The sequence below is a fragment of the Sphingobium sp. TomMM35A genome, from assembly GCF_054771735.1.
This window is the reverse complement of record NZ_BSRC01000001.1, coordinates 2,194,280-2,240,000: the sequence shown is the minus strand read 5'-3', so window position 1 is coordinate 2,240,000 and position 45,721 is coordinate 2,194,280. Positions and strand designations below refer to the sequence as shown.

51 protein-coding genes, 1 tRNA gene and 2 rRNA genes (2 of these 54 cut by a window edge) are annotated in these 45,721 nt (G+C 63.2%); 26 read left to right on the top strand and 28 right to left on the bottom strand.

What is annotated here, in order from left to right; all coding sequences use genetic code 11:
• From ACYU8T_RS11310 to ACYU8T_RS11300, 3 genes are all read left to right on the top strand, one after another.
• Positions 1 to 557: ribosomal RNA gene (locus tag ACYU8T_RS11310) — 23S ribosomal RNA — on the top strand; it begins 2,241 nt to the left of the window's first position.
• A 122-nt stretch (positions 558 to 679) separates the two neighbouring features.
• Positions 680 to 794 (top strand): 5S ribosomal RNA (gene rrf, locus ACYU8T_RS11305).
• Positions 795 to 881: 87 nt separating this feature from the next.
• Positions 882 to 958: transfer RNA gene (locus ACYU8T_RS11300), tRNA-Met, on the top strand.
• 252 nt (positions 959 to 1,210) lie between these two features.
• On the opposite strand, the gene ACYU8T_RS11295 is transcribed toward ACYU8T_RS11300, so the two are convergent.
• Positions 1,211 to 1,372 carry a hypothetical protein gene (locus tag ACYU8T_RS11295; RefSeq protein WP_461159487.1) on the bottom strand — a complete coding sequence of 54 codons (162 nt, stop codon included), beginning with the start codon at positions 1,370 to 1,372 and terminating at the stop codon, positions 1,211 to 1,213.
• Positions 1,373 to 1,807: 435 nt separating this feature from the next.
• On the opposite strand from ACYU8T_RS11295, the gene ACYU8T_RS11290 reads away from it, so the two are divergent.
• The 3 genes from ACYU8T_RS11290 (at position 1,808) to ACYU8T_RS11280 (ending at position 4,544) form a co-directional block, all read left to right on the top strand.
• Positions 1,808 to 2,158, top strand: a complete 351-nt coding sequence (locus ACYU8T_RS11290) for a RidA family protein (RefSeq protein ID WP_097092611.1) — start codon at positions 1,808 to 1,810, stop codon at positions 2,156 to 2,158.
• Between the two features lie 234 nt (positions 2,159 to 2,392).
• Positions 2,393 to 3,150 (top strand): IS5 family transposase gene (locus tag ACYU8T_RS11285; protein ID WP_461159136.1). Its coding sequence is split into 2 segments (ribosomal slippage): positions 2,393 to 2,714 and positions 2,714 to 3,150, totalling 759 coding nucleotides; the frame shifts between segments, so codons are not numbered across the junction.
• 482 nt (positions 3,151 to 3,632) lie between these two features.
• On the top strand, positions 3,633 to 4,544 hold the full coding sequence (locus ACYU8T_RS11280) for an oxidoreductase (RefSeq protein ID WP_461159486.1): 912 nt from the start codon (positions 3,633 to 3,635) through the stop codon (positions 4,542 to 4,544).
• Positions 4,545 to 4,566: 22 nt separating this feature from the next.
• On the opposite strand, the gene pgeF is transcribed toward ACYU8T_RS11280, so the two are convergent.
• Positions 4,567 to 5,325, bottom strand: a complete 759-nt coding sequence (gene pgeF, locus ACYU8T_RS11275; RefSeq protein ID WP_247230072.1) for a peptidoglycan editing factor PgeF — start codon at positions 5,323 to 5,325, stop codon at positions 4,567 to 4,569.
• A 139-nt stretch (positions 5,326 to 5,464) separates the two neighbouring features.
• On the opposite strand from pgeF, the gene ACYU8T_RS11270 reads away from it, so the two are divergent.
• Positions 5,465 to 7,081, top strand: a complete 1,617-nt coding sequence (locus ACYU8T_RS11270; protein WP_247230070.1) for an amino acid permease — start codon at positions 5,465 to 5,467, stop codon at positions 7,079 to 7,081.
• 41 nt (positions 7,082 to 7,122) lie between these two features.
• Here ACYU8T_RS11270 and ACYU8T_RS11265 read toward each other — a convergent pair whose 3' ends face one another.
• Positions 7,123 to 8,400 carry a multidrug effflux MFS transporter gene (locus ACYU8T_RS11265; protein WP_461159485.1) on the bottom strand — a complete coding sequence of 426 codons (1,278 nt, stop codon included), beginning with the start codon at positions 8,398 to 8,400 and terminating at the stop codon, positions 7,123 to 7,125.
• Positions 8,401 to 8,597: 197 nt separating this feature from the next.
• Between ACYU8T_RS11265 and ACYU8T_RS11260 the strand changes: the two genes are divergently transcribed.
• Positions 8,598 to 8,894: an SEL1-like repeat protein gene (locus tag ACYU8T_RS11260; protein ID WP_201515904.1), complete on the top strand. Its 297-nt coding sequence runs from the start codon at positions 8,598 to 8,600 to the stop codon at positions 8,892 to 8,894.
• A 4-nt stretch (positions 8,895 to 8,898) separates the two neighbouring features.
• Here ACYU8T_RS11260 and ACYU8T_RS11255 read toward each other — a convergent pair whose 3' ends face one another.
• The 5 genes from ACYU8T_RS11255 to ACYU8T_RS11235 form a co-directional block, all read right to left on the bottom strand.
• Complete coding sequence (locus tag ACYU8T_RS11255; RefSeq protein WP_461159484.1) at positions 8,899 to 10,032, bottom strand: GNAT family N-acetyltransferase; 1,134 nt, start codon at positions 10,030 to 10,032, stop codon at positions 8,899 to 8,901.
• The gene (locus tag ACYU8T_RS11250) at positions 10,025 to 10,660 is read right to left on the bottom strand and encodes a glycerophosphodiester phosphodiesterase family protein (RefSeq protein WP_461159483.1); all 636 of its coding nucleotides are present in this window, start codon (positions 10,658 to 10,660) and stop codon (positions 10,025 to 10,027) included. The genes ACYU8T_RS11255 and ACYU8T_RS11250 overlap by 8 nt, the downstream gene beginning before the upstream one ends.
• A 70-nt stretch (positions 10,661 to 10,730) precedes the next feature.
• Positions 10,731 to 11,195, bottom strand: coding sequence for a RidA family protein (locus tag ACYU8T_RS11245; protein WP_247230062.1), 465 nt, complete (start codon positions 11,193 to 11,195; stop codon positions 10,731 to 10,733).
• The gene (locus ACYU8T_RS11240; RefSeq protein ID WP_461159482.1) at positions 11,192 to 11,848 is read right to left on the bottom strand and encodes an HAD family hydrolase; all 657 of its coding nucleotides are present in this window, start codon (positions 11,846 to 11,848) and stop codon (positions 11,192 to 11,194) included. Before ACYU8T_RS11240 ends, ACYU8T_RS11245 begins: the two co-directional genes overlap by 4 nt.
• Positions 11,845 to 12,141: a DUF3572 domain-containing protein gene (locus ACYU8T_RS11235; RefSeq protein WP_461159481.1), complete on the bottom strand. Its 297-nt coding sequence runs from the start codon at positions 12,139 to 12,141 to the stop codon at positions 11,845 to 11,847. The genes ACYU8T_RS11240 and ACYU8T_RS11235 overlap by 4 nt, the downstream gene beginning before the upstream one ends.
• A gap of 72 nt (positions 12,142 to 12,213) precedes the next feature.
• On the opposite strand from ACYU8T_RS11235, the gene ACYU8T_RS11230 reads away from it, so the two are divergent.
• The gene (locus ACYU8T_RS11230) at positions 12,214 to 12,576 is read left to right on the top strand and encodes a response regulator (protein WP_176502242.1); all 363 of its coding nucleotides are present in this window, start codon (positions 12,214 to 12,216) and stop codon (positions 12,574 to 12,576) included.
• A gap of 147 nt (positions 12,577 to 12,723) precedes the next feature.
• Positions 12,724 to 14,595, top strand: coding sequence for a PhoX family protein (locus ACYU8T_RS11225; protein ID WP_461159480.1), 1,872 nt, complete (start codon positions 12,724 to 12,726; stop codon positions 14,593 to 14,595).
• A gap of 160 nt (positions 14,596 to 14,755) precedes the next feature.
• Here ACYU8T_RS11225 and rpmG read toward each other — a convergent pair whose 3' ends face one another.
• Positions 14,756 to 14,923, bottom strand: coding sequence for a 50S ribosomal protein L33 (gene rpmG, locus ACYU8T_RS11220; protein ID WP_007687342.1), 168 nt, complete (start codon positions 14,921 to 14,923; stop codon positions 14,756 to 14,758).
• A gap of 208 nt (positions 14,924 to 15,131) precedes the next feature.
• Between rpmG and ACYU8T_RS11215 the strand changes: the two genes are divergently transcribed.
• The 3 genes from ACYU8T_RS11215 to ACYU8T_RS11205 all read left to right on the top strand — a co-directional run bounded on the left by ACYU8T_RS11215 (position 15,132) and on the right by ACYU8T_RS11205 (position 16,669).
• Positions 15,132 to 15,461 (top strand): hypothetical protein, encoded by a 330-nt coding sequence (locus tag ACYU8T_RS11215; RefSeq protein WP_097092601.1) that lies wholly within the window; start codon positions 15,132 to 15,134, stop codon positions 15,459 to 15,461.
• 15 nt (positions 15,462 to 15,476) lie between these two features.
• The gene (locus ACYU8T_RS11210) at positions 15,477 to 16,043 is read left to right on the top strand and encodes a TMEM165/GDT1 family protein (protein ID WP_461159479.1); all 567 of its coding nucleotides are present in this window, start codon (positions 15,477 to 15,479) and stop codon (positions 16,041 to 16,043) included.
• 134 nt (positions 16,044 to 16,177) lie between these two features.
• Positions 16,178 to 16,669, top strand: a complete 492-nt coding sequence (locus ACYU8T_RS11205; protein ID WP_097092599.1) for a Dps family protein — start codon at positions 16,178 to 16,180, stop codon at positions 16,667 to 16,669.
• A 52-nt stretch (positions 16,670 to 16,721) separates the two neighbouring features.
• On the opposite strand, the gene ACYU8T_RS11200 is transcribed toward ACYU8T_RS11205, so the two are convergent.
• The 6 genes from ACYU8T_RS11200 to ACYU8T_RS11175 all read right to left on the bottom strand — a co-directional run bounded on the left by ACYU8T_RS11200 (position 16,722) and on the right by ACYU8T_RS11175 (position 22,038).
• On the bottom strand, positions 16,722 to 17,192 hold the full coding sequence (locus ACYU8T_RS11200; RefSeq protein ID WP_247230052.1) for a GreA/GreB family elongation factor: 471 nt from the start codon (positions 17,190 to 17,192) through the stop codon (positions 16,722 to 16,724).
• A 100-nt stretch (positions 17,193 to 17,292) separates the two neighbouring features.
• Positions 17,293 to 19,119, bottom strand: a complete 1,827-nt coding sequence (gene cobT / locus ACYU8T_RS11195; protein WP_461159478.1) for a cobaltochelatase subunit CobT — start codon at positions 19,117 to 19,119, stop codon at positions 17,293 to 17,295.
• On the bottom strand, positions 19,119 to 19,904 hold the full coding sequence (locus ACYU8T_RS11190; protein WP_461159477.1) for a tyrosine-protein phosphatase: 786 nt from the start codon (positions 19,902 to 19,904) through the stop codon (positions 19,119 to 19,121). Before ACYU8T_RS11190 ends, cobT begins: the two co-directional genes overlap by 1 nt.
• Entirely contained in the window at positions 19,901 to 20,320 is a 420-nt protein-coding gene (locus ACYU8T_RS11185; protein ID WP_201515892.1) for an OsmC family protein, read from the bottom strand. The genes ACYU8T_RS11190 and ACYU8T_RS11185 overlap by 4 nt, the downstream gene beginning before the upstream one ends.
• Before the next feature lie 4 nt (positions 20,321 to 20,324).
• Positions 20,325 to 21,332 (bottom strand): cobaltochelatase subunit CobS, encoded by a 1,008-nt coding sequence (cobS, locus tag ACYU8T_RS11180; protein ID WP_097092594.1) that lies wholly within the window; start codon positions 21,330 to 21,332, stop codon positions 20,325 to 20,327.
• Positions 21,333 to 21,420: 88 nt separating this feature from the next.
• On the bottom strand, positions 21,421 to 22,038 hold the full coding sequence (locus ACYU8T_RS11175) for a J domain-containing protein (protein WP_097092593.1): 618 nt from the start codon (positions 22,036 to 22,038) through the stop codon (positions 21,421 to 21,423).
• A gap of 44 nt (positions 22,039 to 22,082) precedes the next feature.
• Between ACYU8T_RS11175 and ACYU8T_RS11170 the strand changes: the two genes are divergently transcribed.
• Together ACYU8T_RS11170 and ACYU8T_RS11165 are read left to right on the top strand one after the other, a co-directional pair.
• Entirely contained in the window at positions 22,083 to 22,370 is a 288-nt protein-coding gene (locus tag ACYU8T_RS11170) for a BolA family protein (protein WP_461159476.1), read from the top strand.
• A gap of 14 nt (positions 22,371 to 22,384) precedes the next feature.
• On the top strand, positions 22,385 to 23,290 hold the full coding sequence (locus tag ACYU8T_RS11165; protein WP_247230043.1) for a pirin family protein: 906 nt from the start codon (positions 22,385 to 22,387) through the stop codon (positions 23,288 to 23,290).
• A gap of 141 nt (positions 23,291 to 23,431) precedes the next feature.
• Here the strand turns inward: ACYU8T_RS11165 and ACYU8T_RS11160 are convergent, their stop codons facing one another.
• Positions 23,432 to 24,277: an MJ0042-type zinc finger domain-containing protein gene (locus tag ACYU8T_RS11160; protein ID WP_461159475.1), complete on the bottom strand. Its 846-nt coding sequence runs from the start codon at positions 24,275 to 24,277 to the stop codon at positions 23,432 to 23,434.
• Between the two features lie 170 nt (positions 24,278 to 24,447).
• On the opposite strand from ACYU8T_RS11160, the gene ftsE reads away from it, so the two are divergent.
• From ftsE to ACYU8T_RS11140, 4 genes are read left to right on the top strand one after another with little or no spacing between them, the layout of a single operon-like run.
• Positions 24,448 to 25,164, top strand: coding sequence for a cell division ATP-binding protein FtsE (gene ftsE, locus ACYU8T_RS11155; RefSeq protein WP_097092938.1), 717 nt, complete (start codon positions 24,448 to 24,450; stop codon positions 25,162 to 25,164).
• Positions 25,161 to 26,063, top strand: coding sequence for a cell division protein FtsX (locus ACYU8T_RS11150; RefSeq protein ID WP_201515887.1), 903 nt, complete (start codon positions 25,161 to 25,163; stop codon positions 26,061 to 26,063). The genes ftsE and ACYU8T_RS11150 overlap by 4 nt, the downstream gene beginning before the upstream one ends.
• Positions 26,060 to 26,590, top strand: coding sequence for a YdcF family protein (locus tag ACYU8T_RS11145; RefSeq protein WP_097092589.1), 531 nt, complete (start codon positions 26,060 to 26,062; stop codon positions 26,588 to 26,590). The genes ACYU8T_RS11150 and ACYU8T_RS11145 overlap by 4 nt, the downstream gene beginning before the upstream one ends.
• 12 nt (positions 26,591 to 26,602) lie before the next feature.
• Positions 26,603 to 27,307, top strand: coding sequence for a lysophospholipid acyltransferase family protein (locus tag ACYU8T_RS11140; RefSeq protein WP_461159474.1), 705 nt, complete (start codon positions 26,603 to 26,605; stop codon positions 27,305 to 27,307).
• Here ACYU8T_RS11140 and ACYU8T_RS11135 read toward each other — a convergent pair.
• From ACYU8T_RS11135 to ACYU8T_RS11125, 3 genes are read right to left on the bottom strand one after another with little or no spacing between them, the layout of a single operon-like run.
• Positions 27,304 to 28,209, bottom strand: a complete 906-nt coding sequence (locus tag ACYU8T_RS11135; RefSeq protein ID WP_097092587.1) for a prephenate/arogenate dehydrogenase family protein — start codon at positions 28,207 to 28,209, stop codon at positions 27,304 to 27,306. The genes ACYU8T_RS11140 and ACYU8T_RS11135 overlap by 4 nt on opposite strands.
• Position 28,210: 1 nt before the next feature.
• Entirely contained in the window at positions 28,211 to 29,308 is a 1,098-nt protein-coding gene (hisC, locus tag ACYU8T_RS11130; protein WP_461159473.1) for a histidinol-phosphate transaminase, read from the bottom strand.
• Between the two features lie 41 nt (positions 29,309 to 29,349).
• A complete protein-coding gene (locus ACYU8T_RS11125) occupies positions 29,350 to 30,297 on the bottom strand; it encodes a 2-hydroxyacid dehydrogenase (protein WP_461159472.1) in 948 nt (315 codons plus the stop codon).
• Positions 30,298 to 30,363: 66 nt separating this feature from the next.
• On the opposite strand from ACYU8T_RS11125, the gene metX reads away from it, so the two are divergent.
• Together metX and metW are read left to right on the top strand one after the other, a co-directional pair.
• On the top strand, positions 30,364 to 31,500 hold the full coding sequence (gene metX, locus ACYU8T_RS11120; protein WP_461159471.1) for a homoserine O-acetyltransferase MetX: 1,137 nt from the start codon (positions 30,364 to 30,366) through the stop codon (positions 31,498 to 31,500).
• Positions 31,497 to 32,096, top strand: a complete 600-nt coding sequence (gene metW, locus ACYU8T_RS11115) for a methionine biosynthesis protein MetW (RefSeq protein WP_097092583.1) — start codon at positions 31,497 to 31,499, stop codon at positions 32,094 to 32,096. The genes metX and metW overlap by 4 nt, the downstream gene beginning before the upstream one ends.
• On the opposite strand, the gene ACYU8T_RS11110 is transcribed toward metW, so the two are convergent.
• The 7 genes from ACYU8T_RS11110 to rpmI form a co-directional block, all read right to left on the bottom strand.
• Positions 32,093 to 32,710, bottom strand: coding sequence for a glutathione S-transferase (locus ACYU8T_RS11110; RefSeq protein ID WP_461159470.1), 618 nt, complete (start codon positions 32,708 to 32,710; stop codon positions 32,093 to 32,095). The two genes, metW and ACYU8T_RS11110, sit on opposite strands and share 4 nt — an antisense overlap.
• A gap of 18 nt (positions 32,711 to 32,728) precedes the next feature.
• Positions 32,729 to 34,294, bottom strand: a complete 1,566-nt coding sequence (locus ACYU8T_RS11105) for a peptide chain release factor 3 (RefSeq protein WP_461159469.1) — start codon at positions 34,292 to 34,294, stop codon at positions 32,729 to 32,731.
• A 99-nt stretch (positions 34,295 to 34,393) separates the two neighbouring features.
• Positions 34,394 to 35,275: an aldose 1-epimerase family protein gene (locus ACYU8T_RS11100; protein ID WP_461159468.1), complete on the bottom strand. Its 882-nt coding sequence runs from the start codon at positions 35,273 to 35,275 to the stop codon at positions 34,394 to 34,396.
• A 208-nt stretch (positions 35,276 to 35,483) separates the two neighbouring features.
• On the bottom strand, positions 35,484 to 37,898 hold the full coding sequence (gene pheT, locus ACYU8T_RS11095) for a phenylalanine--tRNA ligase subunit beta (RefSeq protein WP_461159467.1): 2,415 nt from the start codon (positions 37,896 to 37,898) through the stop codon (positions 35,484 to 35,486).
• Positions 37,895 to 38,983, bottom strand: a complete 1,089-nt coding sequence (gene pheS / locus ACYU8T_RS11090; RefSeq protein WP_461159466.1) for a phenylalanine--tRNA ligase subunit alpha — start codon at positions 38,981 to 38,983, stop codon at positions 37,895 to 37,897. The genes pheT and pheS overlap by 4 nt, the downstream gene beginning before the upstream one ends.
• Positions 38,984 to 39,312: 329 nt before the next feature.
• A complete protein-coding gene (gene rplT, locus ACYU8T_RS11085) occupies positions 39,313 to 39,675 on the bottom strand; it encodes a 50S ribosomal protein L20 (protein WP_022682430.1) in 363 nt (120 codons plus the stop codon).
• A 13-nt stretch (positions 39,676 to 39,688) separates the two neighbouring features.
• The gene (rpmI, locus tag ACYU8T_RS11080; protein WP_007689506.1) at positions 39,689 to 39,892 is read right to left on the bottom strand and encodes a 50S ribosomal protein L35; all 204 of its coding nucleotides are present in this window, start codon (positions 39,890 to 39,892) and stop codon (positions 39,689 to 39,691) included.
• A 158-nt stretch (positions 39,893 to 40,050) separates the two neighbouring features.
• Between rpmI and ACYU8T_RS11075 the strand changes: the two genes are divergently transcribed.
• Entirely contained in the window at positions 40,051 to 42,231 is a 2,181-nt protein-coding gene (locus ACYU8T_RS11075) for an AsmA family protein (RefSeq protein WP_461159465.1), read from the top strand.
• A gap of 39 nt (positions 42,232 to 42,270) precedes the next feature.
• Positions 42,271 to 42,801: an O-acetyl-ADP-ribose deacetylase gene (locus ACYU8T_RS11070; RefSeq protein ID WP_461159464.1), complete on the top strand. Its 531-nt coding sequence runs from the start codon at positions 42,271 to 42,273 to the stop codon at positions 42,799 to 42,801.
• Positions 42,802 to 42,804: 3 nt separating this feature from the next.
• Here the strand turns inward: ACYU8T_RS11070 and hisN are convergent, their stop codons facing one another.
• Entirely contained in the window at positions 42,805 to 43,590 is a 786-nt protein-coding gene (gene hisN, locus ACYU8T_RS11065; RefSeq protein ID WP_461159463.1) for a histidinol-phosphatase, read from the bottom strand.
• Positions 43,591 to 43,667: 77 nt separating this feature from the next.
• Between hisN and ACYU8T_RS11060 the strand changes: the two genes are divergently transcribed.
• The gene (locus ACYU8T_RS11060) at positions 43,668 to 44,096 is read left to right on the top strand and encodes a VOC family protein (protein WP_247230013.1); all 429 of its coding nucleotides are present in this window, start codon (positions 43,668 to 43,670) and stop codon (positions 44,094 to 44,096) included.
• Between the two features lie 22 nt (positions 44,097 to 44,118).
• The gene (locus ACYU8T_RS11055) at positions 44,119 to 44,385 is read left to right on the top strand and encodes a hypothetical protein (RefSeq protein ID WP_461159462.1); all 267 of its coding nucleotides are present in this window, start codon (positions 44,119 to 44,121) and stop codon (positions 44,383 to 44,385) included.
• 25 nt (positions 44,386 to 44,410) lie between these two features.
• Here ACYU8T_RS11055 and ACYU8T_RS11050 read toward each other — a convergent pair whose 3' ends face one another.
• Positions 44,411 to 45,346 carry a ribose-phosphate pyrophosphokinase gene (locus tag ACYU8T_RS11050; protein WP_066525693.1) on the bottom strand — a complete coding sequence of 312 codons (936 nt, stop codon included), beginning with the start codon at positions 45,344 to 45,346 and terminating at the stop codon, positions 44,411 to 44,413.
• A gap of 117 nt (positions 45,347 to 45,463) precedes the next feature.
• On the opposite strand from ACYU8T_RS11050, the gene ACYU8T_RS11045 reads away from it, so the two are divergent.
• Positions 45,464 to 45,721, top strand: partial view of an NAD+ synthase gene (locus ACYU8T_RS11045; protein ID WP_461159461.1) — the 5' end (the start) only. It continues 1,398 nt past the right edge of the window; the window shows 258 of its 1,656 coding nt (coding positions 1-258); it begins with the start codon at positions 45,464 to 45,466; its stop codon lies beyond the right edge, outside the window.

The following is a 45,721-nucleotide window of genomic DNA, read 5'->3' as shown; positions in this document are numbered from 1 at the left end:
CAATGGCATAAGCCCGCCTGACTGCGAGACTGACAAGTCGAGCAGAGACGAAAGTCGGTCATAGTGATCCGGTGGTCCCTCGTGGAAGGGCCATCGCTCAACGGATAAAAGGTACGCCGGGGATAACAGGCTGATGATTCCCAAGAGCTCATATCGACGGAATCGTTTGGCACCTCGATGTCGGCTCATCACATCCTGGGGCTGGAGCAGGTCCCAAGGGTTTGGCTGTTCGCCAATTAAAGTGGTACGTGAGCTGGGTTCAGAACGTCGCGAGACAGTTTGGTCCCTATCTGCCGTGGGCGTCGAAATTTGAGAGGAGTTGACCCTAGTACGAGAGGACCGGGTTGAACATACCTCTGGTGTACCTGTCGTCCTGCCAAGGGCGCAGCAGGGTAGCTATGTATGGACGGGATAACCGCTGAAAGCATCTAAGCGGGAAGCCTCCCTCAAGATAAGATTTCTTCGAGCGGTCGTAGACCACGACCTTGATAGGCCGGATGTAGAAGTGTGGTAACATATGGAGCTAACCGGTCCTAATTGCTCTGATCGCGCCTGAGAGTCCCACCATCAATGACAATGCTGGAAAGCAGCGTCGGCGATGTGGTGATCACCTCAAGCCAGATACTCAAATACCCAAAGTGCACGGCATCGATTAATACCCAAAGCGCAAGCTTCATTGCTTGGTGACCATAGCGTCTGTGACCCACCCGATCCCATCCCGAACTCGGCCGTGAAACCAGTCTGCGCCGATGGTACTGTGGCTCAAGCCCCGGAAGAGTAGGGCGTCGCCAGGCATTGAAGCTCGCGCTTTGAAACAACAAAACCCATTCACATAGTTCATAAAAGGGCGGCCCATAAAGCCGCCCTTTTACCTTTGGTGGCGCGGGATGGAGCAGCCCGGTAGCTCGTCAGGCTCATAACCTGAAGGTCGCAGGTTCAAATCCTGCTCCCGCAACCAACAGCATAAACCTGAGGCGCCGCCCCACAGGGCGGCGTTCGCGTTTAGGGCATAGGCCGCCAGATCCGCCACCTTCGCAACGACTTCCGCCTCGGGTCCATTGGCGCCATCAGCATACATCGCCACGCTCTCGACCTGCGGGGGCAGTGCGGCGGTGCCTTCGTCACTGGAACTGTCATCGCTGCGTCTCCCAGAGACCGCAAACCTTCCGATAAATCCTCCAAGAGGTTGCGGCTTCCACCCCGAGTGGCCTCACCATTGAGGGTTATCGAGCAGCGCGCCGATCTTGTCGCCGAACTTCTGGACCAACATCGGATGCTGCAGGATCTCGGCGATCGGCTTCTCCGAAGCCGATCGAGCCCACCGGACTGGAAAAGCCGCTTTCTCCATGTCCGACTTCGATAGCAGCTTCATCAGCGTGAGGCTGAGGGAAGCCCGCGAAAGAGATTGGGAGACACATTCACCAATTCTCCATCACCAGAAGACGACCCTTCGCAATCTATCCGATTAATGGTCTGCCCCTGATTTATGTGACCTCACGGTTGCGCGTCCCGGCGAACAGGCGGGCATGATCCTTGATGAAGAGGTGATGCAGCACTCAATGCGATTGGCCGTGAAACAGTTACGGACGCAGAAGAGCCGGTTCCGACGCCGACCGCCATTTCCAAGTAATTCCCGCTTAAGGTCCGCATCATGCATCATCATGCTGCGGCCAGTAGGGAGTTCGGGGGTAGACGGAGGCATGCGAGCTAAGGCAAGTGATTGGTTGCCACATCGGCTGAGCGCACATCTTGGCCATCTGACGGCGCTGTCGCCTCGCTGTAACGATTTAAAAGGAACCCTCTCGCCATGACCATCACCCGCATCGATACAGGGCCGCGCATGAGCGAGGCTGTCGTTCATGGCGACACCATTTACTTGGCTGGCCAGATCGGCGCGCCTGGGGAAAGCGTTGGCTTGCAGACGCAAGCTGCACTTGCCGAGATCGATGCTTTGCTGAAACAGACTGGAAGCGACAAGAACCATTTGTTGATGGCGCAGATTTGGCTCGCGGATATCAATGACTTCGAGGAAATGAATCAGGCATGGGACACATGGATCGCTGGCTTTCCGGCTCCAGCCCGTGCGACCGGAGAGGTAAAGCTGTACCATCCGGACTATAAGGTAGAAATCATCATCACCGCGGCCAAGGCGGGATAGCCGTCCCTTTAGCAGATGACCAACTATGTGGATAAGAATGTAGCGGACCGCAGAATGGCATCGTGCAAATAAAAGGCGCGACATCTGCCGAGGAGCTCGCGGTGCATGCGATTGCCCGCATCACATAATATCTGAGGGTGTTCCGCAGTTCGGGTGGTTGTGGCACGTAGCTAGGCTCAGGACCCATTGATTGGCTGAGGGCGATGTGATTCAGGCTCCGCGAGGAGACTGAGCATGAGCGACCTGTATTGGCTGACGGACGAGCAGATGGCGCGTCTTTCGCCCTATTTTCCCAAGAGCCACGGCAAGCCCCGGGTCGATGACCGGCGCGTGCTGAGCGGGATCATCTTCGTCAACCGCAACGGGCTGCGCTGGCGTGATGCGCCCAGGGAATACGGTCCGCACAAGACGCTCTACAACCGCTGGAAACGGTGGGGCGAGATGGGCGTGTTTGGCCGGATGATGGAGGGGCTGTCTGCCCAGAGAGCCGATCCCCAGACCGTCATGATCGATGCTACCTATCTCAAGGCCCACCGCACGGCTTCCAGCCTTGGGGTAAAAAAGGGGGCCTCGGCCGCCTGATCGGGCGGACCAAGGGCGGCATGAATACCAAGCTTCACGCCGTCACCGATGCCAACGGCCGCCCTTTGAGCTTCTTCATCACGGCAGGACAAATCAGCGATTACACCGGCGCGGCAGCCCTGCTCGATGATCTACCCAAGGCGCAGTGGATGCTGGCTGACCGGGGCTATGACGCCGAATGGTTCAGGGATGCGCTCGAACAAAAGGGCATCACGCCTTGCATTCCGGGCCGGAAATCCCGTTCTTTTCCCGTCAAATACGACAAGCGCCGATACAAACGCCGAAACCGCATCGAGATCATGTTTGGTCGCCTGAAAGACTGGCGCCGTGTGGCAACCCGCTACGACCGCTGCCCAACCGTCTTCTTCTCCGCCCTCGCTCTCGCAGCCACCGTGCTCTTCTGGCTGTGATCAACGAGTCCTGAGCCTAGGCTATCGACAGCCCCGGACGCTATTCATCACTCCGGTGAGTGAGAAATGCGCTGACTAGCAGGACCTGTTCAAAATCGCTGCGGAACAGGGATAAAGCGCGGGGATCGCTGAGGGTGACGTCGGCGATGGATACGCCGCTCTACAAGTCTTCGCGGTCGATCACCGCATCCTGAAGGTTCTTGCTCTCATCGCCTCCTGACGAGGACTTTTCTTACGGCCGGACTGATTAGGACGTGCAATAGAAACCCCATTAGAGCTGCTACTACGGCCCAGGGAACGGAAAGCCCGAAGCATTCATCTCCAATGCTTCTTTACCGCACCATCAGATGCTGCCCAAGGCAACTGACTGCCCGATTGCAATCTGAGATTGCCGCCGATCATTCAGATGCGTGGACCCGCCTTGCCTTCACAAACGGAACTCTCCACAAAATGCTGGTTCGAAGCGTAGTGGGGGAATTGTTGTGGCCTTTACCGATGCCCAAGTGCCGGATCAAAGCGGACGCACCTTTCTGGTTACCGGAGCCAATACCGGGATTGGGTTCGAAGCGGCCAAAGCCTTGGCATCGAAAGGGGCGCGCGTTCTACTCGCATGCCGTGATGCGCGACGGGGTTCGGAAGCGCTTGCGCAAATCAAGGCGGCAAAGCCGGACGCCGAACTGGAGCTGATCCTGTTGGATCAGGCTGATCTGGCAAGCGTTCGGGCTGCGGCCGAAAGAGTGGTGGCCGAACCCCGGTTGGATGTTCTCGTCAACAATGCAGGGGTGATGATCCCGCCACTCTCGCGCACGGCTCAGGGGTTTGAGCTTCAATTCGGCGTCAATCATCTTGGCACTTTTGCCCTAACCGTCCTGCTGCTGCCGAAGCTACGTGAGACTGCGGGCGCGCGTGTGGTGGTTACCTCAAGCATTGCGCATCGCCGCGGCCAGATACTGTGGGATGATTGGAACGCTGATAACACATACAATGCCACGCAATATTATGGGCAAAGCAAATTGGCCAACCTGCTGTTCGTCCAGGAACTGGACCGGCGGTTGCGCGCTGCGCACGCGCCCGTGAGCGCGATCGGTTGCCACCCCGGTGTGTCCCTGACCGAGCTGATGCGGCACCTTCCGGCCTGGACCAAGCCCGTGCTTCCGGTCGTGCGGCCGCTCTTCAACCCCGTGGCCGCGGCAGCCTGGCCAACGCTTCAAGCGGCCACAGATCCCCATGCCGAAGGTGGCGACTATTTCGGCCCGCAAGGGCTATGGGAGATGCGGGGCGTGTCGGGGCCCGCAGGGATCGAGCAGCGGGCGGCCAATGCTGAAGACGCGCGACGGCTTTGGGACCTTTCGATCGAACTGACGGGCATAGACCCGGGATTGCCGCCGGGCTGACCAACCTGACGGTGGCGCGGCCTCAGCCGACCGCGATCATCGAGATTTGTCGCCCATAGCTTGCTTCGTCCCGATGGCAGGACCGGCGATAGCTATAGAAGCGGTCGGGCTGGCTATAGGTATCCTCGTCCAACATCTCGACCCTTCCAACTCCCGCGATAGCGAGGCGGGCCGCTACATAGGCCGCGATGTCGAACTGGCAATGGCCTTCGCGCCCTGTTGAAAAGAAGCGACTGTTTTCCGCGTCCTGCTCTTCGAAATGGCGGGCGAAGTCGCTGGTAACTTCATAGGAAGTACGGCCGATGCACGGCCCGATCGCAGCACTGATCTGGTCGCGCCGGGCGCCGAGCTTTTCCATCGAGGCGAGCGTGTTGTCCGTGACACCCGCGATCGCCCCCTTCCAGCCAGCGTGCGCTGCTCCGACGACACCTGCTTTCCTGTCGGCGAGCAACACCGGAACGCAGTCTGCGGTCAAAATCCCCAATATCAGCCCGGGACGGTCCGTCACCATCGCATCGGCAGCCGGACGTTCGGCTTCGTCGATCGGGCCGGTCACCGTCACTACGTCCGCCGAATGGACCTGCCGCACCGTGACCAATGCCGCGCCGGGTAGCAGGGCGTCCCTTGCCAGGTCCCGATTGTGAAGGACTGCCTGTCGTTCATCCGCCGAACCAAGGCCGACATTCAACCCCGCGTGTACCCCGGTCGATACACCGCCACGCCGTCCCGCAAAGCCGTGCGGCACATCCGACAGGCTGGCAGCGCGCAGCAATTCGATCATCAATGACTCCTTTGGACAAATGTGCCGAGGCCGCGCAACATACTTGCGCGCGCCACATTAGGCGATAGTCTTCACCCAACGACATAAGCGATCGGTCCAAAGGCCGTTCGGGGACAAAATATAGCTGAGGGTTCCACGCATGATTTTCGGGCGCATCAAGCCATTGGACGCCATATTGGCGACAGCGGAAAAAAAGTCCCTGGTCCGGACGTTGGGACCAATACAGCTAACGCTTCTGGGTGTCGGGGCCATCATTGGCACCGGCATTTTCGTTTTGACTGCCGCCGCCGCGCAAAAGGCGGGACCGGGAATGATGTGGAGCTTCGTCATTGCGGGGGCCGTCTGTGCCTTTGCAGCGCTCTGCTATTCGGAAATCGCGTCCATGGTGCCGGTATCGGGGTCGGCCTACACCTACACCTACGCGGTGGTCGGTGAATTGCTCGCCTGGATGGTGGGCTGGGCCTTGATCCTCGAATACGCCGTTGCAGCGAGCGCGGTTTCCGTGGGTTGGTCCGGCTATTTCATGGGCCTCATGAAAAGCGTGACGGGGTTGGAGTTACCGCAGGCACTGTCTGCGGGCCCCGCCTGGAGCATGAACGGGTTCATTCCGCATGCCGATTTTTCGCATGGGGTCATCAATATCCCGGCGATCGTCGTCGCGCTGGCGGTGACGGCCCTGCTGGTGATCGGCACCACCGAAAGCGCGCGGGTCAATGCGGTTCTGGTCGCGATCAAGGTCGCCGCGCTTACCGCTTTCATCGCACTGACGCTGCCCGCTCTCGACACAGGAAACTTCTCGCCCTTCGCACCTAATGGCTGGTTCGGACCTGAAGGGACGAGCGGGATGGGCATCGTCGGAGCGGCGGCGTCCATCTTCTTTGCCTATGTGGGCTTCGACGCTGTGTCGACGGCTGCGGAAGAAACCAAAAATCCGCAGCGCAACGTTCCGATCGGCCTGATCGGCAGCCTTGCGCTCTGCACCATCTTCTATCTTCTCGTTGCTGCAGGTGCGATCGGCGCCATCGGTGCCCAGCCGGTGCTGGGACTGGATGGATCAGTCGTCGCCCCGGGTTCGGCCGGTTTCGCCCAAGCCTGCGCTACGGCTGCGCATGCGGGCGATCTGGTCTGCTCCAATGAGGCGCTGGCGCATGTGCTGCGGTCCATCAACTGGACGGTAGTCGGCAACGCGCTGGGGCTGGCTGCCAACCTGGCGCTTCCCTCTGTCATCTTGATGATGATGTTCGGCCAGACGCGCATCTTCTTCGTGATGGCCCGCGACGGTTTGTTGCCGGAAAAGCTCGCCAGCATTCATCCGCGCTTCAAGACGCCGCACATCGTCACGATCGTGACCGGCATTTTCGTCGCCATTGGCGCGGCGCTTCTGCCGGTGGGCCAGTTGGCGGACATCTCCAATTCGGGCACGCTTTTCGCCTTCTTCATGGTGTCGATCGCCGTCCTGGTACTGCGGGTGCGCGATCCTCATCGTCACCGTCCTTTCCGGACTCCGGTCGTTTGGTTTATCGCGCCCATGGCGTCCGTCGGCTGCCTCTTCCTCTTCTTCAACCTGCCGGTGGATGCCCAGCTGGTGCTGCCGGTGTGGGGCGGAGTCGGGCTGCTGCTCTACTTCCTCTACGGCTATCGCAAGAGCCATGTGGCGCGCGGCCTGGTGGAGACGCACGAGCAGGATGCCGATGTCCCGCCGCAGCCAGTGCCACCATTGCCCGGTGCTCCAACTCCGGGCGGGCGGGAAGCCTGAGGGTATTCAACGAGGCGGCGGTCCCATCCGCCGCCTCTTTTTCAATGAACGGTGTCGAACTCCACTTCGCGAAGCGCATCATGGCGCGGGCGCGTGAAAAGCTTCCCCCGCTCGGCAAAGGCGACGATCAGCAGCGCCGCGACACCGAATATCAGCATGCCTAACGTCAGCGGCAGTGTCGTACCGTCGAAGGCGCGGCCAACGATGCTGCCCAAGGCGCTGGACAGCGCTGTCGTCAAAAAAGCCTGAAAGGAAGAGGCTGCGCCCGCTCCCTTGGCGAATGGCTCCATCGAAATCGCACCGAAGTTGGAAGCGGTGAAGGCGACCGCCATCATCGTGGCCGACTGAAAAACCATGAAGCTGATCATATTTTCATGGCCGGACGCGATCACGCCTAGGTGAATAGCGCTCGTCACGATCATGGAAATCACCGCGCCCTGGCTCAACCGCCGCGCGCCAAATCGCGACACGAGCCGGCTGTTCAGCAGACTGCCGACGCCCATGCTTCCTGCCATCACCGCGAAGGCGATGGGGAAAAATGACCTGGCGTTGAAAATGTCGAAGAATATCTGCTGCACCGACAGGATGAAGCCGATTAGCCCGCTCATCACCACGCCGCTCGCCAGCATATATCCCGCAGCACTGCGGTTGGTGAGGACGGAGCCAATAGTGCGAAAGATCGTCGACGGGCTCATGCGCAGCCTGTTTTCCGGCGCCAGCGTCTCGGGCATGCGGACGACCATCCAGATCAGGATGAGCGCGGCCTGGATAGCGAGAATCCAGAAAATCCACCGCCATGGCGCGAACCAGAGAATTGCCTGCCCAAAGCTCGGCGCTACCACGGGTATCAACATGAACACCGCCAGGATCAGCGACATGACCTTCGCCATGGCATCGCCCTTGAACCGGTCCCGGATGATGCCGACCGCAATCACGCGGCTTGCGCCTGCAAAGAAGCCGGCTGCAGCGCGGCCGATCAGCAGCAGGGAAAAGCTTTGCGCGGCGGCGCATGCGATGGTGGAGAGCACAAACAGCACCAGCGCGCCGCCCATCACCTTCTTGCGCCCAAACCGGTCGGACAGGATGCCGAACAGCAGCGATCCTGCGCCGAGCCCCAGGAAATAGATGCTGATGATGAGCTGCCGGTCATTGGCGTTGGCGACCCCAAGGTCGCTGCCGATCTCCGGCAGAGCAGGCAACATGGGGTCGGTCGACAGCGCATTCATTGCCATCAGACAGGCGCTCAGCACCACGAATTCGCGAAATCCGATATCCTTTTGCGATTGTCGAACGGCGACCGGAGAGGAAGGGTTGGTCATCGCGCGGCTATGAAGTCAATGACGCGGCGATGCCAGCGATAGATCGGGCAATTAGCCGCATTAACCTTGCTACTCCACTGTTTCCGGCGGTTGCCGTTTCATCCCGCCAATCTGCGTTAACCATTTTTTATCCCCTGCCGGTGCACCGTGCCGCCTGTCGAAAACCATTATGTCGAAATCCACAGGGGGATTCGGTCATGGCCAATAGTCTGAAGAACGCTCAGTTTCTGATGGAGAGCCGCCGCCCGGCCACAGGCTGGCAATCGGCTGAAGAATGTTTCGAGCTTGGTGTCGCCTATAGCTGTGGCACCGGCGGCATGCCCGTCGATCTGATCGAAGCGCATAAATGGTTCAATCTGGCGGCCTCGCGCGGCAGCGAGGAGGGGCAGGCCATGCGTGCCGAAATCGCCGAGGAAATGACCGCGCGCGAAATCGCCGAAGCGCAGCGCCAGGCGCGGGCCTGGATCGCCGCCAGCCAACTCCGCGCCGCCTGATCCTTTAACCTTGCTTGCGGAACGGCGCTCGTTCGGCAAGCCAGATGCGGTCGTTCTGCACGCCCGCGCGCTCGGCGGTGAGGAAATCGGCGACCGCCCGGCGGAAAGATGCGTTCGGCAGGAAATGCGCCGAATAGGTGGGTTCAGGCCCATATCCCCGCGCCAGCTTATGGCCTCCTTGCGCGCCGGCTTCCACTCGCGCCAGCCCGCGCGCGATGGCAACGTCGATCGCCTGATAATAGCATAGCTCGAAATGCAGGTTGGGCACGTCCTCAACGCACCCCCAGTAGCGGCCATATAGCGCGTCTTCGCCAATCAGGTTCAGCGCGCCCGCGATCGGCCTGTCATTGCGCATCGCCAGCATCAGCAGCACCCGATCGGCCATGCTTTCGCCCAGCATCGAAAAAAAGTCGCGCGTCAGATAGGGCCGCCCCCATTTGCGCGATCCGGTATCCTGGTAAAAGTGCCAGAAGGCGTCCCAATGCTCTTCGCCAATGTCGCCGCCGGTCAGATGAACGATCTCCAGCCCTTCGACCGCGCGAGCCCGTTCCTTGCGGATATTCTTCCTCTTCGCACTCGACAGGCTGGCGAGGAAATCGTCGAAATCGCCATAGCCGCGATTGATCCAGTGGAACTGACTATCTTCACGGATCAGCCAGCCTGCCGCTTCGAACAATGGAACCTGTGCCGTTTCGACAAAGGTCGCGTGGGCGGACGAGAGATCATTGCGTTCGACCAGTGTTTCTATGCCTGCGATCAGCGCCGGGGCGAGAGCCGGATCGCGGAGCAGCAAACGAGGGCCCGCCACTGGAGAGAAGGGCGCGGCAAGCTGGATCTTGGGATAATATTGTCCACCCGCCCGTTCCCACGCATCCGCCCAACCATGATCGAACACATATTCGCCTTGGCTGTGCGTCTTGCCATAGAGCGGCGCGGCCGCGGCAATCCGCCCGTCTGCACCATCGATCAGCATGGGCAGAGGCTGCCAGCCCGTTCCCGTGCCGACACTGCCCGACCGCTCGAGCGCGGCGAGAAAGTCCCAGCTCATGAAGGGGTTGGCGGTCCCGGCGCAGGCATCCCACTCTTCGCGCGGCAATTCCGCAACGCCGCCAGCCATCCGCACCACGCATTCAGTCACGCGGGACCTCGAAGATAATCTGGTCTGCATGCGCCGCCGCCACGACATGTTCTGACTTGGTGCGCACTGTCCAGCTCAACACGGGCAACCCGCGCTCGCGCGCCTCGGCAGCAAAACGGGAAGGAAGATCACGCACGTCACAGGCGATAAAGTCGGGTCTCGCCACCCAAAGTGCAAGGCCGCGCCGTGCCGCTCCCCGCCAGCCCGGCTGGCCCTGTTCCGTCACCACCAGTCCGCGCACGGCCTGCGGCATGTTGCGGGCGAACCAGCGCATGGCGATCGGGTTGAAGGACATGACGGCGGCGAGCGCGCCGGGGTGCTTCGCCAGATCACTGGCCACTGCGGCGCAAAGGGGCGCGACATTGCGGCCCATCACCTTGAGTTCGATCAGCAGCGGAACGGCCTGCCCGCATGCTTGCAGCAATGTGTTCAGCCGGGGAATGCCGCCGCCGTCTTCCAGCTTCAGTTGTCCCAGCTGGGCGGCACTTCGCTCGGCAACGACCCCCTCGACCCCCGTCACCCGGGATAGCGCCGCATCGTGGAAAACCATCGCGACGCCATCCCGGCTCAGCCGGACGTCACATTCGGCGCCATATCCCTGCGCGATGGCCGCGTTGAATGCGGCCATGCCGTTTTCACTGGCGCCCGCCCCATGCAGCCCGCGATGGGCGAAGGGGCGGGCTGTCAGGAAGGAAAGATCAGGCCGCAGGCCGGACAAGGACGACCGCGTCGATCTCGACAACCGCGCCGAGCGGCAGTACCGGCACGCCTACGGCGCTGCGGGCATGTTTGCCTGCCTCGCCGAACACCTCGACCATCAATTCCGACGCGCCGTTCGCCACCTTCGGCTGGTCGGTGAAGCCCGGGGCGCTGCTGATGAACGCGCCCAGCTTCACGATCCGCTCAACACGATCCAGGCTGCCGAGCGCGGCCTTCATCTGCGCGATGAGGTTAAGCCCGCAGGCCCGCGCAGCCTTGACGCCATAATCAAGCTCGCGATCTTCGCCGAGGCGGCCCGTCATCAATTGCCCTTCCGAAAGGGAAATCTGGCCGGAAATGTGGAGCAGGCCGTTGGCTTCCACGGCTGCGACATAGGCTGCGACCGGCGCGGCGGCTTCCGGCAGCGTGATACCGAGTTCGGCAAGGCGGGCTTCAACGCTCATTTCTTAGACTCCATCTGGGATTGAAGATTGGAAGGCGCAGGCCCTTCGGCCAGCCGCTCATTGATCCACGTCTCGGCCGCTGCCCAGCCATCGATCCTGGCATGCGCGAAAGACGCGGCATCGATATCCGCCGCGATTTCCGGTTCGCCGACCATATGCAGCCGCCAGACGCCGGGTGCATGTTCCGCAACCGATTGATGATGTTCAGCGAGATCGTCAATGAAAAGGGCCGCCGAAGGCTGCCTCTCGGCGACGATCGCGGCCAGAGGAGCGCCCTTTGGTCCGTGATTCCAATGGACCGGAAAATCCAGTCCATGGGAGGCCAGCTGCTCCACCCGCTGCTGATGATGCCGCTCGCCGATGTTGGTGAGGACGACGATGTCGGCGACGCGGGCCAGCCTGCCGATCGCTTCGACTGCCCCGGCGATCGGCATCTGGCGATGCATCTCGGTATCGAAGAAGCCGACCAGCAATTGCCAGACAAGCTCACGCTCCAGCGGGATGCCGCTGTCCTTGTGGCGCAGCGCCTCCGCAAAGCCGCGTTCGCGCATGTCGAAATGAACGTCATGATGTTCGTCCAGCCACTCGCGAAACGGGACGACCATGTGCAGCAGCACTTCGTCGCAGTCGGTGATGATCAGCGGGCGGCTCATCGGCCCAGCTCCCGCCGCGCGGTGATCAGCTTCTCGGCCGTCGTATCGATCGCGTCGGCGCAGGCGATCAGGTCCGGCTCATGATCAGCCAGAAAGTCCAGCACCGCTCGCAACACCATCTTGTCGTTGATCCCGGCCCGCAGCGCATCGGCATCCAGCCCTGTGAGCGCGAGCAGCCGATCCGCGCGCTGTTCGTCGCCCAGCGTCCAGGCCAGCGCCATCAGGGCAAGCGTCGAGGCGTCTTCGTCATCGGCCAGGCCAAGTCGCTTGCTATCGGGGCTATCGGGACGCATGATTGATTCTCGGCAAGGGGCGGTTGTATCAGCGCGCTTTTCGAATGCGCATTCATTTAACGCGGGTGACTGGTGGCAAAGCGCGTGCTCGTTGTCGAGGACAACGAACTCAATCTCAAACTTTTTTGCGACCTGCTGCGCGCCCATGGTCATGAAGTGTTGCCGCTGCGTGACGGGCGCGATGTGGTGGTGCAGGCGCTGGAGTTTCGCCCGGACCTCGTCATCACCGATATCCATCTGCCTCATGTCAGTGGCCTCGACCTCATCGTCTCGCTAAAGCGCGATCCACGGCTTGCTGCCGTTCCGGTCATGGCGGTGACCGCCTATGCCGGGAAAGGGGATGAAGACCGGCTGAGGGCTGCAGGAGCGCAGGCTTATGTGTCCAAACCCATCTCCGTCTTGCGCTTCATCGAACAGGTGAACGCCCTGCTGTGACGTGCTGGCGCCGTCGTCATCTGATCGTAACGGAGATTTCACGCCCCTGACCCTGAAGTGAAGCGCCGGTTACATGCGCCTCTGCCAAGCCTCCGGCTCAAGGACGCGGCATCCCGCCGACAGTCCGATCTGGAACAGGGTAAAATCATGTCTCACCTCACCGACGAGGCGCGTGCGCCATTTCGCGATGCAGAACCCAGGATCGAAGCGGGCGACAATTGCCTGGAGGCGATCGTCGCCGCCAATCCCGGCCGCCGCTCGGTGTTGAAAAACGGCCTGCTCGGCCTTTCCCTTCTGCCGATGATGGGCGCTTTGGCTGCCTGCGGAGATGATGACGATGATTCCGCGTCGCCGAGCCCCACGCCCAGCCCTACGCCGACTCCGGCCCCCGCGCCCAGCTACGCCATCGCCTTTGCACCGGTTGCCGCAAATCAGAATGACACCGTCACGGTGCCTAACGGCTACACCGTGGATGTCATGCTGAAGGCTGGTGACTCGGTCGAAGCAGGCACGCCCTATTCGGGCAGCTTCCCAACCCCTGCCGACGCGGAAAAATGGGCTGGTGGCAACCATGACGGGATGGAATATTTCGAACTTTCGGGCGTGGACCCCAATGTCGGCGGGCTGCTCGCCATCAACCATGAGTTGCCTGACTACAACATCCTCTTTTCCGGCAGCTATAATGCAGCGACGGCCAGCGCGGATCAGAAGGCTCTTGCCCTTTCCGGCGTCGGCATCTCCGTTGTTGAAGTCGCCAAGGGTTCGGATGGCAAATGGGCGGTGAAGGCGGGTTCGCGCTATAACAAGCGCTACACCGGCAACAGCAGCTACAAGGCGAGCGGCCGGGGGTCAGGCCTGCTGTCGGGCACGATCAAGGGCATGCTGAACAACTGCTCGTCGGGCCGCACCCCATGGGGCACCTATCTGACCTGCGAGGAATCGACGGACAATTATCTCGACCCGACGCAGCCGCAGAATAATTATGGCTGGGTTGTCGAGATCGATCCCTACCAGGAACTGGCCGCGCCGACAAAGCGCACCGGGCTTGGCCGCTTCGATCATGAAAATGTCGCGCACATGACGGACAGCAGCCGTCGCGTTGCATTCTACATGGGCGACGACGGCACGCCCGGCTGCATCTACAAATTCGTGTGCGACCGACCCTACAGCGCGACGAACCGCGCGGCCAACACCGACATGCTTGATCATGGCACCCTGTACGTCGCGCGCTTCAACGCGGACGGTACGGGTGAATGGCGGGCGCTGGAGCAGGGTCAGAACGGCCTGCTGCCCGGCGCGTCGGACCCCGGCAATGTCAGCCAGAGCACGACGCCGCCTGCGCCGGTCATCGTCAACTTCAACAGCCAGTCTGACGTGCTGATCAACACCAAGGCGGCGGCGCGCGTTGCTGGCGGCACCGTGATGGATCGTCCCGAATGGCTGACCGTCGCGCCTGACAACAGCGCGATCTATTGCACGCTGACCAACAATAGCGGCCGTCAGGTCACCGATGCGGCCAACCCGCGCACGCGCAACCTTCACGGCCACATCATCAAGTTCAAGGAAAAGGACAATTCGCCGCTGGCGATGACCTTCACCTGGGAAATCTTCCTGCTGGCGGGCGATCCCAAGCTCTCTTCGGGCGGCCAGAACCTGGTGGGCGACATCAAGGGCGATACCTTCTCCAGCCCCGATGGCATCCGCATCGATCCGCAAGGCCGCCTTTGGGTACAGACCGATCACAGCGTCCCTGGCAATTCCGGCGTCACCGGCACGACCATTGATCAGGCCTTCGGCCATAACGCGATGTTCTATGTCGATCAGACCAGCAAGCAGTCAAAGCGCTTCCTGGTCGGGCCTCTGGGATGCGAGATCACCGGCATAGCCTACACGCCGGACCTCAAGACCTTCTTCGTCAACATCCAGCATCCCACGGGCAATTGGCCGGTGGCGGGTCAGCAGCCCCGCTCCTCGACCATCGTCGTGACGCGCACGGATGGTCAGCCCGTCGGCAACTGATCAGCTTCGCCAAGAGAGGAGGGGGATACACGCCCCTCCTCTTTTCGGCCCGCGGCCTACCGAAACGTCCCCAGCGAACAAGGAAAGGCCCGCTCCCACAAGGGGACGGGCCTTTTCATTGAGCCGTCAATCGACCCAGGCGGGCAAACCCGCCGTCAGATCACTTGATCTTGGCTTCCTTGAACTCGACATGCTTGCGCACGACAGGGTCATATTTACGGAAGCTCAGCTTCTCGGTCTTCGTGCGCGGATTCTTCTTCGTGACGTAGAAGAAGCCGGTGTCAGCCGAGCTGACGAGGCGAATCTTGACAGTTGCTGGCTTGGCCATGGCCCTGGTTCCTGGTCGTGAATATCGTGAAAAAGAGAAGCGGCCCCGTGAAGGGCCGCCCCGTTTCAGCAGCCGCCCATGAGGGAGATTCGGGATAATGTCAATACGCGCGTGGCAGCGGGGCAGGCTGCATGCTAGACTTTACGCGGCCTTAACCGGTTCCGGTGCATCTAGTCATCGGAGCAACAGGACAGGGGGAAAGCTTCCCATGCGACACGATCCGATGCTGGCCATTCTCGCCGACATGCTACGCCGCGTCGACGGCCTTGCGGGCCAGCGTGGTCAGGTTAGCCTCCCGAGCTTGCGCGACGAAGTCGACCAGATCCGCCATGTCGCCCGCGCCTACCATATCGACAGCGTCGAAGGCCTTGCCGACACGCTGCAATCGGCTTTGTCGCTGCAGGGTACGGGGCCAGTCATCTTGTCCTATCTCGATCTGATGCGCGACGCGATCGCCACGGAAATGGCTGATGCGCCGCAGTTGCCCATGCCTGTTCCGGCATCCCTAGCGGTGTCTGCACCGACGCTTTCCCTCTGATAGCCGCCGCTGACCGTGGATGCATTGCTGACCGCGCTGCTCGGATGCTTCCTGGCTGAAATAGGTGACAAAAACCAACTGCTGGTGCTGGCCCTGGCGACCCGTTTTCGGCGTGACGGCGCGATCATCGCCGGGATCATGCTGGCTGCATCCGCCAACGCGGCCATAGCCGCCGTTGCGGGTGCCTTCCTCGCGCCGATGCTGAGCGCGGACGCGCGCCTGCTGTTTCTGGCGCTGGCCGTGCTTTTCCTGGGCGTGGGCCTGCTATGGCGGGTGAAAGCGCCGGACCCGCTTGCCGATTGGCCGACAGGCCCTTTCCTGACGGCCGCCCTGGGTCTCTTCATTCTCGGCTTTGGTGATGGTTCCCAATTCCTGATCGTGGGGCTGGCGACCCGCACCGCAGAGCCGGTCCTGGCAGCGGTCGGCGGAACGCTGGGCGTTATGGCCGCGCTTGTTCCCGTCGTGCTGCTGCGGGAACGGATGTTGCCTGCGGGGCCGATCAGAGCCATCCGCGTGAGCGTCGCCTCACTGATGCTGATCGTCGCCCTGACACTCGCCGTCCTGGCTTTGCAACTCGCCTGACCGGCTGCCGCTGATCGATTGCCTGGATCAGTCTAAGCGATCATTTCCACGGGTAATTCCCGTCTTGCCATGGCACCTTATCGCCATCAGATCATTATACCCGCGAAATCATTTCACCGAGCCAGGAGCAAGACATGACAGCCCCCGATCTCAAGACTCCCACCGACCTGCGCAGCAACGCCACCAAGTCCGTGGCCGAAGCGCTCAACGGCGTGCTCGCGGATAGCTATGCGCTCTATTTCAAGACCAAGAACTTCCACTGGCATGTCTCAGGCCCGCATTTTCGCGATTACCACCTGATGTTCGATGAGCAGGCGGCGCAGATCCTGGCCGTAACCGACGCCATTGCCGAACGCGTGCGCAAGACCGGGAATACGACGCTCCGCTCGATCGGCGACATTGCCCGCCGCCAGTCCCTCAAGGACAATGATGCGGAATATGTGAATCCCGCCGACATGCTGAATGAACTGCGGGAAGATAATCTGCGCCTCGTCGAATCGCTGCGTGCCGCGAAGGCCGCCGCCACCGAGGCTGGCGACAACGCGACGGAAGGCATTGTCGACGACTGGACCGATCAGGCGGAAGAACGCGCCTGGTTCCTGTTCGAGGCTGGCCGGAACGGCTGATCTATCATCTTGTCCATGGGCGCAGAGCAATGTCTCTGCGCCCACGTGCGCTTCAATCCTCCTTGATCGGCTCGACCGACAGGATTTCCACTGCATCGGCTTTTCCACCGAAATCCAGCTGCTCCCCCGCTTCGGCATCCATCATCGCGCGGGCTAGCGGGGAGGAAAAGCTGATCCGCTTCTCATTGGGGTTGGCTTCGTCGTCCCCCACGATCGAGACGGTCTTTTTCTGGCCGTTGAGCCGGTAGGTAACGCGCACGCCAAAGCTCACCGCGTCGCCATCCGCAACGGGCCTCAAATCCGCTGTGGCCAGCCGCGTGCGCCAGTAGCGCAGCTCGCGCTTATGCTTCTTCGCATCATCCTCGCTCATCGCCGCGGTATCGATCGCTTCAAGCGCCTCCACCTTCTCGCGCGTCAGCCGCAATCCTCGCTGCGTCACCCAATTGGGGCCGGGCGGGATCGGTATCTCGAATGTGGGCTCCAGATGTTCCTCGTCGCTCTCGCGGCGAAAAGCGACACTCATGATAATCTCCTCCGCAAGGCGTGCCCATGCCCTTGCAAGAGGTCGAGAGCGCCGATGGTCATTTCAAGGGATGAACGCAGCCGGGCGGCTGATCGACCTGCTAATCTTCGTCGAACAGCCCAGCCAGCTGCTCCACCATCGTCCCGCCCAGTTGTTCGGCATCCATGATGGTGACGGCGCGCCGGTAATAGCGGGTCACGTCATGCCCGATGCCGATCGCGACCAGCTGTACCGGAGACCGGTTCTCGATCCATTCGATCACCTGCCGCAGATGGCGCTCAAGATAGGTGCCGCTGTTGACCGACAGCGTCGAATCATCGACCGGCGCGCCATCGGAAATCACCATCAATATGCGGCGTTCCTCATTACGCGCGATCAGCCGCTGATGCGCCCAGAGCAGCGCCTCACCGTCGATATTCTCCTTGAGCAGCCCCTCGCGCATCATCAGGCCAAGGTTGCGTCGCGCCCGCCGCCAGGGCTCGTCCGCCTTCTTGTAGATGATGTGGCGCAGGTCGTTGAGCCGCCCCGGCATCGGCGGGCGTCCGGCCGCGAGCCAATCCTCCCGGCTCTGTCCGCCCTTCCAGGCGCGCGTGGTAAAGCCCAATATCTCCGTCTTGACGCCACAGCGCTCCAGCGTGCGCGCCATGATATCGGCGCTGATCGCCGCGATGCTGATCGGCCGTCCACGCATGGAGCCGCTATTGTCGATCAGCAGTGTCACCACCGTGTCGCGAAATTCCGTGTCCCGCTCGACCTTGTAGGAGAGGGACCGGGTAGGATCGATCACGATCCGCGCGAGCCGGGCAGCGTCCAGCAGCCCTTCCTCCTGATCGAAGTCCCATGACCGGGATTGCTGCGCCATCAACCGGCGTTGCAGCCGGTTGGCGAGCTTGGTGACGGCCCCCTGCAAGCTCACCAGCTGCTGGTCGAGGAAGCCGCGCAGGCGATTGAGTTCATCCTCGTCGCACAAATCATCGGCGGTGACGATCTCGTCATGCGCGATCGTATAGGGCTTGTAGTCGAAGCCCGGCGGCAGATCGGACATCGGCCGGTTGGGCCGGACGGGCATCATGCCCTCATCGCCCATGTCGTCGGCGCCCTGGTCGCTGTCGGCGTCGAAATCGTCGCTATATTCGGTTTCACCTTCTTCGGTGTCGCCGCCCTTGTCCTCGGCCCGCGCCTCGGCGTTCATGTCGCTGTCGCCGGACTCCTCTTCGCCCGAATCGCCTTCTTCCTGTTGCTCTTCCTCGTCCTCGCCTTCGTCCTGCGGTTCCTCTTCGTCGGTGGGGGGCGGCGCGTCGCTTTCGACCAGCTGAAGATGCTCCAGCATCGCCTGGGCGAGCTTCTGGAAAGCGCGCTGGTCGTCGATGGCGAGGCCCAGCGCATCAAGGTCGGCGCCTGCCTTCTCCTCGATCCAGGCATCGACCATGGCCATGCCACCGGTCGCATCCTTTGGGATAGCCTGGCCGGTCAGCCGCTCACGCACCTTGAGCGCGAGCGCTGTCGACAGCGGCACTTCATCGGCAGAGCGTGCCCGGCGCAGCGGATCGGACTTCAGCCGCAACTCCAGCGCATGGTTGAGGTTGGCCCGCACGCCTTCCATCGCCCGCGACCCGATAGCCTCCACACGCGCCTGCTCGACCGCGTCATAGACCGCGCGCGCGGTGGCGTCGGCTGGCGCAGCGTTGGCATGCAGCTTCAGGTTATGATGCCGCAGCCGCAGCGCGTTGGCGTCGGCAAAGCCTCGGGCGAGCGCGACCTGGTCGGGGGGCAGGTTGCGGCCGGGCGTCGGCACCTTGATCGCCTTGCCCGCTATATGCGGGGCGTCCGCGGTGAAGCCGACCTCGACCTCCGCATCGCGCGCGATCGACCGGGCCGCGCCGGACAGCACGTCCTTGAAAGCATCCAGGGGCGAACGCTCCGCCATCAGTCGAGCAGCCTTTCCCGCAGCAGTTGCCGCGCGCCCTCGTCCATCCCCAGCGGACCGGCCAAATATCCTTCAATGCCGCCATGGCTGCTGTCCAGCTCGGCAAAAAAGCTGTCGAGATACGCTTCATCCACGGTCAATAATGGCTCCAGCGCCTCGGCCCGTGCCGACCATGCCCGCGCGACCAGCGTGCTGCGTTGGGTCAGCAGCCAATCCCAGTCGGCATGTTCATTGGTCAACAAATAATCATCGACTATCGTTTCCCGCGGCACGCCCAACGCCGCCAATATCAACGCAGCGCCGACACCAGTGCGGTCTTTCCCCGCCGAACAGTTGATGATGATCGGCACGCGTCCGGCCAGGATCTGCGCGAACATCGCGCGATAGGATGCGGCATGGTCCAGCGGGATGGCGCGATACAGCGCGATCATCGCGTGACGCATGTCCTCCGCGGTCGCGTCCTTGCGCTTCAGCATCTCGCCCAGGACGCCGCTGCTTTCGCTATAGTCGCGGCAGAAATAATCGACTTCCGCTCCATGCCAGAGCGTCGGCTCCGCGCTCCGTTCATTGCCTCGCCGGAAATCACAAATCGCCTGGATGCCGAGCGAACGCAGATGCGCCGCGTCCGCTTCGCTCAGCAGTGCCATGGTGCCCGAACGGAACAACATGCCTCGCCGGACGACGCGCCCGTCGGCGGTCGCATAGCCGCCGAAATCGCGCAGGTTGAACGCGCGCTCCAGTGGCAGGCGGCGGCCGGGGCCAACCGGAGCGATGGTCTCCGTCACGGCCGCTCAGCCTCGCCGACAGGCGGCACGGCGACGGTTTCGATCCGCGTTTCCACGTCGCTCATCAGCTTGTGAACGGGGCAGCGCGCGGCGACACCGATCAGCGTATCATGCTGCTCCTGCGTCAAAGGCCCGCCTAGCGCGATCCGCGTCGTAAGCCGGTAGATGCCGTCCCGCTCCTCGCTCGCATCGCGGATGACGCCGACATGGATGTCTTCGACCGGGATGCCCTTTCGCTGCGCATACCAAAGCATCGTCATCGCCTTGCATGCGCCCAACGCCGAATCATACAGGTCATGCGGATCGGGACCTGCGTCATGGCCATCGGGCGGCGTCATATCGACGATCAACTCATGGCCCCGGATGTTGACCCGGTGCGCGCTGCCATCCGGCGCGATGCGCTCGACGACGATCATCGCGTCACGCCGCCCGGTGGGCGACGCTTTCCGGCAGGTCCTTGCCGAACACGCGCTGATAATATTCCGCCACCAGCGGCCGCTCCGCCTCATCACATTTGTTGAGGAAGGACAGGCGGAAGGCGAAGCCGACATTCTTGAAGATGAGCGCATTCTGCGCCCAGCTGATGACGGTGCGGGGGCTCATCACGGTCGAAATGTCGCCGTTGATGAAGCCTTGGCGGGTAAGCTCCGCCACCTTGATCATATTCTCGACTTCCTTGCGGCCGCCCTCATGATCATATTCGCCCGACTTGGCGAGCACGATCTGCGCCTCGGTCGCAGCGGGCAGATAGTTCAGCGTCACGACCAGGTTCCACCGGTCCATCTGTCCCTGGTTGATCTGCTGCGTGCCATGATAAAGGCCGGTCGTGTCGCCCAGGCCCACCGTGTTGGCGGTCGCGAACAGGCGGAAATGCGGGTTGGGCCGAATGACGCGGTTCTGGTCGAGCAAGGTCATCTTGCCGTCGGTTTCCAGCACGCGCTGGATCACGAACATCACATCGGGACGCCCGGCATCATATTCGTCGAACACCAGCGCGACCGGGCGCTGCAACGCCCATGGCAGCAAGCCTTCGCGGAATTCCGTCACCTGCTGCCCATCGCGCAGCACGATGGCGTCGCGGCCGACAAGGTCGATGCGGCTGATATGCGCGTCGAGGTTGATGCGGATGCAGGGCCAGCGGAGGCGCGCCGCGATCTGCTCGATATGGCTGGACTTGCCCGTGCCATGATAGCCCTGCACCATGACGCGTCTGTTATAGGCAAAGCCCGCCAGGATCGCGAGCGTCGTATCCGGATCGAACACATAGGCGGGATCAAGATCAGGCACGCGCTCGTCCGCTTCGGAAAAGGCCGGGATCTTCATGTCGACGTCGACACCGAACGTCTCGCGTGCATCGACCTCACGGTCGGGCGCGGCCAGCAGCGTCTCTGATCGTGTATCGGGCTGGACGTTCGGAATGTCGGTCATCGGTCTTCTTTCTGTTCGGTCTCCTCCGCCCTAACGTAAGGCGAAGGCCGGTGTCGAGTAGCCAATCGGCGCGGTGCGGACTGCCCGCTCAGACAAAGGCAGGCGCCTTGCGCAGCAGGCCATAGGCCTCGATCACGCCCTGCAGGGCGCTTTCGTGGCTGCGGTCGCCGCCATTGTGATCGGGATGATAGCGCCGCAGCAGCTCCGTATAACGCTGCCGCAACGCCTTGCGATCCGCATCGACGGGCAATCCCATCACGGACAGCGCCTTGCGATCGTCGTTGGACAGGAATTTGCCGTCTTGGCGCATCTGGTTGTCGGCCCGCGCCTTTGCCACCCGCTCCCTGAACTTGGCGCCGATCGCGTCGAGCGGGTCCTGGAAGTCCGACCATTTGGGTGGCGGGCTGGCGGCGTTCGATGAAAAGGCGCGCGTTTCCCGTTCCCACCCTGCATAGGGGCGTTGTGCGGCGGCGATCTCATCGGGGCTCATGCCGGTGAAGAAATTATAGCCCTGGTTGAACTCCCGCACATGGTCGAGGCACAGCCAGCGCCAGCGCGGACCTTCCTGGTTCGGCCGCCCGCCTTCCAATGGCGGCGCGCGAAACTCGCCCGGCTCGGCGCATCCTTCGACCGCGCAAGGGCGATCGCTCTCCACGCGGCCATGGAAGCGGTTGAAACGACGGGTCGAGAAGGGATCGGTAGACAAATTTGCCCTGATGCATGGTGGAACAAAGGGCCTATATAGGTGCGATGAGCACCCAACTGAAAGGCCCGGTGGCCACAGAGATTGAGCAGCGGCTACGCGCCGCCCTGTCACCAGAGCAACTCGCCGTGATCGACGACAGCGAAATGCATCGCGGCCACGCCGGACATGATGGATCGGGCGAAAGCCACTTCACGGTGGAGATCGTCTCGGCTGAATTTGCGGGCAAGAATCGTGTCGCGCGGCAGCGGCTGGTCAACACGGCGCTGGCCGACCTGCTCCGCGACAAGGTGCACGCGCTGGCGATCAAGGCGCGCGCGCCCGGCGAAGCCTGATCAGGGGACACTATATGAAGCCAGACGACCTCATCATTCAGACGATCACGCCGACCACGCACGATCTGGGTGATTTCCGCGTCCACCGCTCCTTGCCTGCGCCGGGCCGGACGATGGTAGGCCCCTTCATCTTCTTCGATCAGGCTGGGCCGGCGAGGATCGGCGCGGGGCAGGGCATCGACGTGCGCCCCCATCCGCACATCAACCTCGCGACCGTCACCTACATGTTCGAGGGCGCCTTTCTCCATCGGGACTCGCTGGGCACCGAACAGCTGATAGAGCCGGGCGCGATCAACCTGATGACCGCGGGTAGCGGCATCGTCCATTCCGAACGCTCGCCCGACAGCGACCGTGCGCGGGAGTCCAAGCTCTCGGCCATCCAGACTTGGCTGGCGCTTCCCGACGGCGTCGAGGAAATGGCGCCTGCCTTTGAACATGTCAGCGAAGGCGGGCTACCGGTCATCGATTGCGGTCGGGCCAATGCGCGGGTCATCATGGGCAGCCTGTGGGGTGCAACTTCGCCGGTCACCACCTATGCCGACACCATCTATGCCGATATCCAGCTGATGCCGGGCGGCAGTGTCCCGATCGATGCCGACGCTGATGAGCGTGCCCTTTATGTCGCTGGTGGAGACGCAGCGATCGATGGCGTGCCGCTATTGCCGCAGACACTTTACGTGCTGCGCCCCGGCACCCGCGCCACGCTGATGAGCGTCGATGGCGGCCGGGTGATGTATTGCGGCGGTGAGGCCTTCCAGACGCCGCGCCATGTATGGTGGAACTTCGTTTCATCCTCCAAGGACCGCCTTTTCCAGGCGCGCGAGGATTGGGAAGCGATGCGCTTCCCGTTGATCCCGGGAGATGATCAGGAGTTCATTCCGATCCCGCAGGGGCGGCCAAAGACGGTGAGCTATCCGTAGGTGCAACGGAACCCATCCTCCGTTCGGGCTGAGCCTGTCGAAGCCTCTTCCTTATTTTAAGAGAAGCCCTTCGACAGGCTCAGGGCGAACGGGTCGGCGGTTCGGTTCTGTCCTGCCGGATAAGGCCTACGCAGCGGCGCGTTACTGCACGAAAGTCAGCGACAAATTCTCGGCATTCTTGGGAATATCGATCCGGCTCTCGTTGATCGACGCTTCTTCACCCGGTTTCAGGCTGGTGCGGTCAGCCTTCGTCGTCCAGCTGAACACCAGCCGGTTCTGCTGGTCGCGCAACTGCACCAGCACCGGTGGCACCGGCAGGGTCTCCTTTCCACTGTTCACGATCCGCGCGCCGAACGCGAAATATTCTTCGCCGGTCGGCAGCTTCCGGCGTTCGGCAGGCTTGGAAAGATAAAAGAGCAGGTCGGGATCGCCTTCCTCGGACACCAGGCCCAGATTGACAGCCCAGCTCGGCGTTCCGAAATACCAGAGTGCGCCGCCGACACCGCCGATCAATAGGCAGAACAGCACCGCTGCATAGGTCCAAAGCTTCAGCCTGTTGCGGCGCGGCTTTACCGGGGCGGCGGAGGGGTCCTCAGCATCCTCCCGCACGCGGCCATAGATGTCGTCGACCCGATTGTCGCTCTGCGCTGCCGCCATGAAGGGAGCAGCCGCCGTGACGGGCTTGGGTGCGGGTGCCGGGGCTGCCTCTTCCACAGGCTGTGGATCAGCCTCCGTCTCGACAGGCGCAGGAGCGGTGGGTGCCGGGGCTGACACGGGTGGAGGTGGAGGGGGAGGCGGGGCGGGAGGTGCTTCGGCAGCAACCGGCGCGTGCGCCTCCACCATGGCCTCTTCCCTGGGCGCCAAGATTGGTCCTTCCTGGAACCAGCTATGTTTGCAGGAGGCGCAGCGAACCTGGCGGCCATTGGGGCCGACGGCGCTGTCCGGCACAATATAGCGCGTGGCGCAATTGGGACACACCAGGATCATGACGCTTCATAGGCATGGCTTTGACTCGAGGGCAAGCGGCATTGAAGGGCAGGGCCGAAGATGGCGCGACTCGGCGGTTTGCAACGCCTTGGGCTTTACGCCAGCCCGCCCCCTGTGCCATGGCTGCATGGCAGGGGAAGCAGGGAGCGCGCGGGCGCATCAACCAAGGCATGTCGGCGATCGTACAGTTCGAAAATGTCGGCCTGCGCTATGGTCTGGATAGCGAGACGCTGTCCGACGTCAGCTTCTCCCTCCATGGCGGTGGCTTCTATTTCCTCACCGGTGCTTCGGGCGCGGGCAAGACGTCCCTTTTGAAGCTGCTCTACCTCGCCCAGCGGCCAAGCAGGGGCGTCATTCGCCTGTTCGGTGAGGATGTGGTGACGCTGCCCCGCAAGCGCCTGCCCGGCTTCCGTCGGCGCATCGGCGTGGTCTTTCAGGATTTCCGGCTGGTTTCTCACCTGTCCGCCTATGACAATATCGCCTTGCCCCTGCGCGTCGCAGGCATGGCGGAGAGCGAGATCGACGCGTCCGTTTCCGAAATGCTCAACTGGGTCGGCCTTGGCGATCGCGGGCAGGCGCGTCCGGCCACCTTGTCGGGCGGAGAGCAACAGCGCGTCGCCATCGCCCGCGCAGTCATCGCCCGGCCCGAAATTCTCGTCGCAGACGAACCCACCGGCAACGTCGACGCCGACATGGCCCGCCGCCTGTTGACCCTGTTCGAGGCGCTCAATCGGCTTGGCACAACGATCGTGGTCGCTACCCACGACCTGCCGCTCATAGGTCAGGTTCAGGGCGCGCAGATGATGCGGCTGGACAAGGGGCGCCTGTCGGACCCGACCGGAGCGCTGCGTTATCCGCCCCGCCCGCAAGGCGTGGCAGTATCATGACGGGCGCAGACCGCCGCGCTGCTGCCGCCGCGCGTCATCGGCTGCTGCCCGAAGGCCGCGTTGCCGGGCCCATGCCCTGGGTCATTGCGATCATGATGTTCCTGACCGTGCTTGCGGCAGCATCCGGCCTTGGCCTTGCCGCTGCCGTTCAATCCGTGGGCGCAGACCTTGCCGGACGGGCCACGATTCAGATCGTGGAGGCCAATGCCGACCGTCGCGAGGAACTGAGCGGCGCTGCTGCCCGTCTCCTCCGCAAATCGCCCGACGTTCGCGCGGTCCGTCCCGTGGACCCCGCCACGCTTGCCGATCAAATCAGGCCATGGCTCGGCCAGGATGCCGCCAGCGGCGACCTCCCCATCCCTGCGCTGATCGATGTCGAGCTCACGCCAGGAGCGACGGCGGCCAAGGTTCAGCGTCTGAACCGCGCCCTTGCCGCCCTTTCGCCTCGCATCCGCGTGGAGCCGCATGCGGCATTTCTCCGGCCGCTCGGCAGCCTCCTCACCGCTCTTGGCAGCCTTGCGGCCGGGATCGTGCTGCTGATGGCGCTCGCCACTGCCGCCATTGTCGTCCTTGCTGCCCGCGCGGCGCATGACAGCCATCGCGGCACCATCGATGTGCTGCACCTGATGGGCGCCACCGATGTTCAGATCGCCCGGCTCTTCCAGCGGCGCATCGGCCTCGACGCTCTGTTCGGCGGCTTGCTCGGGTTCGTTACCGCCTTGCTCGTCATCATCCTGCTGGGCACGCGGCTCGCCGCCACCGGTTCTGACCTGCTCGCGGCGATCAGCCTCCCCTGGACCAGCTGGCTGATCCTTGCCCTGCTGCCCATCGGCGGCGTTCTTCTTTCGACGCTTGCCGCACGCTGGACTGTGCTGCGATCGCTGGGGCGGCTGCTATGATCGTCCGCCTGTTCGCTGTCTCGCTTCTTGCCTGGATGCTTGGCTTCGCCTGGTTTGCAATCTTCCTGCCGCAGCCGCTCGACGGCCGTCCGACTGATGCCATCGTCGTGCTGACCGGCGGGGCTGGCCGGATCGATCGGGGCCTCGCCCTGCTAGAGGAAGGCGCGGCGAAGCGCATGCTGATATCCGGCGTCGACCGTTCCGTGCGACCTGCCGAACTGGCGGCGCAATATGATCGGCCCGAGCGGCTGTTTTCCTGCTGCATCACCCTTGGCCGCGAAGCCATCGACACACGCTCCAACGCGATCGAGACGGCTCATTGGCTGGAGCGGCGGCATTTTCGCACCGTCCGCTTGATCACGACTGACTGGCATATGCGCCGCGCAGCACTGGAACTGCGCCAGGCGGTGCCGAACAAGCTGACGATCATCTATGACGCCGTGCCCAGCCGACCCAGCCTCACCATGTTGATGCGGGAATATAATAAATATCTGCTACGCCGCGCCGCCGCGCTCGTCGGCATCTAAAAGGACGGCGCCATGATCACTGCCCTCCGTTCGTTCGCCTTCATGCTGGTCTTTTACAGTGGATCGCTGCTGCTGGTCCTTTTCGCGCTGCTGGTGGCGTGGCCGTGGCCTGCCGGGGTTCAGGTGATCGCGACGGCATGGAGCCGCTTTCACCGCTTCTGCACAAGATGGCTGCTGGGGCAGAAGATACGCATCGTCGGCGACCTGCCCGAAGGCCGCTATCTCTATATCGTCAAGCATGAGTCGATGTTTGAGACAATCGATCTGCTGTGCGTCTTCGATCGGCCAGTGATCGCCGCTAAACGCGAGTTGCTAGATATTCCGTTATGGGGACAGATCGCGCGGCTCTACGGCCTGATCCCGGTCGAGCGCAGCGCGGGGGCCAGCGCCTTGCGGACTTTGCGCGCCGTCGCGCGTGCGGCAACTGACCAGGGGCGCGCAGTCTGCCTTTTCCCGGAGGGGACGCGGGTGCCCCATGGGGAAAGCCCGCCGCTGCGTGCTGGTTTTGCCGGGCTCTATTCCCTGCTGGGCCTGCCGGTCGTGCCCATCGCAGTGGACAGCGGCCGCCTGTCACCGCGCGGCAAATTCATGAAGCGCCCTGGCATCATCACCTACAAGGTCGGGGATGTCGTGCCCACAGGCCTCGATCGCCGGGAGGCCGAAGCCCGCGTCCATGCCGCGATCAACGCGCTTAATCCGCCGCCGAGCGCCGCCTAATGCGAACGCCCGAAATCGGGCTTTGGATCATCCTGTCCCTGTTCGATGATGGACCGGCGGATCGCCCGGGTCTTCGTGAACAGGTTGAACAGCGTGTCGCCGTCATTCCAGCGAATTGCCCGCTGCAGCGCTGACAAGTCTTCCGAAAAGCGTTGCAGCATCTCCAGCACCGCGTCCTTGTTCGCCAGGAACACGTCCCGCCACATGGTCGGGTCCGACGCCGCGATACGGGTGAAGTCGCGAAAGCCACCGGCCGAATATTTGATCACCTCGGACTGGGTGACATCCTCCAGGTCGCTGGCCGTGCCGACGATTGTATAGGCGATAAGGTGCGGCAGGTGGCTGGTCACCGCCAGCACCAGGTCATGATGCTGCGGGTCCATCATTTCCACGTCCGCACCGATCCGGTGCCACAGTTCAGAGACGCGCTCGACCGCCACGGGATCGGCATCGGCGGGCGGAGTGATGATGCACCAGCGCCCCCGGAACAGGCTGGCGAACCCCGCTTCCGGCCCGCTATTTTCGGTTCCCGCGACAGGATGCGCCGGGATGATCATGCGGCCCGGAAGAGCGCCGCTCAGCTGCGCCAGCACATCGGCCTTGCATGATCCCACGTCACTGATGATCGCGTCGGCAGGCAGATCGTCCGCAATTTCCGCAGCCGCCGCGCCCATCGCTCTCACCGGAACGCACAGGACGACCAGATCCGCGTCCGTCACGCTCGCGCCCGCCGTGTCGGTGACATCGTCGCACAGGTCGATGGCCCGCGCGATCTCCCGCACGCGCGCGTCGGCATCATGGCCGGTTACGCGCACCGTCGGCATATATTCGCGGATCGCCCGCGCCAGGCTCGATCCGATGAGGCCAAGGCCGATGATGGTGACGCGCGCGAAGGGCAGCATGTCAGGCCGTTTCCGCCATGGCGCGCAGCTTGGCCGCGACCGCGCGGACTTGTTCCTCCGTGCCGATGGTGATGCGAAGGCCGTTGGGAAGCCCTTGCCCGGGCAGCCACCGGGTCGCGAAGCCTTCGTCCCAAAGGCCTTTCATCGCAGCTTCGGCGGTCAGCTTGCCGTTGAAGAGGATCAGCAGGAAGTTCGCCTTGCTCGGCACGGCCCGCAGGCCATGGTTCGACAAGGCCGCGATCTCATCGGCAAGCCACAGACGCCACTGCCGGTTATGCGCCCGGCTGGCCTCCACCCACGCCTGATCCGTCACCGCCGCGATGGCCGCTGATTGTCCAGCCGTGGTTACGTTGAAGGGCGCGCGGATGCGATGCAGCGCATCAATGATCTCGGCGCTGGCATAGCCCCAGCCGATCCTTTCAGCCGCCAGCCCGTAGATTTTCGAAAAGGTGCGCGTGACAAGCACGTTGCTGGCGTTCCTCGCCAGTTCCAACCCGCCATCATCCTCGTTCGCGTCCAGATATTCGGCATAGGCCTGATCCAGCACAAACAGAATATCGGGCCGCAGAGATGCATGCAGCCGGGCGATCTCCTCGCGCGGCGTCATCGTGCCCGTGGGATTGTTGGGGTTGGCCAGGAAAACGACCTTGGTCTTCTCCGTCACGCAGGCCAGCAATGCGTCCACGTCGGTCGCATAATCCTTGTCAGGCGCGATGACTGGCGTCGCGCCGACCCGGCGCGCCGCGATGTCGTAGACCGAAAAGCCGTATTTGACGTACAATATCTCGTCGCCCGGCCCGGCATAGGCGCTGGCGGCAATGTGCAGCAGCTCGTCCGATCCCGTGCCGTAGATCACCCGCGCGGGATCAAGCCCATGCACCGCCGCGATCGCTTCGCGCATCTTCGCCGCGCCGGGATCGGGATAGGTGGCAAGGTCCGCTGTCGCGGCGATGAGGGCGGCGCGCGCCGCCTCGCCGGTGCCCAGCGGGTTTTCGTTCGCGCTCAGCTTGATCAGCGGACGCCCGTCATCGGCCGCTGCCTTGCCGGGCACATAGGGCGAAATGCCCAGAATCCATTCCTTGGGTGCGGGTTTGGTCATGCGCGCGCTTTAGCGTCATCCGCACCAAAGGCAAAGCGCTGCTATATGACCGGCGTAACCAGCGCTTTGCCCGCTGCCCATGCGTCCAGATTGGCGAGCACGAGGTCGGCCATCGCCTTGCGCGTGTTTATCGTAGCGCTTCCCTGGTGCGGTTGCAGCACGACATTGTCCATGGCGAACAGGGCTTCGGGGACCTGCGGCTCGTTCACGAACACGTCCAGCCCCGCGCCGCCGATCCGCCCTTCGGTCAACGCCGCCACCAGCGCATCCTCATCGACGACGCTTCCACGGCTGATATTGATGAGCATGCCTTGCGGGCCGAGCGCATCCAGCATCGCGGCGTCGACCAGCCCGTGTGCTTCCGGTCCGCCAGACGTCGCGACGATGATCACCTCGCTTTCTCGCGCGAAGGCGATCCGATCCTGCACATAGCGATAGGGCGAGCCTGCGACCGGCCTGCGATTGTGATAGATGATCTCGCTCGCAACCGGCTCCAACCGCCGCGCGATCGCCCGGCCGATCCGCCCCAGTCCCAATATGCCGATCCGGCGCCCGGTGACGCTTCCGCTCAGCGCTACCGTGCCGCCGCGCGCCCATTTGCCGGACCGCACCATCCGATCATTGGCGGCGATGTTGCGCACGGTCGCGTAGAGCAGCCCTACTGCCAGATCGGCCACATCGTCGGTCAGCACGTCAGGCGTGTTGCTGACTCTGATGCCCCTCTTGCGCGCATGCGCGACATCGACCTTGTCATAGCCGACGGAAAAAAGGCCGATCATTTCCAGTCGAGGCAGCGCATCCATGATCGCCGCCGAAGCACCCACCGAACCAAAGGAGACAAGCGCCCGAGCCTCCCGCACGGCACTGTTCAGCGCGGTCGGATCGGCATCCACGGCCACCTCATGCACCTGGAAGCGTGCCTTCAGCTGCTCCTCCAGATAAGGGGATAGCGGTCCATAAGCGACGATCGGAATGCGGGTCTGACTCATGCAGCGGTCCTAGCCGATCCCCACCCGATTGACAGCACCCCTCCACGGTCCTAGCCCGCTTCCACCATGGCCAGCGCCTCCTCCACCGACGACAGCCGTTTCGGCCTCCGCCGCCAGGTCCGCCTCGCCGGCCCCCTCCGGCTGGACAGCGGCGCGGTCCTGGCGCCCGTCGATATCGCCTATGAAACCTATGGCAGGATGAATGCTGACGGCTCCAACGTCATCCTCATCTGCCATGCACTGACCGGCGACCAATATGTCGCGTCCGACCATCCAGTCACCGGCAAGCCCGGATGGTGGTGGCGCATGGTGGGTGCGGGGAAGCCCGTCGATCCCGCACGGCATTTCATCGTCTGCGCCAATGTGATCGGCAGCTGCATGGGCTCCAGTGGCCCGGCCAGCATCGACCCTGCCAGCAACACCCCATACGCCATGCGCTTTCCCGTGCTCACCATTGCCGACATGGTGCGCGCGCAGGCGCTGCTGCTCGATTATCTCGGGGTAGGCCGCCTTGCTGCCGTCATTGGCGGCTCAATGGGCGGCATGCAGGCACTGAGCTGGCCGACCATCTTCCCCAACCGCGTCGAAAGCTGCATTGTCATCGCCTCGACCGCCCGCCACAGCGCTCAAAACATCGCCTTCCACGAAGTCGGGCGCCAGGCGATCATGGCCGATCCCAACTGGCGCGGGGGCGACTATTATGCCGATGGCCAGGTGCCCAGCGCAGGCCTTGCCGTCGCGCGCATGGCGGCGCACATCACCTATCTTTCCGAAGCAGGCCTCACCGAGAAATTCGGCCGCCGCCTGCAGGGGAGGGACGCCAAGACCTTCGGCTTCGACGCCGACTTCCAGGTGGAAAGCTACCTGCGCCACCAAGGCTTGAGTTTCGTCGAACGGTTCGACGCCAACTCCTATCTCTACATCACCCGCGCGATGGACTATTATGACATTGCGGAGGATCATGGCGGCAGCCTCGCCACCGCCTTCGCGCCTTCCAAAGCGCGCTTCTGTCTGGTCAGCTTCGATACCGACTGGCTCTATCCCACGGCGGAATCCCGCGTCATCGTCCACGCCCTCAACGCCAGCGGCGCGCAGGCGAGCTTCGTCGAACTGTCGAGCCCTTTCGGACATGACGCCTTCCTGCTCGAATGTCCTGAACTGAACCGCGTGGTCGACGGCTTCCTGAAGGGCGGCCGCGCATGAGCGAAGAGGGATTGCGTCCCGACCTTGCCCTCATCGCCCGCACCGTCACGCCCGGCGCGCGGGTGCTGGACGTCGGCTGCGGCGACGGCGCGCTGATGGCCGCGCTCCGCGACGCCAAGCAGGTCGACGCGCGCGGGCTGGAGATCGACGGCGATAATGTCGCCGCCGCTGTCGGCCGAGGCCTCTCCGTAGTGCAGGGCGACGCCGATACCGACCTTGCCTATTATCCCGACGCCAGCTTCGATTATGCGATTTTGAGCCAGACGCTCCAGACCACCCGTCGCCCCGATCTGGTGGTGGAGGAACTGCTGCGCATCGGCCGCCAGGCGTTCGTGTCCTTCCCCAACTTCGCCCATTGGCGCGGAAGGCTCTCGCTGATGTGGGGCGGCCGCATGCCGGTGACGCGCCTGCTGCCCGACACTTGGTACGATACCCTCAACATCCACCATGTCACGGTCGATGACTTCCGTGCGCTGGTGAAGGAACGCGGCTGGAAGATTGATGGCCAGTGGTTCTTGAAGGGCGACAAGGAAACCACGCACGCGAACGCGAACCTTTTCGCCGAGCACGCTGTCTTCCTGCTGCGGCGCGGCTAAAGCAGAACCGCAGCATCCCCTCCCCGCCACGGCTCGATCCGGAGCATCGCACGCCCAAACAAGGGGGATCCCGTCAGCCGGTCCAGCCAGTTTCTCACCAGCGGAATGGGCTGCGCAGCAAACCATTGCGGTTCCACGGCGGCGAACTGCCGCACGAAGGGAAAGATGGCGATATCCGCCAGCCTCCGCCGCTCACCGGTAAGGTAATTGCTCCGCTCCAGCCGCGCCTCAAGCCCAGCCAATATTTCCATGGCCGCCGACCGATGTTCCAGCGGATCGGAACCATAGCGGCTCACATATTTGTACCGGTCGAGATGATGCTTGAACGCCCCGTCATTGCGCGCGATCAGGGCTGCATCATCCCCGTCAAGCCAGCCTTCGGGATCATGCCGCGATAGCGCCCAGCGCATGATGTCCAGACTCTCGTCGATCACGCCGCCATTCGGCAGGACCTGCACCGGCACCGTGCCTTTGGGCGACGCGGCGATCAGTTCCGCCGGTTTGTCCCGCAGCGCCACCTCGCGCAGCACCACCTCCTGCCCGCTGGCGATCAGCGCCATCCGCGCGCGCATCGTATAGGGGCATCGCCGGAAGCTGTAGAGGATGGCGGTCATTCGGCGTCCGCCAATGCCTCAACGCTCCTTGGTCGCGCTGAACTTCACCTTGGGATGCCGCTCCTGCTGGTATCCGATGTCCCACGCGCTCTTGGCCATGAACACCAGATTGCCGTCCCGGTCCTTCGCCATATTGGCCCCGTTGAACGACACTAGATCCTTGATCGCCGCATCGTCACCGGAAATCCAGCGCGCCGTGTCGAAAGGCGAAGCCTCCAGCCCGGCCGCTACCTTATACTCGGCTTCCAGCCGTGAAATCAGCACGTCCAGCTGCAACTGCCCGACCACCCCGACGATCCAGTTCGATCCGATCTCCGGATAGAAGACCTGGATCACCCCTTCTTCCGACAGGTCGTCCAGCGCCTTGCGCAACTGCTTCGTCTTGGTCGGGTCCTTGAGCGCCACGCGCCGCAGGATTTCCGGCGCAAAGTTCGGCAGGCCGGTAAAGCGCACCCCCGCCTTTTCCGACAGCGTATCACCCACTCGAAGGGTCCCATGGTTGGGAATGCCGATGATGTCGCCGGGAAACGCCTCGTCCGCAATCTCGCGGTCCTGCGCGAAAAAGAGGATCGGCGAATGCACCGCGATCGGCTTGCCCGACCCGCTCGGCGTCAGCTTCATCCCCCGCCGGAACTTGCCCGAACATAACCGCATGAACGCGATCCGGTCGCGGTGCTGCGGGTCCATGTTCGCCTGCACCTTGAAGATGAAGCCGGTCACTTCGCTATCTTCCGGCTCCACCGGCGCGGGCTCGGCCGGCTGAGCGCGCGGCGGCGGCGCATGGGCGGCAAGCGCATCGATCAGCTCGGTCACGCCGAACAGCTTGAGCGCCGACCCAAAATAGACCGGCGTCAAATCGCCATGGCGATAGGCGGCCAGATCGAAATCGGCGTAGCCGCCCACGGCCAGCTCCGCTTCCTCGCGCAGCTTCTCCAGCCCCCGCGCGGATACATGCTCGGCCAGCGCATCGTCATCGATGCCCTCGACAAACACTTCCTTGCCCTCGAACTCCTTGGAAGCCCCGCTCGGCTGACGAAGCCGGTTCTTGGCGAAATCGTAAATCCCCTCGAACTCGCCGCCCATGCCGACTGGCCAGCTCATCGGGCACACGTCGAGCGCCAGCGCGTCGGCCACCTCGTCCAGCAGCGCGAACGTATCACGTCCCTCGCGGTCCACCTTGTTGACGAAGGTGATGATCGGCACGTTGCGGAGACGGCAGACCTCGAACAGCTTGCGCGTCTGCGGCTCGATGCCCTTCGCCGCGTCGATCACCATGACGGCGGAATCGACGGCGGTCAGCGTGCGATAGGTGTCTTCCGAGAAATCCTCGTGCCCTGGCGTGTCGAGCAGGTTGAACGTGATGCCGTCCCGCTCAAACGTCATGACCGAGGACGTCACGGAAATGCCGCGTTGCTGCTCGATCTTCATCCAATCCGACCGCGCCCGCCGGTTCGCCCCGCGCGCCTTGACCTCACCCGCCAGGTGAATCGCGCCACCTTCCAGCAGCAGCTTTTCGGTCAGCGTCGTCTTGCCGGCGTCAGGGTGGGAAATGATCGCGAAGGTACGGCGGGATGGAATGGTCATGATCCTGTCAGGGGCTCTATCAAAAACAACCGTTCGCCCTGAGCTTGTCGAAGGGCGTGACTCGTCCAGACTGCCCGAACGGAATCATTGACGCGGCCGTTACACGTCCACCAGCGTCACGTCCATGCGGAACCGCCGCTCATCCCCGGGCAGCAGCCGCATGATGCCCTGCTTTTCCCAAACGTCGCCCACAAAGCCGACCAGGTCCGCCATGCCCGCCCAAGGCTCCACGCACAGATAATGCGCGCCCGGCTTCTGCCACAGCCCCAGCCAAGGCGTATCGGGAAAGTCGATCTTCAACCGGGTTTGCCCCGGCACGCCCCAGAGGAGGCTATGGCTTTCCAGTTCGTCCCAGATCAGCGCATCGCCTTCGAACATCGCATGGCTGGGCGTCAGAACATTGCCCTCGACAGGCGAGGGCACCTTCTCCCTGGAGATCAGTCCGGGCTCATCCCCCACCTTCCGGATCGGCGCAGGCTCCGCCTTTTCGAACTCCACGACATGCGCTTCGGCCGCCCCGCCATAAGGCAGGGGCCAGGCAAAGGCCGGATGATAGCCAAAGGAAAAGGGCATGTCCGCCTCGCCCCGGTTCATGACGGTGGCCGTCATCATCAACGTGCCGCCTACAACCGCGAACTGCATGTCGAGCCGGAAATCGAACGGATAGACCGCCCGCGTTTCCGCATCAGCCTCCAGCCGAAAGGTCACCGATTCGGGCAGGTGCTCCACCTGCGCAAAGGCCATGCGTCGTGCAAAGCCATGCTGCGGCATCGGAAATTCATGCCCGTCCAGCCGATAGACATCCCCGCGCGACCGCCCGACGAAGGGAAAGAGCAAAGGCGCATGCCCCGTCCACCAACGCGGATCGGCATCGGTCATCAGTTCGCGGCCCTGCGCGTCGGTGAGCGACCAAAGCTCCGCGCCCAGCGGGTTGATGGAGGCGGTGAGGCCGTCCGAAGCGATCGTAATCAACTCGTCCATCGCACACCCCCTGTATGATGTTCACTGGGTCAATCGAGATCGTCACCCCGGACTTGATCCGGGGTCCCGCTTCCTCGTTCGCATGGCTGAAGAAAAGCGGGGTCCCGGGTCAAGCCCGGGACGACGGCAAGGAAACTACCGCAGGTTCAGCCCCTCCCTACCCCCGTTCGTTTCGAGCGAAGTCGAGATCGAAGCAAAACCGCCTGGATTACCCCCGCAGCGTCCCGCCCAACTTCTCCGCAGCCTTCACCACCGCAGCACTGATGGCGTCCAGCTCCTCTTGCGAGAAGCTCTTCTCCCCGGGCTGCAGCGTCACCTCGATGGCCAGGCTCTTGCGCCCCTCATCGACGCCCGGGCCGACAAACACATCGAACAACCGCGCATCGACGATCGCCTTCTTGTCCGCGCCCTTGACCGCGCGCACCAGCGCGTCCGCCTCGACCGCCTCATCCACGACAAAGGCGAAGTCGCGCTTCACCGCCTGCAACGCGGGCGGCGCATAGGGCGCGCGCATGAAGCCGCTCTTCCGCTTGACCGGGATCGCATCCAGGAAGATCTCGCCCGCGACCACAGTGCCGGTCAGGCCAAATTGCTTAGCCAGCGAAGGATGCAGTACCCCGAACTCGGCGAGCACCACTTTCGGCCCCAATCGCAATGTGCCCGATTGCCCCGGATGGTAAGCGCCCGACGCGTCGCCAAAGCTCTGCAGATTCGCCACCGGCGCGCCAGCGGCCGCCAGCAGCGCCAATACTTCCGCCTTGGCATCGAAGGCCGAGAAAGCCTGCGCCTTGTCCGTCTGCCAGCCGCGCGGCGTCTTCTCGCCCGCCAGCACGAAGCCGATGGTCGCCCGCTCCTTTTCGGCGAAATAGCGCCGTCCCACCTCGAACAGCCGCACCGAAGCCGCGCCGCGGTCCATGTTGCGCCGCGTCGCCGACAGCAGGCCGGGCAGCAGCGAAGGCCGCATCACCTTCAGATCTTCGGAAATCGGATTGGCGAGCGTCCAGTCGCCGCCGCCGACTGATGCGGCTTCCTTCTCCGAGATGAAGGACCAGTTGATCGCCTCGGCTAGGCCGCGGGCCGCCGCCGTGCGCCGTACCCGCCGTTCGACCAGTTGCTCCGCCGTTGCCGTCGGCCGCGCCACGCCGGGTGCGCGGGGCAGGGGGGTGGAGGGCACCTGATCCAGCCCGACGATCCGCACCACTTCCTCGACCAGATCGGGCCACCCGTCGACGTCCCGCCGCCAGCTCGGCACGGAAACGCTCCAATGGGCGGGTGTCGTCACCGGCATGCCGTCTTCATATCCGAAGGTGGCGTCATGCCCCTCCACGCCAAAGCCCAGGCTTTCAAGGATGCGCTTCTGCTCGTCATCGCTCACATAGACGCCTGCCAGCGCCAGGCATTGCGACGGCTCGTAACGGACGATCTTGTTGGCGACCGGCGGCTCACCGGCGCGCGTCGCTTGGCTCGGCGTACCACCGCACAGCTTCACCACCAGGTCGGTCGCGATCGACAGGCCGTCATCCAGGAAAGCCGGGTCCACCCCGCGCTCGAACCGTCCGCGTGCGTCGCTGGTCAGGCCCAGCTTCTGCCCGGTGACCGCAATCCGCTCCGGCGTGAAATAGGCGCATTCGATCAGTACGTCGGTCGTGGCGTCGGTCGCACCCGAATGCTCGCCGCCCATGATGCCGCCAATGTCGTGCACCGCTTCATCGTCGGCGATGACGGTCATCGTCTCGTCAACCGTGTAGGTCTTGCCGTTGAGCGCCAGCACCTCTTCGCCCGACTTGCCTTTGCGCGCCGTCAGCGGACCCTTCAGCGTCGCCATGTCATAGACATGCAGCGGACGGCCAAGGTCGATCATCAGATAATTGGTGATATCGACCAGCGTGCTGATCGGCTTCTGCCCAATGGCTTTCAGCCGTCGCGCCATCCATTCGGGCGACTGGCCGTTGGTGACGCCCTGCACCGTGCGCGCGAAGAAGGCCGGGCAGCCATCTTCATCCTCGACCCGGACGTCCGGTCCCGGACGCACGCCCTCCACCGTCGGCACGATGATCGGGTTGAGCGTGCCCAAGCCCGCTGCCGCCAGATCGCGCGCAATCCCCCGCACGCCCATGCAGTCCTGGCGATTAGGTGTTATACTCACATCAATCACCGGGTCATCGAGCCCCGCCCACCGGGCATAGACCTCTCCAACCGGAGAATCCGCGTTTAATTCGATGATTCCTTCATGGTCTTCGCCCAGTTCCAGCTCCCGGAACGAGCACATCATCCCGTTGGACTCGACCCCGCGAATGGCGGTCTTCTTCAAAACCATGCCATTCACCGGCACCACCGCGCCCTCGGTTCCGAACACGCCAACAAGGCCCGCGCGCGCATTGGGCGCGCCGCACACGACCTGCAAGGGGCCATCGCCCGCATCCACGGTCAGCACCTGCAACTTGTCCGCCTGCGGATGCGGCTCCGCCGTCAGCACCCTGGCGATGCGAAATGCGCCCAGCTTCGCGGCCGGATTCTCCACCCCCTCGACCTCCAGGCCGATGTTCGTCAGGCCCTTTAGGATCGTCGGCAGATCGGCATCAGTGTTGAGATGCGTCTTCAGCCAGCTCAGCGTGAACTTCATGCGCCCACTCCTCCGCTCAGCGTCGGCACATCCAGCGCCGAAAAGCCATAATGTTTCAGCCAGCGCAGATCGCCGTCGAAGAAAGCGCGCAAGTCGTTCATCCCATATTTCAGCATGGCAAGCCGATCGACGCCCGTGCCGAACGCAAAGCCCTGCCACTCATCGGGGTCCAGCCCACACGCCTCGATCACCCGGCGGTTGACCATGCCGCTGCCCAGCACTTCCAGCCAGCCGCCGCCGGGCGCGTCGCCGTCACCACCGATTACGCGCTGACCGTTCGTGAGCGTGTAACCCACATCCACTTCCACCGAAGGCTCGGTGAAGGGGAAGTAGCTCGGCCGCAGCCGCAGAACGATGTCGTCCCGCTCGAAAAAGGCCTTGAGGAAGGTCTCCAGCGTCCACTTGAGGTGCCCAAGGGTGATGCCCTTGTCGATCACCAGCCCCTCGATCTGGTGGAACATCGGCGTATGCGTCGCGTCGCTGTCCGACCGGTAGACCCGGCCCGGCGCGATGATGCGGATCGGCGGCTCGCCACTCATCATCGTGCGGATCTGCACCGGCGACGTATGGGTGCGCAGCAGCATCTTCTTGCCCTCGGCGTCGGGGAAATAGAAGGTGTCATGCATCGCCCGCGCCGGATGCGTCTCGGGAATGTTGAGCGCGGTGAAATTATGCCAGTCGTCCTCGATCTCCGGCCCTGTCGCCACCGAGAAGCCCAGGTCCGCGAAAATCTCCGCCAGTTCGTCCATCACCTGGCTCACCGGATGCACCGATCCCTGCGGGCCGATGTCGGCGGGCAGGGTCATGTCGATCTTCTCGGCCGCAAGCTTCGCGTCGAGCGCCGCCTGCTCCAGCGCGGCCTTCCTGTCGGCAAGCGCCGCCGTCACGCTTTCGCGCAGGTCCTGAATCGGCGGCCCTTTCTCCAGCCGCTCCTCGGGGCTCATCGGCCCCAATGTCTTGAGCAGTCCCGTCACCACCCCATTCTTGCCCATGGCGCCGACGCGCAGCGCTTCCAGCGCATCGAGCGTATCGGCGGCATTGATGTCGGCGATCAGGCCGGCTTTCAGATTGGAAATCTCACTCATGATTTTCAGCAGTCCCGCGAAGGCGAAATATGAGCGGGCCTTAGCCGGGCGCGAGCGCCAAGGAAAGGGTCACGCCTGCGCACCAGCTACGGCTGTGACGTAGAGCCGCCGGAGATGGAGTCACATAGGTGTTATCTCTGCGCCAAGGCTTCGCGTTACACCGTCCCGTTCGCTCTGAGCTTGTCGAAGGGCTGATTTTCTCTCCGACGAAAGAGTTGGGCTTCGACAAGCTCAGCCCGAACGGCAGGAGTGTGAGCGAGACCAAACAAAAAGGGCGCCGGAAGCTTCTGCCCCGGCGCCCCTTGGACGATCTTTCGACCGTTCTATACTCAGGCCGCGGGCAGCGCAGCCTTCGCCTGGGCGATGATGGCGCTGAACGCCTCGCCTTCGTGCATTGCGATGTCGGCCAGGACCTTGCGGTCCAGATCGACGCCGGCCAGCTTCAGGCCGTGCATGAACTGCGAATAGGTCAGCCCTTCAGCGCGGACGCCAGCGTTGATGCGCTGGATCCACAAGCCACGGAAGGTCCGCTTCTTGACCTTGCGGTCGCGATAAGCGTACTGGCCGGCCTTTTCGACAGCCTGGCGGGCGATGCGGATCGTATTCTTGCGACGGCCATAATAGCCCTTCGCCTGATCCAGAATCCTCTTATGCTTCGCCTTGGTGGTCGTACCACGTTTTACGCGTGCCATGTGCCTCTACTCCTTACTTCAGGCCGTAGGGCGCCCAGAGGCGCACGTGAGCCACGTCGGCGTCGGACATGACCGACGTGCCGCGGTTCTGGCGGATATATTTTGCGTTGTGGCTGATCAGGCGGTGACGCTTGCCAGCGACGCCGTGCTTGACCTTGCCGGAAGCGGTGAACTTGAAGCGCTTCTTCACACCGCTCTTGGTCTTGAGCTTGGGCATTTTCGTCTCCTTCTTCAGCGCGACGATTACGGACAGCCACGGCAGCCCTAGTTAGCCGGGCGGTCCTTCCAAATATCGCGAAGGGGCGCGCATAGTCGGAAGCACCTTCAAAGGCAAGGTGATTCGGACCCAAAGACGAGGACGGGCGTTCTTGCGCCATGGCCGATGCCGATCCCTTGCGGCCGGACACTCCGGCAAAAGAGGCTCCTGCGCCCGGCGGCGCGGCAGGAGGCATCGGCCATTATTGGTCCTCCGCACGCCAGAAATGGCGCAAGGTTCCGCTGCCCCTTCGCATCATCGCCTACATCATCGGCCTGATTTTCCTGCTGTGGCTGATCCTGTTCATCACGAAGGGTCGGTTCCTCAAACATCCGTTCGAACGCTTCCTCACCAGCCGCCTGGAACGTCCGGTCAACGTTGCTGGTGACTTCCAACTTTATTTCGCGCCCATCACCATCAAGTTCCGCGCCGAGGGGATGTCGATCGCCAACACGCCTTGGGCGAGCCGCCCGCATTTCTTCTATTCCGATCTTATCGATACGCGGATCGCACCGCTCAGCCTGATCTTCGGCGACAAATATCGCGTCCGTTGGCTTGAGCTTCGCAACGCCGCCGCTGACCTTGAATGGTCGCGGGATGGCAAGAGCAATACATGGACCTTCGGTGATCCGAACAAGAAGGGAGAGCCACTCGATCTGCCGCTTATCCGCCGAGCGCTGCTCGCGGGGACGACCTTGCGGTATCGCGACCCCCGGATGCAGCTGTCGACCGACATACGCTTCGAAACCGTGAAGGCGCAGGATACGCGCTTTGCAAGCGACATTCGCTTCTCCGGCGACGGCACGATGCGAAGCCGCCCCTTCACCTTGCGTGGTGGGCTGCTTTCACCCAACCAGACGATAACGGGCGGCAAGAACAGCCTCGCGCTCTACGCGCAGTCGGGGCCGACGATATTGGAGGTCAGCGGCACCTTGCCCGGTGCGACCGAGATCGAAGGGGCGGACCTGCGGCTGGTGACGCGCGGTCCCAATCTTGCTCTGCTGTTCGATTTCCTCGGCGTCGCCATTCCCGAAACCCGCACCTACCGCTTCACCTCCGCCCTTACGAAGCAGGACGGAGAATGGCGCTTCACTCATCTTAAGGGCCGGTTCGGAGACAGCGACCTTTCCGGCCGCATGACCGTTTCGCTGCCCAACGATCGCCTGCGCCTGAATGCGGACCTGGCTACCCGCACGCTCGACATAGTCGATGTAGGCCCCTTCATCGGCTACAATCCCCAGAAGCTGGAAGCGCAGGGCGCAAGTGGCGCGATCGAGAATGTCGGCGGCAGACCCCGCATCCTCCCGGATGCGCCGCTCCGGGTAGAGGCGCTGCGCAATTTCGACGCGAATGTTCGCTATGACGTGCGTCAGGTCCGGGCGCCCAACGTTCCGATCTCCAATATCGGCCTTACGCTCGCGCTGGAGCGCAGCCTGCTGACGCTGTCGCCGCTCACCTTCGACATGTCCGGCGGGCATGTCAGTTCGGACATAGAGATAAATGCGCGGGGGAAGCCGGTGCGCACCCGCTATGATGTCCGCCTCTCGCCCACGCCCATGGGCAAGCTGCTTGGCCGCTGGGGGGTCGAGGAATCGGGCACCACCGGGATCATCAAGGCGCGAGCGCAGATGACCGGCCTTGGCGATACGGTGCATGACTCGCTCAGCACCGCGAATGGCAGGATTGCCGTCATCCTGCCTGCGGGCACCATGTGGGCACGCAACGTGCAGCTTGCCGAACTCGATGTGGGCACCTTCATCACGAAGATGTTCGAAAAGAAGCTGAAGGAGCCTGTCCAGATCAACTGCGGGCTCATCGCCTTCACCGTCCGCAACGGCATCGCTGCGGCTGATCCGATCATTATCGATACCAAGAAGAATGTCATGCTGGGGCGGGGCGGCTTCTCCTTCCGTAACGAGAGCCTTGATCTTGTTTTCCGCGCCGATGGCAAGAAGTTCAGCCTGTTTTCGGGCCAGTCGCCGGTCGGCATCAACGGCTATTTCGCAAAGCCCGGCATCGACGTCATCAGTCCTGAACTGGTGGCGCGCGGCGGCGCGGCGGCAGCGCTCGGGATCGCGGCGAGCCCGCTCGCCGCCGTGTTGGCCTTTGTCGATGTAGGCGACGCCAAGAGCGCGGCTTGCGGTCCCGTCCTTGCGGGCGCGACGGCCGCTGCCCAGCGCACTAAGGACGGCAAGCCACGAGATGATGTGGGCCGAGGCACCACGTCCAAGGAAGAGTCCGGCAAGGCCAATGCCAGGCAGGAAAAGAAGCAGAAGAAGAAGTTTCTCGGGATATTCTAGGGCAATGCGGCGAATGCGACCTACAGCGAGGGCTGCGTCATGATCTCCGGCACGTGCCGCTGGGATATCCAGACTGGCGACATCACCCGTTGTGCGACGGATGCGATCGTCAACGCCGCTAACAGCTCTCTACTTGGTGGAGGCGGGGTGGATGGCGCGATCCATCGGGCGGCAGGACCCGAACTGCTCGCAGAATGCCGCATGCTCGGCGGCTGTCCGGTAGGGGAGGCACGGATCACCCGCGGCTACAATCTGCCCGCTGCGCATGTCATCCATACTGTCGGCCCAGTGTGGCGGGGTGGGGGTGCAAGCGAAGGGGAGTTGCTCGCGAACTGCTACAAATCATCGCTCGGACTGGCGCGCGAAAACAGCCTCCGCAGCATCGCTTTCCCCGCCATTTCCACAGGCATTTATGGCTATCCGAAAGATGAGGCGTCGAAGGTTGCGGCCCGGACGGTGCGGGAAGAACTGGCTGCCTTTCCCTTGGCCTTCGACCTCATCCTCTTCATCTGCTTCGATGATGAAAGCAGGCGCATCTATGCTGAAGCGGTAGCCGGGCTCACAGCCTGAGCGTCAATGAGCGTGATGCCCCTCCGCCAGCGCTTCCAGCACATCATCCAGCCTCGCCGCATCACCCAAGGCGATCACGCGCCCGTCGCTTTCAGCCGTGATGGGGTCGCCCGCCCAATCACACATGCGCCCGCCTGCACCCTCCACGACAGGCACAAGCGCGGCGATGTCGTGCAGCTTCAACCCGGCCTCCACGACGATATCGACATGCCCCGACGCGATCAGGCCGTAATTATAACAGTCGCCACCCCACACCGTATCGCGGCACTGCCCGGCCAGCCGTGAGAAATGCTCGCCGGTGCAGCCGGGGAAATATTGCGGACCGGTGCTGGCAAGGATGGCCTCTTCCAATGAGCGGCAGCGGCGGGTGGTGACGGCCGCGCCGTTGAAGGTCGTCGGCTGGCCCATCATGCCTGCCCAACGTTCCTTCGCGATCGGCTGGTCGATGATGCCGATGGTCGGCCAGCCTGCCTGGGTCAGCGCGATCAGCGTGCCGAATATCGGCCGTCCCGCGATGAAGCTGCGCGTGCCGTCGATCGGGTCGAGGATCCAGACGCGCTCGGCACCTTCCCGGGTTGCGCCATATTCCTCGCCGATAATACCATCTGCGGGACGTTCTTTCTCCAAAATCTCCCGAATCGCCGCTTCGGCCGCCCGGTCGGCCTCCGTCACCGGCGACTTGTCCGACTTGAATTCCATGTCGTATCGCGCGCGGAAAAAGGGCCGGATCGCCGCTGCGGCAGCGTCGGCCAGGCGGTGGGCAAGGGTCAGGTCGTCGCGGGTCGTCATCGCTCCCGCCTAGCCGGAAAGCGCCCGTTGCGCTAGGCTTTGCCAGCCCGCTTGACGATCGATGAAGGAGGGAAATGATGCCCGGTTCCCCAGTGATCCCCGGCCTGCGCTATGCCGATGCCCCGGCGGCCATAAGTTTCCTGCAAGACGCCTTCGGCTTTGAACTGCATGCCTGTCATGAGGATGAGGCCGATCCGCACATCATCCATCATGCGCAGCTAGTCCTGGGCGATGGCATGGTGATGCTCGGCAGCGCACGCGATGGTGAGGCGGAGTCGCTCTACAGCTGGACCACGCCGCGCGATCTGGGCGGCGTCACGACCTGCATCTATGTCGTGGTCGCGGACGTCGACGCGCACTGTCTTCATGCCCGCAATCAGGGCGCGGTGGTGGTGAACGAGCCGCATGACAATCAGGGCTATCCCGGTCGCGGCTATGAAGCGCTCGATCCGGAAGGCAATCTGTGGAGCTTCGGCACCTATGATCCTTGGAGGTCCGCCGTTTAAGCTTCGGCAACCCGCGCCGTTTATGCGTTCGTATCGGAAGGGAATGGCTGTGGCGCTGATCGGCTGGATGTTGAGTTTCGCTGCCTTGCTGGGGGCGCTCGCCCTGCGGCAGGATGCGCCCATGGGGGGATCGGCCGCCCTGTCCAACATGCTCCTGCTGCTGGCGCTGCTTGCCTGCCCGATGCTTTGGCAGGGCGCGCCACTGGGCATTTCCCGTGCGCAGAGAGTGGTTGGCGGCCTGATCCTGCTATTCTGCCTGCCGATGCTATTGCTGCCGGGCGCTTCATAGAAGTCGCGCGGCGCAACTTCGCCGGTCAGTCGAACAGACTGGAGACCGAGCTTTCGTCCGCGATCCGCTTGATTGCTTCGCCCAACAGCGGCGCGATCGGCAGGTGGCGGATGCTCTTGGCATTGCACACGGCGTCCGTGCCCTGGATCGAATCGGTGATCACCAGCTCCTTGAGCTCGGAAGCCTCGACGCGGGCAACCGCGCCGCCCGACAGCACGCCATGGCTGACATAGGCAACCACATCTTCCGCGCCCGCAGCTTTCAGCGCGCCGGCTGCGTTGCACAGCGTCCCAGCCGAATCGACGATATCGTCGATCAGGACGCAGAAGCGGCCCTTCACGTCGCCGATGATGTTCATCACTTCCGATTCGCCCGCGCGCTCACGCCGCTTGTCGACGATGGCGAGCGGGGCGTTGTCCAGCCGCTTGGCAAGCGCACGGGCACGTACCACGCCGCCCACGTCCGGCGACACGACCATCAGGTTGCGGTCGCCAAAACGCGCCTGGATGTCAGCCGACATGACCGGCGCGCCGAACAGGTTGTCGGTCGGAATGTCGAAAAAGCCCTGGATCTGTCCCGCATGCAGATCGACCGAAAGCACGCGGTTCGCGCCCGCCGTGGTGATGAGGTTCGCCACCAGCTTGGCCGAGATCGGGGTGCGCGGCCCGGGCTTCCGGTCCTGCCGGGCATAGCCGAAATAAGGGACGACCGCCGTGATTCGCTTGGCCGACGCGCGCTTCAGCGCATCGATCATGATCAGCAATTCCATCAGATTGTCGTTGGTCGGATAGGCCGTCGACTGAATGACGAACACATCCTCGCCCCGGACATTCTCGTGAATTTCCACGAAAACTTCCTCATCGGCGAAGCGGCGGACGCTCGCGTCGGTCAGGGGGATCTCGATATAATCCGCAATGGCGGCCGCAAGCGGCTTGTTGGAATTGCCGGTCATGAGTTTCATGGCCAAACCCCTGTGACGATTGGATGACGATGCGCGAAACGCGGCCTCTTTAGCGGCGCTTGCCCTCAGTGGAAAGGCGCTTTTGCGCAGGCGGGCAAAATGGACTAGGGCGCGGCCATGACCGACAAACTCGTGATCGCCCTTGCCCAGATGACACAGAGCGTGGGCGACCTGAAGGCCAATGCGGACGCGATGCTCGAATGGCGGGCCCGTGCGACCGGCGCCGACCTCATCGTCTTTCCCGAACTTCAGCTGATCGGCTACCCGCCCGAAGACCTGGTGCTGAAGCCCGCGCTGGTCGATCGCGCGAACCATGAGCTGGATCGCCTGGCGCAGGTGACGGCGGACGGCGGCCCGGCGATGCTGGTCGGCACG

Coding starts and splice junctions, on each gene's coding strand:
- ACYU8T_RS11070 (WP_461159464.1), top strand. CDS start 42,271: ATGATCTCCGGCACGTGCCGCTGGGATATCCAGACTGGCGACATCACC.
- ACYU8T_RS11235 (WP_461159481.1), bottom strand. CDS start 12,141: ATGCGTCCCGATAGCCCCGATAGCAAGCGACTTGGCCTGGCCGATGAC.
- ACYU8T_RS11215 (WP_097092601.1), top strand. CDS start 15,132: ATGCGACACGATCCGATGCTGGCCATTCTCGCCGACATGCTACGCCGC.
- ACYU8T_RS11160 (WP_461159475.1), bottom strand. CDS start 24,277: ATGATCCTGGTGTGTCCCAATTGCGCCACGCGCTATATTGTGCCGGAC.
- cobS (WP_097092594.1), bottom strand. CDS start 21,332: ATGACCGACATTCCGAACGTCCAGCCCGATACACGATCAGAGACGCTG.
- hisC (WP_461159473.1), bottom strand. CDS start 29,308: ATGACCAAACCCGCACCCAAGGAATGGATTCTGGGCATTTCGCCCTAT.
- metW (WP_097092583.1), top strand. CDS start 31,497: ATGAGCGAAGAGGGATTGCGTCCCGACCTTGCCCTCATCGCCCGCACC.
- rpmG (WP_007687342.1), bottom strand. CDS start 14,923: ATGGCCAAGCCAGCAACTGTCAAGATTCGCCTCGTCAGCTCGGCTGAC.
- ftsE (WP_097092938.1), top strand. CDS start 24,448: ATGTCGGCGATCGTACAGTTCGAAAATGTCGGCCTGCGCTATGGTCTG.
- pheT (WP_461159467.1), bottom strand. CDS start 37,898: ATGAAGTTCACGCTGAGCTGGCTGAAGACGCATCTCAACACTGATGCC.
- ACYU8T_RS11055 (WP_461159462.1), top strand. CDS start 44,119: ATGCGTTCGTATCGGAAGGGAATGGCTGTGGCGCTGATCGGCTGGATG.
- ACYU8T_RS11200 (WP_247230052.1), bottom strand. CDS start 17,192: ATGAGTGTCGCTTTTCGCCGCGAGAGCGACGAGGAACATCTGGAGCCC.
- ACYU8T_RS11050 (WP_066525693.1), bottom strand. CDS start 45,346: ATGAAACTCATGACCGGCAATTCCAACAAGCCGCTTGCGGCCGCCATT.
- hisN (WP_461159463.1), bottom strand. CDS start 43,590: ATGACGACCCGCGACGACCTGACCCTTGCCCACCGCCTGGCCGACGCT.
- ACYU8T_RS11135 (WP_097092587.1), bottom strand. CDS start 28,209: ATGCTGCCCTTCGCGCGCGTCACCATCATCGGCCTTGGCCTCATCGGA.
- ACYU8T_RS11100 (WP_461159468.1), bottom strand. CDS start 35,275: ATGGACGAGTTGATTACGATCGCTTCGGACGGCCTCACCGCCTCCATC.
- ACYU8T_RS11145 (WP_097092589.1), top strand. CDS start 26,060: ATGATCGTCCGCCTGTTCGCTGTCTCGCTTCTTGCCTGGATGCTTGGC.
- ACYU8T_RS11125 (WP_461159472.1), bottom strand. CDS start 30,297: ATGAGTCAGACCCGCATTCCGATCGTCGCTTATGGACCGCTATCCCCT.
- ACYU8T_RS11170 (WP_461159476.1), top strand. CDS start 22,083: ATGAGCACCCAACTGAAAGGCCCGGTGGCCACAGAGATTGAGCAGCGG.
- ACYU8T_RS11260 (WP_201515904.1), top strand. CDS start 8,598: ATGGCCAATAGTCTGAAGAACGCTCAGTTTCTGATGGAGAGCCGCCGC.
- ACYU8T_RS11250 (WP_461159483.1), bottom strand. CDS start 10,660: ATGGCCGCATTCAACGCGGCCATCGCGCAGGGATATGGCGCCGAATGT.
- ACYU8T_RS11165 (WP_247230043.1), top strand. CDS start 22,385: ATGAAGCCAGACGACCTCATCATTCAGACGATCACGCCGACCACGCAC.
- rpmI (WP_007689506.1), bottom strand. CDS start 39,892: ATGCCCAAGCTCAAGACCAAGAGCGGTGTGAAGAAGCGCTTCAAGTTC.
- cobT (WP_461159478.1), bottom strand. CDS start 19,119: ATGGCGGAGCGTTCGCCCCTGGATGCTTTCAAGGACGTGCTGTCCGGC.
- ACYU8T_RS11185 (WP_201515892.1), bottom strand. CDS start 20,320: ATGATCGTCGTCGAGCGCATCGCGCCGGATGGCAGCGCGCACCGGGTC.
- ACYU8T_RS11225 (WP_461159480.1), top strand. CDS start 12,724: ATGTCTCACCTCACCGACGAGGCGCGTGCGCCATTTCGCGATGCAGAA.
- ACYU8T_RS11140 (WP_461159474.1), top strand. CDS start 26,603: ATGATCACTGCCCTCCGTTCGTTCGCCTTCATGCTGGTCTTTTACAGT.
- ACYU8T_RS11290 (WP_097092611.1), top strand. CDS start 1,808: ATGACCATCACCCGCATCGATACAGGGCCGCGCATGAGCGAGGCTGTC.
- metX (WP_461159471.1), top strand. CDS start 30,364: ATGGCCAGCGCCTCCTCCACCGACGACAGCCGTTTCGGCCTCCGCCGC.
- ACYU8T_RS11105 (WP_461159469.1), bottom strand. CDS start 34,294: ATGACCATTCCATCCCGCCGTACCTTCGCGATCATTTCCCACCCTGAC.
- rplT (WP_022682430.1), bottom strand. CDS start 39,675: ATGGCACGCGTAAAACGTGGTACGACCACCAAGGCGAAGCATAAGAGG.
- ACYU8T_RS11240 (WP_461159482.1), bottom strand. CDS start 11,848: ATGAGCCGCCCGCTGATCATCACCGACTGCGACGAAGTGCTGCTGCAC.
- ACYU8T_RS11075 (WP_461159465.1), top strand. CDS start 40,051: ATGGCCGATGCCGATCCCTTGCGGCCGGACACTCCGGCAAAAGAGGCT.
- ACYU8T_RS11205 (WP_097092599.1), top strand. CDS start 16,178: ATGACAGCCCCCGATCTCAAGACTCCCACCGACCTGCGCAGCAACGCC.
- ACYU8T_RS11265 (WP_461159485.1), bottom strand. CDS start 8,400: ATGACCAACCCTTCCTCTCCGGTCGCCGTTCGACAATCGCAAAAGGAT.
- ACYU8T_RS11270 (WP_247230070.1), top strand. CDS start 5,465: ATGATTTTCGGGCGCATCAAGCCATTGGACGCCATATTGGCGACAGCG.
- pgeF (WP_247230072.1), bottom strand. CDS start 5,325: ATGATCGAATTGCTGCGCGCTGCCAGCCTGTCGGATGTGCCGCACGGC.
- pheS (WP_461159466.1), bottom strand. CDS start 38,983: ATGAGTGAGATTTCCAATCTGAAAGCCGGCCTGATCGCCGACATCAAT.
- ACYU8T_RS11110 (WP_461159470.1), bottom strand. CDS start 32,710: ATGACCGCCATCCTCTACAGCTTCCGGCGATGCCCCTATACGATGCGC.
- ACYU8T_RS11060 (WP_247230013.1), top strand. CDS start 43,668: ATGCCCGGTTCCCCAGTGATCCCCGGCCTGCGCTATGCCGATGCCCCG.
- ACYU8T_RS11245 (WP_247230062.1), bottom strand. CDS start 11,195: ATGAGCGTTGAAGCCCGCCTTGCCGAACTCGGTATCACGCTGCCGGAA.
- ACYU8T_RS11150 (WP_201515887.1), top strand. CDS start 25,161: ATGACGGGCGCAGACCGCCGCGCTGCTGCCGCCGCGCGTCATCGGCTG.
- ACYU8T_RS11295 (WP_461159487.1), bottom strand. CDS start 1,372: ATGAAGCTGCTATCGAAGTCGGACATGGAGAAAGCGGCTTTTCCAGTC.